Origin of the sequence: Pseudooceanicola batsensis HTCC2597 (assembly GCF_000152725.1) — a bacterium.
Lineage (GTDB): Bacteria > Pseudomonadota > Alphaproteobacteria > Rhodobacterales > Rhodobacteraceae > Pseudooceanicola > Pseudooceanicola batsensis.
This window is the reverse complement of the sequence record NZ_CH724131.1, coordinates 2,919,406-2,969,167: the sequence shown is the minus strand read 5'-3', so window position 1 is coordinate 2,969,167 and position 49,762 is coordinate 2,919,406. Positions and strand designations below refer to the sequence as shown.

Below are 49,762 nucleotides of genomic sequence, written 5' to 3'. Positions count from 1 at the left end.
TCAGCAGCCGTTGGCGCGCATCTTCTCGTCGATGAACTTCTTGGCGCGCGGCACGTCGGCCTCGTCCAGGTGTTCGATGATCATCGCGATGTTGGGATGTTTCTTGGCGAGGCGCTGGAAATACAGATCGTAGTTCAGCTCGCCCAGGCCGGGGGCGGGCAGCTCGATCTCGCCGACGCCGCGGAAGGTATGGCTTTCCGCCGCCGAGTCGTCGCCGATGTCGGCGTGCTTCTCGGCCTTGTCGTCGCCCGAGCGCTTCACGTCCTTGGCATGGGCGATGCAGATCTTGTCCGACAGCGCGTCGAAGACGTGGTTCAGGATCCGGTCCATGTCGTCGATGTTGTGGGCCTCGAAGTAGTTGGTCGGGTCCATCAGCAGACCGAGGCCGGGGTGATCCACCTCGGCGAACATGCGCAGCGTCTCCTCGACCGAGCCGACGACGTTGTTGACGTAGGTCTCCAGCAGGAAGACGGCGCCGTGGTCATAGGCGAACTGCGAGAGGTCGGCGATGACCTCGCGGCAATCCTCCCAGCCTTCCTCGGTCTTGTTCTTGTCGTGGTGGACCCAGTCGGATTCGGTGTCGAAGGTGCCGGTCTCGGAGATCACGTAGGGCGTGCCGAGGTATTGCGCGTGCTTGATCAGCTCCTTGAGCCGGGCGAGACGCTGCTTGCGGGTCTCCGGATCGGGATGGATGATGTTGGTATAGCCCGAGATCGCGCAGATCGGCAGGTTGTGGTCGCGGAAGGTGTCGCGGATCGTGCGGCACTTGTCCGGGGTCATCTGGCCGTCGCTGACGTCGATGTCCTTGAAGTGCAGGTCCAGTTGCACGGTGGTGAATCCGTGGCCCTTGATGACCTCGCAGGTCTTCTTCAGATCGTACGGGAAATATCCCGAGAAAATGCCCGTGTGCATCATGATAATGTCCTCCCTCAGTCTTTGGACAGGTCAAGCCGGAGCGTCCGGCCTTCTGCGATGGATTGGTAAGCGGTCTCGACAAGCGCCATGGTACGGACGTTGTCGGCGACGTTCAGGACCGGCGCGGTGCCGGTGTCGACGGCGTGCTGGAGCTGTTCCATCACGCCGATGAAGGCATGGGGAAACCACATCGTTTCCCAGTCGGGGGTGACCCACTTGCCGTTGGTTTCCTCGGTCGAGTTGTAGCTGAGCGTCGAGGCGGCGCCCGTCGGCCAGCCGATCGTGCCCTTGGCGACGCCCTTGGTGCCCGCGACCCGCCAGGTGATGTGCTGGTCGTCCTCGTAACCCTCTTCGCGCGGGCCGGACCAGACATCCTCGGTCGACAGCGCCATGAGCCCGGAGGGAAAGCGCAGCGTGGTGACGACGATCCCGTCGGAATGCTCGAAGGTCGTGCGGGGATCGGTCCGCGTCAGGCTGGTGACTTCGTCCGGGTCGCCAAAGAGGAAGCGCAGCGCGTCGAGATGGTGGACGCTCATGTTCGACAGGGTCAGACGGTCGTAGCCTTCAAGAAAGCCCTGCCAGTGCGGGATCGCGTGCATGTCGATTTGGGCGAAGACCGGTTCTCCTAGCGCGCCGCGGTCTAGGATCTGCTTGAGCACCTGCATCGACTGGTCGTAGCGCATGTTCTGATTGACGCTGAGCGGCTTGCCCGCCGCACGGGCCTCGTCGCGCAGCTTGCGCGCCTCGTCGAGCGACAGGGCCAGCGGCTTCTGCGCCAGGACCGCCTTGACGTGCGGCGCGGCCAGAGCCTTGCGGATCAGGTCGGGCTGGCGGTCGGGCGGATAGGCGATGTCGACGATCTCGACCTCGGGGTCGTCGATCAGCGCCTCCGGCGTGTCGTGCACGGTGCCGATGTTCCAGCGGTCGGCCACGGACTGCGCGTTGGCCCTGGTGCGCGAGGCGATGGCATGGACCGGAAAGCCGGCCTCGGCATAGGCGGCCAGGTGGCATTCGGCCATGATCATGCCGGCCCCTATGGCACCGATCCGGTACTTGCGCACGCGGACCTCCGGATCCGGACTATAGGCGAAATCCTTCATTCTCTCCTCCCTCTCCCTTCGTTCAATGTGCCGCGATCGCGGCGCCGCCGGCATCGAAAAAGTGCGCGCGGCCGGGATCGACGGTCAGGCCAACCTTCTGACCCGCCGTAAATTTCGGCTGACCGCGCAGCGTCGCCCGCAGGTCCGTTCCTTCCAGCGACAGGCCGAGCGTCGTGAAACCGCCCAGGGGTTCGACCTCTGTGATCTCGGCCAGTTCGCCCAGGCCCACCCGCAGGTTTTCGGGACGGACGCCGAGGTTCGCGGCGCGGTCGGGGGCATCGGCCACCTGCATCCGCACGGCAAGCTCCATGGGCAGCACGTTCATCGCCGGCGCCCCCAGCATTCCGGCGACGTAGGTCGAGTTGGGGCGGCGGTAGAGGTCCTCGGGCGTGCCGGTCTGGCGGACCCTGCCGTTCTCGAAGACCGCCATCCCGTCGGCAACCGACATCGCCTCTTCCTGGTCGTGCGTCACGTAGACGAGCGTCTTGCCCATCTCGCGCTGGATGCGCCGCAGCTCGACCCGTGTCTCCTCGCGGAGGCGGGCGTCCAGCGCGCTGATCGGGTCGTCCATCAGATAGGCCACCGGATCGCGCACCAGGGCCCGCGCGATGGCGACGCGCTGACGTTCGCCGCCCGACAGCTGGGCGGGCGGCTTGTGCAGGATGTGCCCGATGTGAAGCTTCTCGGTCACATCGGCGACGCGCGCCCGGATATGCTCGGGCTCCATGCGGCGCTCGACCAGCGGAAAGCGCACGTTCTCGAGCGCGGTCATGTGCGGGAACAGCGCCAGGTTCTGGAACACCATCGCCACGTTGCGCTGTGCCGGGCTGACATGCGTGACCGGGCGGCCGTCGATCAGGATCTCGCCCGCATCCGGCTGTTCGAGGCCCAGGATCAGCTTGAGGATCGTCGACTTGCCGGACAGCGGCGGGCCGAAGAGGCAGAAGAACGCGTTGTCCCGGATATCGAGCGTGACATCGTCGACCGCGACGACATCGCCGTAGCGTTTGGTGACGTTGCGAAAGGAGATGGAGGCCATCAGATCGCCCTTTCCGTTTCGGGGTCGAAGAGACGCACGTCGTCGGGGGTGACGGCAAAGCGGAACGGTTCGCCCTGGTCCGGCACCGGCGTTTCGCTGTCGAGCACGGCCTTGGCCCGATGCTCTCCGGCGGCGAGGTGGAGGATCGTGCGCGCGCCGATCCGCTCGACCGTGGCGACGGTCATCTGCAGGGGCCCGGCGGCGTCGGGATGGACCTGTTCGGGGCGGAACCCGAACAGCACCTCGCCACCCTGCCGGGTCGGAACGGGGCAGTGACCCGCCGCGCCCAGATCGACGGTGTGGCCGGTATCCCCGCCGCGGAGGGTGCCGCGCAGGAGGTTCATGCCGGGCGCGCCGATGAAGCGCGCGACGAAGGTGTCGGCGGGATGGTTGTAGACCTCGAGCGGCGTACCGACCTGAAGCAGCTTGCCATGATCCATCACCGCGATCCGGTCGGCCATGGTCATCGCCTCGAGCTGGTCGTGGGTGACATAGACCATGGTCTGGCGGAACTGGCGCTGAAGCGACTTGAGCTCGGCCCGCATGACGGCACGGAAGGCCGCATCGACATTCGACAGGGGCTCGTCCAGCAGGAAGATCGCCGGTTCCACCACGGCCGATCGGCCGATGGCGAGGCGTTGCAGGATGTTCACCGACAGCCCCGCCGCCTTGCGCTCCAGCATCGGTGTCAGTTGCAGCAGCTCGGCGATGTCGCCGACCCGGCGGTCGGTCTCGGCCCGGCCGACGCCCTGCGCCCTGAGCCCGTAGGCCAGGTTGTCGCGCACCGTCATGTGCGTGAAGATCGCGTAGTTCTGAAAGACGAAGCCCACGCCGCGTTTCGCCATCGGCACGCCGTTCATGTTGCGCCCGTCGAACCTGATCTCGCCGTGGCTGGGATCGAGCATCCCGGCGATCATGTTCATCGTCGTCGACTTGCCGCAGCCCGAGGGACCGAGGAGGGCGACGAACTCACCTGACCCGATGGTCAGGTCCATGTCTGCGAGCGCAGTGAAGTCGCCGAAGTCGCGGCCCAGGTTCTGCATCACGATCTCGGTCATCACGCGCTCCTCAGTTTCTTGATGGCCAGGGCCGAGACGACCGAGAGGACGATCAGGATGGCGAGCGCGATGGCCGCGACATAGCCCCAGATCAGTTCCTGCTGCGTGACCTTGTAGATGTAGATCGAGATGGTTTCGGTCGCGACGCCGGGACCGCCGCCGGTCATGATGTAGAAGTTGTCGAAGACCTTGAAGTTCTCGATCACCCGGATCGCCACGGCGATGATGATGATCGTCTTCATCCGCGGCAGAACGATGGTGCGGAAGCGGCGCCACCACGAGGCCCCCAGCAACACGGCCGCCATCTGCTGGTCCTGCGGGACCGAGACCATGCCCGCCAGCAGGATCAGGAACATCAGCGGCGTCCATTGCCAGATGTCGGATACGATGGTCGCGAAAAGCGCGAGGTCGGGGTCCGACAGCCAGGCGATGGTCACCGGGCGGCCCGCGAAGAAGGACAGGATGTCGTTCACCGGCCCGCCCGACTGGAAGAGCATGAAGAACATGTAGCCGGCCACCGCGGGCACCACCATCATCGGCACCAGGATCGTGGAATAGAGGACGCGCCGGCCCGGAAAGTCGTCGACGAAGAGGATCGCGAGCCCCAGCCCCAGCAGAAACTGCACCGGCACGCAGATCGCCATGACGATGCAGGTGCGCCACATGGCGGACCAGAACCGGGGGTCGTTGGCCAGGTCCGCGTAGTTCAGCAGGCCGATCCACAGCTCGTATGCGCGGTACCAGGGGATGCCGTCCAGCGGCGACCAGTCCGTCAGCGAGATGTAGACCTGCATCAGGATCGGGAAGAGCGCGATGAATATCACCAGAAGCTGCGCGGGAAGGGTCAGCCAGAGGCCCAGCCTCTTCTCTTCCGACCCGCCCGGCACGGCGGCGTCCTGGGGCGACGCGGTGGCGCCCATGTCATTGGTGGTCATGTCGGTCATTCCTTGAGCGCTCCGAAGGTGAGGCCGCGGACAAGCTGCTTTTGAATGGCGATGCCCATGATCACGGGCGGCACGGCGGCGATGAGCCCGAGCGCGGCCTTGGCGCCGTAGAGCTGGCCGGTCATCGACGAGCTGAGCGAGGCCATGTAGACGGGGATCGTCACCCAGTCGCGCGTCGTCAGCAGCAGCGCGATCAGGTAATCGGACCAGTTGAGGATGAAGACGAAGAGCGCGGAGGACGCGAGCGCGGGGCGCATCATCGGCAGGGTGATCTTGAGGAACACCCGCCAGCGCGAACAGCCCTCGACCAGTGCCGCATCCTCGATCTCGCGCGGCATGTCGTCGAAGAAGGTCTTCATCAGCCAGAAGCTGAAGGGCATGGTGACGATGCCGTAGATCAGTGCCAGACCGTACCAGGTGTCGATCAGGCCGAGAAAGGCCCACATGATCATCACGGGGATCATCACCGCCATCGGCGGGAAGATCCGCAGCTGGATCAGCGCGAGCGGCAGGTTGCCGCCCGCCCCGAAACGCGACAGCCCGTAGGCGGCGGAGGTCCCGGCCACCATGGCGATCAGCGTGCCGAAGGTCGCTGCGAGCAGCGAGGCCAGGATCGGACGGCCGGCGGTGCGTTCGAGCGCGACGATCAGGTCCGAGCCGCTTTCCCCGAAGATGAAGCGGAAGTTGTCGAGCGTCGGATTTTCCGGCCACCAGGTCAGGTCGGCGCCCGAGGCCTGCCATTCGGCGATCGGCTTGAACGCCATCGAGATCATCCAGATCGTCGGGATGAGCGACAGCGCGAGAAAGGTGAAGATCGCGGCGTAGCGGAAGATCTCGAATGAGAGTGAGCGTTGCATCGTCAGTGTCTTTTCGTTCAGGACGCGGGGCCGCCGGGAGGGACGGCCCCGCGGAGGGAGGAGCCGGTCAGCTTGACGCGGGGTCCATGACGGTCGGCCAGGCGGCCTTGTTCGCCTGAATGGCCTCGATCAGCTTGTCCTCGCCGACGCGACGGGCGATCCGCTTCCACTGGCGTTCGGTGTTGGCCATGGCCTGTTCGGCATCCATGCCGCCGGTCAGCGCCGCCATGAGGTTTTCGTCCAGTGCGTTGTGGAAGGCCGTGGCGCCGGGATAGTTGATCGTCGGCACCGTGCGTTCGACGCTCTCGCGAACCACGTCCATGTGGTAGTCGTGATAGGTCTCCCGCACGAGCGGATCGGCGAAGTTCGCCAGCTGGAACGGGTCGAAATAGCCGCTCGGATTGGCTGTCATCCACGAATAGATCCGGCTGGACCCGAGCCATTGCAGCAGAAGATAGGCGGCCTCGGGGTGGTCGGACTGCGACGAGACGCAGGCCGTGAGGTTCAGCCACAGAACCGTGCGGGCCGAGATGCCGTCGTCGTGTTCACGGCCCGGCGGCAGGTGGCTGCCGACCTTGCCGGTCACCTTCGACCCTTCGTTGGCGGGGTTGTCGAGGAACTTGGGCAGGTTCGAGAAGGCGCAGGTCATCGCCGCCCCGCCGTTGCCGAAGTTGCCGTACTGCTCGGGCCAGCCCCACGAGATGGCATCGGGGGAATGGTGGCTCAGGCTGTCGACATATTCCTGCGTCGCCTGCCAGCCGGCCTCGGAGTTGATCAGCGCGGTGCCGTCATCGGCGAACAGGAACTGGTTGGGCGCGTCCATCGAGACGTAGCGCTGATACCAGTTGGTATAGCCCCAGCCCTGGTTGCGCAGGTCGGTCGAGCCGAAGAGCCCCTGATCCGGGCGATGGAAGAAGGCCGCGATCTCGTCGTGCTGTTTCCAGGTCTTCGGCGGGGCCAGTTCATAGCCGTGTTTGTCGGCAAAGGCCTTCTGTTCGTTCGGATCGTTGAACAGGTCGGTACGGTGGTTCCAGGTCTGGAAGTCGCCGTCGAGCGAGACGCCGTAGACGGTACCGCGGTATTCGTTCAGCAGGGACACGCCCTGTTTGCCGTTCACGTAGCCGCGTTCGGGATCGTCCCATTCTGGTCTGTGCGCGGCGACGAAGTCATCGAGCGCGATAATGCCGCCGGTCTCGGCCAGGTCGCCGAGGCGGTTCCACTCGACCGCGTAGATGTCGAAGCCGCCACCGTTGGTCGAGACGTCCTGCATCACCTTGGTGAATTCCTGGCCGTTCGGCACACCGACGATGTCGAGCGTGATGCCGGTCTCCTGCTCCCAGAGGTCCTTGACCGAGGGCGCGCCTTCGGGGAAGGGCTGGGTGATCTGGCCGATGGACCCGTCGCTGAGCCCCAATACGATGCGCTCCGGCGCCTTGCCGGCAGCCTTCAGCGCCTTGACCGCCTCGATGGCGCGGCCTTCCGGGGTGTCGGGTCCGTACTGATAGCGTTCGGCCCCCGGAAAGCCGGTGGGGCCGCCGATCATGCCCTGTGCAAGGTCGCTGGCCGCACGGGCGCGACCGGGCCGCAGCACGAGTGGCGAAGACACCGCGACGAGCGCGGTGGTCTGGGCGGCGGCCGACAGGAAACGGCGCCGCGAGAAACGCGGATGATGGGTCATTTTTCCCTCCCTGGTCGCGCCCCTCCCGGACGCGTTCTCCAATGAGGGGCAGCATCAACCGCCATCACCGCGCCAACAATCATCAAAAGACATCATTTCCGATCATTTTGCCTAAGTTGGACCGAAATGAGCCGCTTCTAGGTGTGTTGACGCGGATGAGATGCAGAAAATGATTGCATTAAATCATCCACAAGATGTGAAATGATGACATTACAGAATCAAGAGGGCTCAGCATGCGCACGACCGTTTCCCAGATCGCCCGCGAGGCCGGGGTCTCCCCCGCCACCGTGGACCGGGTCCTGAACGACCGTGACGGCGTGCGCCCCCGGACCCGCGACATCGTCCTGCAGGTGGCCCGGAAGCTGGGATACTTCGGCCCCTTGGAAGCCGCCGCCCCCGATGTGACGGTCCGGCTGGATTTCGTGCTTCCGGCGGGCAGCAACTCGTTCATGCGGACGCTCAAGAAGAACCTGCTCGAAGAGAGCGCGGCACGGGGGGACGTCACCGCGACGCTGCACGAAATCGAAGGGTTCGACCCCGAGCGGCTGTCGGCCAAGCTCATCGACCTGCGGCACCGGACCGACGGCGTAGGTCTCGTGGCCCTGGACCATCCCCAGGTACGCGAGGCGATCAACGCCCTGGCGGCCTCGGGCGTGCGGATCGGGACCCTGGTGTCCGACATCCCGACCGTGGACAAGGTGGGGTATGTCGGCGTCGACAACCGGGCGGCCGGGCGCCTTGCGGGGCTGCTGCTGGGGCGCTTTTTGCCCCCTGGACAGCATCGCATCGCGGTCTTCGTCGGATCCCTGGCCTATCGCGGCCACGAGGAGCGCGAGATGGGCGTGCGCTCGATCCTGTCCGAGGAGTTCCCCGAGATCCGCATCGCAGGCACGGCCGAGGTCAGCGACGACCGCGACCGCGCCTATGACGAAACGATGCGGCTGCTCGAACATGGCGACATCAGCGGCATCTACAACATCGGATCGGGCAACCAGGGGATCGCGCGGGCGCTTCGCGAGGCCCGGAGGGATCGCAAGACCGTTTTCATCGGCCACGATCTGACCGACGCGACGCGGCTGATGCTGCTGGACCGGACGATGGATGCCGTGATCGACCAGAACCCCCGCGTCGAGGCGCGCGAGATCGTCCGCCTGCTCGCCTCGTCGGTGAAGGGCACGGTCGAGCCGGAGTACATGCCCCGGCTGCAGGTCGTCTTCAAGGAGAACATCCCGTCGAACTGATCCCCCCGGGGCGCGGCTTTCCGCCCGCGCCGCCGGTGGAGCGGCGGCCGGAGCGTGCACCGGGGCCCGCATGCGCTATCTGAAAGGAAAGCCTGCCCGAGAGGCGACGACCGGGTGGGGCGCGACCAGTCGAACGAGGAGCTTCATGGCGGAGAAAACCGGGAAGACCGACATGCAGGAGAATGCGACCGCGGACCGGCTGCGGGACGAGATCGACCGGGGCGGGACCGGCGACAAGGTGGCCTTTTCCGATCCGGCCGCCGCGCCGCTGGGAACCGACGACGAGGCGGCGGGGCATCCGCCCTCGCCCGAGCAGGTGCGCCGGGCCATGCGCCACGAGGCGCCCCGCGACGAGGCGAGCGACGACAAGCAGACCCCGCACGAGCTTTTGACCGTGGGGCAGAGGATGCTGAAGAGCGTGACCGTCATCGCAGCGCTGGCGGTCGGCGTTGTGCTGGTCATTCTGGCGCTCTGAGCGAGGCGAAATAGGCGGCGAGCGCGCTGATGTCGGCATCCTCGAGATCGCGGGTGGCGGCGACCATCAGGCGGTTGTGGTGATAGGTGCCGTCCCGCCAGAGCCTGATCTGGGTCGCCAGGAAGTCCTCGGGCTGGCCGTGCAGCAGCGGGCCCTTGCGGTCTTCGCCGCCATGGCAGGCGAGGCAGGCCGGCACGTCCCGCGTTCCCCGGCCGGCCAGGTCGCGGCCCGCCGCGGCATCGCCGGTCACCGCGACCTCCCGGTCGGGCAGCGATGCGCCCGCGAGCTCGCGGGCGAGGTCCGCAAAGCTCTCGGGCGGGGCGAGGCTGACGGCATGGGACATAATGCCGCTCGGCCGGACGCCCGTCCGGTAGTTCTCGAGCTGCGCCTCGATGTAGTCCGGGCTCAGCCTGTCCAGCCGGGGCACCGGCCCGGCAATCCTTTCGTGGCAGCTCCGGCAATAGGCCGCGCCCGCGTCGGCCCCGGGCAGGGGCGGGGCGGCATCGGCCTTGACCGTCTCGAGATAGGCGACCACGGCCCAGGCCTCGTCCTCGCGCCCCTTGACCGGCCAGCCGGGCATGCCGGTCATCTTCACGCCGTTCTCGACGATCCAGAAGAGCTCGTTGGGCTTCCAGTGCGCCACCGCCTCGTCGATGGGGGGCGGCGGAGGCTCCATCGCGCGGGCGGTGGCGCTGCGCGCGCCGTCGGGCGTGGCGTGGCAGAAGGCGCAGGCCGAGGCGTAATGCCCCGCGCCGAGGGCGATCAGATCGGGATCGTCGAGCGGCGGCACCTTGTCCATCGCGGGGGCGCGCAGTTCGACCGCGTTCCGGAAGGTCGTGTGCAGCAGCCAGGCGACGCCCGGCAGGTGCCCGGCCTGCGCCGAGACGTTGTAGAGGCCGAAGGTCACCACGGCGCCGGCCCCCGCCAGTCCGAGGGCGGCCACGGCAGCCAGTGTAAGCAGCACCGTTCTCATGCCGGGCTCCTGTCCTGCAAGGCGTGGGCGGTGAGGCGAAGCCCGGCGACCAGGTAGACCGGGGTTCCGATCGCCAGCATCAGCATGCCGCCGATCTGCTGGCCGGTCAGGTCGGGCGCGGTGCCGCAGATCTCGGCATAGATGTCCCGGGGCGCGAGCACGAGAAGCGCGCCGAGCAGGGTCATGTGCATCGACGTCAGCAGCAGGCCGCCGGCGCCCGCCAGCGGCTGATCCTCGCGCAGGCATCCGGCCCAGACCAGAAGCCCGACCGCCAGAAAGCTTGCCTGTTCGGCGGCGAAGCCCCAGGACTGCAACCGGCCGAGTGCGTGGGCGGCGGGGAGATGCCAGGCCCAGACGACCACGAATTCCGCCAAGGCCGCGCCGAGGGGCGGGATCGCCAGGCGCCGGGCGATGGCGGGCAGCCCTAGGACGATGAGCGGCGCGGCGACCGCCACCAGCGTCATGTGGCGCAGCATGTGCAGGGCAAAACCGGGAAGCGCGACGTCGAGCGGCGCCAGCCAGATCAGGGCGAGACAGCCCAGCCCCGGTATGAGGAAGAGCGGTCTCACTGGCACCCCCCGATCAGCACCAGCGGCAGCGAGACGAAGACCACCCCGATCAGCGAGATGATCGACAGCAGAAAGGCGGCGTGACCGAGGAAGTGGTGCCGGTCCTCGGCGCTGCCCAGCCTGTTCACCCTGTCGCCCGTCGTGGTCACGCCCCACTGGCGCCACGCGGCCCAGCCGACCCAGAGCACGCCCGCGAGCGCCAGCGCGCTCAGCCCGCCCAGGCCGATGCGGACCGCGCCGATGTCCCAGCCCTTGGCGCAGGTCACCGCAACAAGCCCGTAGCAGACGACGAAATGCGCCGCCCAGATCAGCGGCCCCAACGTGATCTTCAGAAGGCTCGCCTCCTCCTCGGCGAATTCCTTCTGGTCCTCCCGGCGGTCCGGTGTGCGCTCTTCGGTCATAGCGCCTCCGGGGCGAGGCCCATGACGGCGCAGGTGACGAGCGCCGAGATCGTGACGAAGTGCCAGAAGAGCGAGACGTTCCAGATATCCGCGTCGTAACGCGGCGTCATCTTGCCGAAGAGCGAACCGGCCAGGCAGTAGAGCTGCATGATCACCCCCGCTCCGGTATGCGCCGCGATCCAGACGGTCAGCGCCCAGAGGATGGCGGGGTAGACGTGGCTCTCGGGTGCGAGCCCCCAGACCGAGACGATCAGCGACGCCGCGCCCAGGGCGGCGGTCGCCGGGGCCAGCACGAGGCAGAGCCGCGCCGCGCCGACCGAACCGGCCCTGTTCAGCTGACGCGCGCCCACGGTCATCATCCAGTTGAGGGCGAAGGCCACCGCCGCCAGTCCGACCCAGCCGGCGGCGGCATGGGCCGCCCCGTCCGGCGGGAAGTCCGGCGAGGCGGTCCAGTAGAAGAAGAACCCGAAGACCACGGAGGAAAAGGCCGTCGCGTCGCCGAGCATGGTGATCCACATGGCCCACCACCCGACCGAGGAGGGACCCGCCGCATAGGTCGGCAGGCGGAGCCCCAGGCCCACGTCCTTGCTGTCGGCCTCGGGCGGGCGGGCGGTCGAGGTCCAGAGCCACCAGATGATGCAGCAGATCGCCAGCGCTCCGCTGACGATGGCGGGCGGGTAGAGGTGGAAGGTGGGGAAGATGAAGGCCCCCCCGGTGAAGAGCGCGGCCAGGTGCGTGATCCATGTCGGCCCGGTCACCCGCTGGACCTGGATCGGCTCGGCGTCGATGACCGAGGTGACGAGCGTCTCGCGCTTGCCCTCTTCCGCGTCGGGAAGATAGTAGCGCCCTGCATCCATCCGGGCCTGCATCTGCGGCTGGTCCCAGAGCGGATAGCGGGTGGTCACATGCGGGATCGAGCGCACCCCCCAGGTTTCTTCCGGAACGTCATGCGTCCATTCCAGCGTGCCCGCGTCCCAAGGGTTGCGCGGGATCTGCGGCTGGTGGCCCTTGGGCCGGATCAGATCCCAGACGAAGATCGCGAAACCGGCGGCGATGATGAAGGCGCCGATGGTCGAGATCATGTTGAGGCCGTCCCAGCCCAGGTCGGTCGGGTAGGTGTAGACGCGGCGCGGCATCCCCCAGAGCCCGGTCAGGTGCATCGGCAGGAAGGTCAGGTTGAAGCCCGAGAAGATCAGCCAGAAAGCCCATTTGCCCAGTCTCTCGGACAGCAGCTTTTTCTGGATGAAGGGGAAGAAGTAATAGACCCCCGCGATCACCGGAAAGACCATGCCGCCGAAAAGGGTGTAGTGCAGGTGCGCGACGATGAAATAGGTGTCGTGCACCTGGAAGTCGAAGGGCGCGAGCGCCAGCATCACGCCGGTCAGGCCACCCATCGTGAAGATCGCCAGCGCGCCCGAGATCCAGAGCATCGGCAGCGTCATCTTCACCCGCCCTGCCATCAGCGTCGCGAGGAAGGCGAAGATCTGGATGCCGGTCGGGATCACCACCGCCTCGGACGCGGCCGAGAAGAAGCCCAGCGAGATCGACGGCAGGCCCGTGGTGAACATGTGGTGCACCCAGAGGCCGAAGGACAGGAATCCGGTGCCCACGGCCGACAGCACGATCCAGGAATAGCCGAAGATCGGGCGCCGGGCGACGGTAGGGATGACCATGGCGGCGATGGCGATGGAGGGCAGGAAGATGATGTAGACTTCGGGGTGGCCGAAGATCCAGAACAGGTGCTGCCAGAGCATCGGGTCGCCGCCCCGCGTCGGATCGAAGAAGGGCCAGTCGAAGGACCGCTCCAGTTCGAACAGGAAATCGCCGGCGATCAGCGGCGGGAAGGCGAAGAGGATCATGCCGCCCACCACCATCACGTACCAGGCATAGAGCGGCATGATGTTGACCCGCATCCCCGGCGGGCGGCATTTCAGCGCCCCCACGATCAGTTCGACCGCCGCCGCGATCGAGGCGATCTCGATGAAGGAGAGGCCCAGCAGCCAGATGTCCGACCCCGGCCCCTCGTCCTCGGTCGCGAGGGGAGGATACATGAACCATCCCGCCCGGGGGGCCGCGTCGAAGAATGTCGAGCCGATGACGAAGATGCCGCCGATCAGGAACGACCAGTAGCCATAGGCCGAAAGGCGCGGAAAAGGCATGTCGCGCGCGCCCAGCATGCCGGGCAGCAGCAGAATGGAAATCGCCTCGAACAGGGGCACGGCAAAGAGGAACATCATCGCCGAGCCGTGCATCGTGAACAGCTGGTTGAACCGGTCGGCCGAGACCAGGTCGTTCTCGGGCACCGCCAGCTGAAGCCGCATGATCAGCGCCATGACACCGGCCATCAGCATGAACGACAGCGCGGTCATGCAGTACCACTTGCCCACCTCGGTGTTGTTCACGGCGCTCGGATAGCGCCATCCGGGGGGCGCGGCCCAGGCCTTCCGCAGGCGCGCGGTCTGCGCTTTCGCCAGGTCCTCCGGCACCGGCTCGGCCAGCATGGCCTCGGTCGGGGGATAGGTGCCTTCGGGCTTGGGAATGCCGGAGGGAGGGGTCTTCATCTCAGTCCCTTCAGGTAGTGGGCCAGGTCGCGCAGCTCGTCCTCTCCGAGATCGTAGCTCGGCATCCGGACCTCGGGCTTCAGCGCGTCGGTATGGGCGACCCAGGTGGCGAGATCGTCCAGGGTCACCCGCGCTCGCCCCGCCCCGAGGCTGAGACGGCTGCCGATGTGGGTGAGGTCGGGACCGACCTGCCCCACGGCGTCGGTCCCCCGGACCGTATGGCAGGCGCCGCATCCCTCATCCCGGAAGACGGCCTGCCCCCGCCGTGCGGCATCGTCGGCCGGCGGCGCCGCATCTTCGGCCTGGGCCTGCAGCCAGGCGTCGAACTCCTCCGGCTCCATCGCCACGGCGACGAAGGCCATCCAGGCGTGGCTCGCCCCGCAGAACTCGGCGCATTGGCCGCGGTAGGTTCCGGGCTTGTCGGGCAGGAGAGTGAAGGTGGTTTCCCGGCCGGGGAACATGTCCATCTTGCCGCCGAGCGCCGGGATCCAGAAGGAATGGATGACCTTGTCGGCCAACAGGCGGAACTCGGTCCTTTCTCCGACCGGCAGACGGATCTCGTTGGCGGAGACCACCGGCTCGGTCGCGCCCTCGGGCCAGTATTCGACGCGCCACCACCATTGTTCGCCCGTCACGCGGACGACCAGCCCGTCGCCCGGGGTCCGCGAATCCGGGAGGAGGCTCAGCCCCCAGACAAGCAGCGCGGTGAGGACCACGGTCGGCAGAACGATGCCGCCGCCGATCAGGAGGCGGCGGCCGTGGCGCTCGTCGAACCGGCCCGGCGCGAACCGGGACACGTAGAGAAACGCGCCGTTCACCATGAGCCACAGCAAGACGGCCCCGACAAGCATGACCCAGAAGAGAAGCGATATGGCCGCGGCGTCGCGCCCGGCGACGTTCAGGGCAGACTGCTCACGCCCGCATCCGGCCAGAACGAGGAGCGAGAGCAAGGTGAGCGCCGGCACACGGCTAAAGCACGACCGCCGGATGTCGTTCCGGTCACGCATCATCACGTTCATGATACGGCAACTTGATCGGCTGGGAAAAGTTCCCGCGCGCGCGAAGAATTCGGTTTGCCCCCTCCGCGGGAGGCGCGGGCATACAAGGTTGATGGGCGAAGCCATTGCCGGGCTGCCGAGCGGGACCGCGTCGCAAGGCGGCGCATCTGGCACGGGCCACCATGCCGCCCCGGCTTTCCCTGCCGATGAGGAAACAGAGCCCGTCGTTTCGGTCTTTTTCTGCTCGTCCGGCCCCGGCCCCTGCGGTTGATGCCACGTTCCGGAAATGAAAAAGGCCCGGGCGATGCCGCCCAAGCCCTTGATCAAGTGGTGAGCCGTGCAGGATTCGAACCTGCGACCCACTGATTAAAAGTCAGTTGCTCTACCAACTGAGCTAACGGCCCACTAGAGCCGCCCTATTACGGAGAGCACGGCAGGCGGTCAACCCCGTAGTGGGGGATTTTTCCCACGATTTTCCGGGTCGGAGGCGAGGCCGGGACGGGAGCATCTTTCATATGCTGCGCGAGGGGCTTATATGCGCGGCCATGCAGACGCGCGCGTTCCCCCCCGACGGCCTGCCATTCCGCAAGATGCATGGCGCCGGCAATGATTTCGTCATCCTCGACAGCCGGGGGATGGCGCCTGTCTGCACGCCCGGCCTCGCCCGGGCGGTCGGGGACAGGCATCGCGGCGTGGGGTTCGACCAGCTGGCCGAGATCCGGGACGGCGAGAACTGCGACATCGCGCTCGACTTCTGGAATTCGGACGGCAGCCGGGCCGGCGCCTGCGGAAACGCCACCCGCTGCGTGGCCGCGGAGTGGATGACCGAGACCGGGCAGGACCGCGTGACCATCCGCACGACGCGCGGCGTGCTGCGTGGCGAGATGCGCGGCGAGGCGGTCTGGGTGAACATGGGACCGCCGGTTCTCGACTGGGCCCAGGTTCCGTTGGCGCGCGAGGTCGATCTGCTGCATCTGCCGATCGCCGGGGATCCGTGCGGCGTGGGCATGGGCAATCCCCATGCGGTCTTCTTCGTCGAGGATATCGATGCGGTCGACGTGGCGGCGCGGGGGGCCGAGGTGGAACACGATCCGCTCTATCCGGAGGCGACGAACGTGGAATTCGTCCAGGTGCGGTCACACGACGAAGTCCGGATGCGGGTCTGGGAGCGCGGCACGGGGATCACCCTGGCCTGCGGATCCGGCGCCTGCGCCGTGGCCGTGGCCGCCCATCGGCGTGGCCTCACCGGGCGGCATGTCCGGATCGAGGTCGACGGCGGCTGGCTGGAGCTCGACTGGCGGGACGACGGCGTCTGGATGACCGGTCCGGTCGCGCGGGTCTTCGAGGGGCGGCTGGCGCCGGACTTTCCGGCGGCGGGTTCGTGATGCAGAGCCCGCCCGTCTTCGCCACGCTCGGCTGCCGGCTGAACGCCTACGAGACCGAAGCGATGAAGGAACTGGCCGCCGCGGCCGGGGTCGAGAATGCCGTCGTGGTCAACACCTGCGCCGTGACCGCCGAGGCGGTGCGCAAGGCGCGGCAGGACATCCGCCGGCTGCGGCGCGAGAACCCGCAGGCCAGGATCATCGTGACCGGCTGCGCCGCCCAGACCGAACCCGAGACCTTCGCCGCGATGGACGAGGTCGATCACGTCGTCGGCAATTCCGAGAAGATGCAGGCCGAGACCTGGAAGGGCTTCGCGCCAGACCTGATCGGCGAGACCGAGCGCGTCATCGTCGACGACATCATGTCGGTGACCGAGACGGCGGGGCACCTGATCGACGGGTTCGGGCGGCACCGGGCCTATGTGCAGGTCCAGAACGGCTGCGATCACCGCTGCACCTTCTGCATCATCCCCTACGGCCGGGGCAATTCGCGTTCGGTGCCGACCGGCGTGGTCGTGGACCAGATCAAGCGGCTGGTGGACCGCGGCTTCAACGAGGTGGTGCTGACGGGCGTCGACCTGACCTCGTGGGGCGCGGACCTTCCCGCGACGCCGCGGCTGGGCGACCTTGTGCGCCGCATCCTGAGGCTGGTGCCGGATCTGCCGCGCCTGCGGATCTCGTCGATCGATTCGATTGAGGCGGATCCGGCGCTGATGGAGGCCATCGCGACCGAACCGCGGCTGATGCCGCATCTGCATCTCAGCCTGCAGGCGGGCGACGACATGATCCTCAAGCGGATGAAGCGCCGTCACCTGCGGGACGATGCGATCCGGTTCTGCGAAGAGGCCCGCCGGTTGCGGCCCGAGATGACCTATGGCGCCGACATCATCGCGGGGTTTCCCACCGAGACCGACGAGATGTTCGAGAACTCTCTGCGGCTGATCGAGGAGTGCGGACTGACCTGGCTGCATGTCTTTCCCTATTCGCCGCGCCCCGGCACCCCGGCGGCGCGGATGCCGCAGGTGCGGGGCCCCGCGATCAAGGAGCGGGCGGCGCGGCTGCGGGCGGCCGGCGAGCGGCAGGTGGCGGCGCATCTGGCGGGACAGGTGGGCACGGAGCGGACCGTTCTGACCGAGGGGCCGCGCATGGGACGGACCGAACAGTTCGCCGAGGTGCGGTTCGACCGGGACATGCCAGAGGGCCGGCTCATCACGGCGCGAATTGCCGCACATGACGGGTTGTCATTGATCGCCTGACATCGGGCCGGGACAGCACCGCCCCGGAAGGCTATGCTCGGTCCGCAAGGCGGGCATGGTCCCGCGGGAACGGGAGGTCCGGGTCGTGCATCCAAATCCGATCTATCACACGGGCACGCGCGAGGACTGCCTGACGTTCGCGGGCGAGACGGGGTTCGGCATCCTGGCGGTCTCGGAGCCCGGGGGCGCGCCGCATATGGCGCATGTCCCCTTCGCGCTGTCGGGGGATGTGGCCGAGATGCACCTGATGCGGTCGAACCCGGTGGCGCGGGCGGCGCGCGCGGGGGCGGCGGCGCGGCTCGCCGTGCAGGGGCCGCATGGCTACATCTCGCCCGACTGGTACGGGATCCCGGATCAGGTGCCGACCTGGAACTATGTCTCCGTCCATCTGACCGGCCGGCTGGAGCCGCGCCCGCAGACCGAGCTTCGCGGGATGCTCGACCGGCTTTCCGACCGGTTCGAGGCGCGGCTGGCCCCGAAACCGGTGTGGAAGATGGACAAGGTCGCACCGGACATCCTGGAACGGCTGATGCGAATCGTCCTGCCCTTCCGCTTCCATGTCGAGGCGGCCGAGGGGACGTGGAAGCTGGCGCAGCACAAGCCCGTCGGGGCGCGGCTTCGGGCGGCGGATGATCTCGAGGCGGCGGGAATGGGCAGCGAGACGGCGGTGCTGGCGGCGCTGATGCGGGCGGCGCAGCCGGTCTGAGCACGGCCTCCGACCGGATGGACAGGCCCCGCGCCCGGCCCTAGGGTGCCCGCAGAGAGGGAGCGTGCACATGAAACTCTACTATTCGCCGGCATCGCCGTTCGTCCGCAAGGTCATGGTCGTCATCGAGGAATGCGGCCTGTCGGATCAGGTCGAGCTGATCACCACCGCCACGACGCCGGTGGCCACGGATGCCGCGCTGAAGGCCGCCAACCCGCTGGGCAAGCTTCCGGCGCTGCTGCGCGAGGACGGGCCGGCGGTCTATGACAGCCGGGTCATCACCCGGTATCTCAACGACGAGCATGGCGGCGCGCTCTACCCGGCGGCGCGGATCTGGGACGTGCTGACGCTGGAGGCGACGGCCGACGGGCTGATGGAAGCCGCGGTGCTGATGGTCTACGAACACCGGGTCCGTCCCGCCGACAAGGTGTTCGACGACTGGATCGAGGCTCAGTGGAGCAAGGCGTTTCGCGCCGTCCAGACCATCAACGACCGGTGGATGGGTCACCTCGCCGGGCCGGTCGATGCGGGGCAGATCGCCGTGGGCTGCGCACTCGGCTATCTGGACTACCGCCATGGCGACCGGGACTGGCGGACACAGGCGCCGGACCTCGCCGCGTGGTACGCGAAGTTCGCGCAGCGCGCCTCCATGGCCGGGACGGCTCCGCCGGAGGCGTGAGCGGTGGCGGGGCCGCCCGCCACTGCAGAGCTCAGAAGCTGAAGCCGACGCCCACGTTCAGCGCGTTGGTGATGATGCGGGTGTTGAGGCTCCCGCCGCCGGCCAGGTCGGCGTCGTTCTCGGACCAGGTGAACTGGTATTCGCCGAAGACCGACCAGTTCTCGTTGATCTGGTACTTGGCCCCGGCGGTGAGCCGTGCGGCCGGTCCCGTCACCTGATAACCGTAGGTGACATTGCCGCCCTCGGTGACATCCACATGCGGCATGGCGAAGCCGACCCCGCCCGAGACGTAGGGCGTCACCAACTTACCCCAGGCGCCGGGCCAGCGGCGCGACACGTTGGCGGTGACGATGTTGTGGCCGTCGGTGAATTCGAGCCGAGAGAAGCCGGCCGGCATCTCGGCGGCGGGCGCGTAGACCTTGGTGTGGGTCATCTCGACGCCGAAGCCGATGTTGCTCGGACGCCACCATGTCGCGCGCAGCCCGTAGTAGGGCGGCAGAGACAGGCTCTTGCCCTCCCATCCGATCAGGTTGCTGTAGGCCCCGCCCGAGGCGGTGCCGGTGACGCGGCTGTGCGGCGAGGTCTGGTACCCCGAGTAGACATTGAGTTCGAACTCGGCCAGGGCGGGACCGGCACCGAGTGCGCAAAGTGACAGCGCCGCAACTGCGAGGCGATTTCCGATGGCTTTCAACATGATCGTCCGAGCGATTCCCGATCGTGGGTTTTGTCCCTGCCTACACTCTGCCGGCGCAGTGCTCAAGCGCGACAGATGCGCGCCCCCCGCCAAAGTCGTCTATTGTATGCTGGACGGCGCGGAAAACCGCCGTTAAACACCGGCTCGGAGAGGCAGAACCCCCCGGGTTCGGCCCCGGAATTCGTATCTGGCCGGCAGGCCGAATGATGGAGCAAACCTCGTGTCCCACGCAGAAGACCACGAAGGCACCCGGAGGGACTTCCTCTACTATGCCACCGCAGGTGCAGGTGCCGTCGCAACGGGCGCGGCCGTCTGGCCGCTTGTGAACCAGATGAACCCCACGGCCGATGTTCAGGCGCTGGCGCAGATCCGCGTCGACGTCTCGGGCCTCGAGCCGGGCACCCAGCTGACGGTCAAGTTCCTCGGCAAGCCGGTCTTCATCCGCCGCCGGACGGAGGCCGAGATCGAAGAGGCCAGGCAGGTCGACGTCTCCACCCTGCCCGACCCCGAAGCCCGGAACGCGAACCTGCCCGAGGGCACGCCCGCCACGGACCCCAACCGCGCCCTGCCCCTGAACGAGGGCGACGGCGCGTCGGAAGAATGGCTCGTCATGATGGGGGTCTGCACCCACCTCGGCTGCGTGCCGCTGGGCGACGGCGCCGGCGACTTCGGCGGCTGGTTCTGCCCCTGCCACGGCTCGCACTACGACACGGCCGGGCGGATCCGCCGCGGTCCCGCACCTGAAAACCTGCCCATCCCGGTCGCCCGGTTCGAGGGCAGCGAGATCGTCCTGGGCTGAGGGAGATAACAGATGTCCGGTATTCCCCACGATCATTACGAGCCGAAGACCAAGGGCGAGAAGTGGCTGAACTCCCGCCTGCCGGTGCTCGGCCTGCTGTATGACACGCTCTTCATCCCGACGCCCAAGAACCTGAACTGGTGGTGGATCTGGGGCATCGTCCTGGCCTTCTGCCTGGCGCTGCAGATCATCACCGGCATCGTTCTGGTGATGCATTACACGCCGCATGTGGACATGGCCTTTGCCAGCGTCGAACACATCATGCGCGACGTGAACGGCGGCTACATGCTGCGCTACCTGCACATGAACGGCGCCTCGCTGTTCTTCTTCGCCGTCTACATCCACATCTTCCGCGGCCTGTTCTACGGGTCCTACAAGGCCCCGCGCGAAGTCACCTGGATCATCGGTATGATCATCTACCTGCTGCTGATGGCCACCGGCTTCATGGGCTATGTTCTGCCCTGGGGGCAGATGTCCTTCTGGGGCGCGACGGTGATCACCGGGCTCTTCGGCGCGATCCCCTTCGTGGGTGAGCCGCTGCAGACCTGGCTGCTGGGCGGACCGGCGGTGGACAACTACACGCTGAACCGCTTCTTCTCGCTGCACTACCTGCTGCCCTTCGTCATCGCGGGGCTGGTGATCGTGCATATCTGGGCGTTCCACAGCACGGGGAACAACAACCCGACCGGTGTCGAGGTGCGGCGCGGCTCGAAGGAAGAGGCCGAAAAGGACACCCTGCCCTTCTGGCCCTACTTCGTGATCAAGGACTTCGTCGGTCTCGCCGTGGTGCTGGTGATCTTCTTCGCCATCGTCGGGTTCATGCCGAACTACCTCGGCCACCCGGACAACTATATCGAGGCCGATCCGCTCGTGACGCCGTCGCACATCGTTCCGGAATGGTACTTCCTGCCGTTCTACGCGATCCTGCGCGCCTTCACCTCGGATGTCTGGATCGTCATGTTCTCGAGCTGGATCACCGGCGGGATCATCGACGCCAAGTTCTTCGGCGTGCTGGCCATGTTCGGCGCGATCGCCGTGATGGCGCTGACCCCGTGGCTCGACACCTCGTCGGTGCGCTCGGGCCGGTTCCGGCCGATGTTCAAGTGGTGGTTCTACCTGCTGATCATCGACTTCATCGTGCTGATGTGGTGCGGGGCGATGCCCGCGGAGCCGCCCTATTCGACCATCTCGCTGATCGGTGCGACCTACTGGTTCGCCTATTTCCTGGTCATCCTGCCGATCCTCGGCGTGATCGAGAAACCGCTGCCGCAGCCGAAGACCATCGAAGAGGACTTCGAGGCGCACTACTCCCCGAAGACAGGCGGCACCACGACGGCCGGCCTGCCCGGCGAATGAAGGAAAGGACAGAGATCATGTTCCGCAAGTTCACATTCTCTGCCCTCGCAGCGCTGGCCCTGACGGCCGGCGCCGCCCAGGCGGCAGGCGAGGAAGGTCATGTCGAGGACATCGACTTTTCCTTCGAGGGCCCGTTCGGCGCCTTCGACCAGATGCAGCTCCAGCGGGGTCTGCAGGTCTACACCGAGGTCTGCTCGGCCTGTCACGGCCTGCAGTACGTCGCCCTGCGGTCGCTGCACGACGAAGGCGGACCGGGTCTGCCCGAGGACCAGGTGCGCGCCTACGCCGCGCAGAATTACGAGGTCTTCGACGAGGAGCTCGACGACTTCCGGGCGGCCAAGCCGGCGGATCACTTCCCCGGCTCCAATCTCGCGAACGCGCCCGACCTGAGCCTGATGGCCAAGGCCCGCGCCGGTTTCCACGGCCCCTACGGCCTGGGCATCAACCAGTTCCTGCAGGGCATGGGCGGGGCCGAGTACATCTATTCGATCCTGACCGGCTATACCGGCGAGACGAAGGAAGAGGCCGGCACCACCTTCTACGGCAACACGGCCTTTCCCGGCGGCTGGATCGCCATGGCCCCCCCGCTCAGCGGCGATGACGTCGAATACGCGGACGGCCATTCGACAAGCCTGCACCACGAGGCCGAGGACGTCTCGGCCTTCCTGATGTGGGCGGCCGAGCCGAAGATGATGGCGCGCAAGCAGACCGGCTTTGTCGCGGTGCTGTTCCTGGTTGTGCTCGGCGCGCTGCTGTACCTGACGAACAAGCGTCTCTGGGCCCCCCACAAGGTCAAGAAGAACGCCTGACCCGGCCATCCGCACCCTGATCGAAACCCCGCCCCTCCGGCGGGGTTTCTTCGTTCAGAGCCCCAGATAGCGCCGCAGATCGGGCGTCGGGTTCTCGAACAGTTCCGCGACGGGGGCCGGCGTGTCGGCCCGGCCGCCGGCCACGACCGAGATGCGGTCGGCGATCCGTTCGGCATCGACGGGGTCGTGCGTGACCATCAGAAGCGTCGCGCCCGTCTCGCCGGTGACTTCGCGGACAAGGGCCAGCATCTCGCGGCGCAGGGCGGGGCCGAGCGCCGAGAAGGGTTCGTCGAGCAGCAGAAGCGGGCGTCGCAGCACCAGCACCCGCGCCAGCGCGGCCCGGCTTTGCTGTCCTCCGGACAGCGCGGCGGGCCGCCGCTTTGCCAGCCCGGCAAGGCCCACGCGCTCGAGCGCGCGGTCGACCGTCTCGCGGTCGGCGCGGGTGAGCCGCAGGTTGGGGTGAAGACCCAGCCCGACATTCTGCGCGACGCTGAGATGCGGAAAGAGGTTGCCGTCCTGGAACAGCATGGCCACGGGCCGACGGCCCGGCGGCTGGTCGCCGAGGTCCCTCTCCTGCCACAGGATGCGCCCCCTTTCGGGTTCCAGAAAACCCGCAATCGCGTTCAGGAGGGTGGACTTGCCCGCCCCCGACGGCCCGACGATGGCCAGCCTGCGACCGCGCTCGAGGGTCCAGTCGGCGCGCAGCGTGAACTCCCCCTGCCGCAGGGTCAGCGCATCAAGCGTCAGCATGGCGTCCCACCCTGTCGAATAGCGCGAAGATGCCAAAGCTGAGACCGGTGAGAAGAAGGCTTGCGCCCGCCGCCGCCTCCATCCGGTAGGCGCCCAGAAGGCGATAGATCTCCAGCGGCAGGGTCGCGGTGTCGGGCGAAGGGAACAGAGCTATGACGCCCAGATCGCCCATGCTGAGCGCCGCCGCCAGGCCCGCCGCGAACCCCAGAGGGCGCCGGAGCCGGGGAAGGACCAGCCACCGGAAGCGGGACCAGCCGGCCATCGAGAGGCTGTCGGCCAGCCGCCCATGGGCGGCCTCGGCCCCGCGTATATCGGGCGACAGGCTGCGCAGGACGAACGGCAGCGCCATCACCGCGTTGACCACGGCCGTCATCGCCAGAACGTGGTCGCCGGGGAAGGCGAAGGGCCGGATCAGCAGGAAGAGGCCCGTGCCCAGCACCAGCGGCGATGCGGCGAGGGTCATGAGCCCGATGGTTTCAAAGAGTGCCCGGCGCGGCAGCGCCAGCAGCAGGCCCAGCCCGACCGAGAGCGCCGCCGAAGCCAGCGCGACAAGGACCGAGACCCCGGCGGCAGACCAGACGGTTGAGGGCAGGTCTCGCAGGCTGTCGGCGCCGGTCAAGGCGACCAGCAGGATTGGCGTCGCCACGAATAGCGCCGCCACGGCCATCACGGCGGCGTCCCAGAGGCGCAGGCCGGCGCCGCCGTCCCACCTCTGGACCGGCCGGTCCAGCCCCGCCGCGGCCATGCCCGTCCCGGCGAGCCGGAGCGCCAGGATCGCCGCCACCGTGACGATCGCGATCTGCAGGGCCGAGAGCACCGCCGCTTTGCCGAGGTCGAAGTCGAAGTTGAAGGCCTGGTAGATCGCCAGTTCGATCGTCGTTGCCGCCGGCCCCCCGCCGAGGATCAGCACGACCGCGAAGCTGGACAGGCAGATGGCGAAGATCACCGTGAGGATGCCGGGCAGTCTTTCGCGCAGCATGGGCCCTTCGACGAGACGGAAGACGGCGCCCGGCGGCATGTCGAGTTGCGCGGCGGTGCGGAACCGCTCGGCCGGGATGGCCCGCCAACCCTCGAGCAGGAGGCGGACGGCCAGCGGCAGGTTGAAGAAGACATGCGCCAGCAGAACCCCGTGCAGGCCGAAGACATCGATCGGGGGCAGACCCCACCAGCCGAGGGCCGTGTTCACCAGACCGTTGCGGCCGAAGATGGTCAGCAGGCCGGCGATGGCGACGATGACCGGCAGGATGAATGGGGCGCCCATGAGCAGGATCATCGCGCTCCGGCCCGGAAACCGGCGCCGGGCGAGCGCACGGGCGACAGGCAGCGCGAAGAGCGCCGAGAGCAGCGCCGACAGCGCGGCCTGGAGCAGCGTGAACCGCACCGCCGCCCAGTCCGCCGGAGACGGCCAGCCCGCCCCGCCCGCGCGGAACAGCACGGCGGCGAGCGGACCGAGGATCAGCGCGGCGACCACAATGGCCGCCACGCTGCCCGGGATCACTGCGACAGGGCGGCGCGCCATTCTTCCAGCGCGACGTCACGCGTCTCCGGCACGTCGCCGGGCGCGATCAGGCGGGGCTGCGAAGGTTCGACCAGGTCGCCGAAACCCTCGGGCAGACCGCCCGAGGGCTCGACCGCCGGGTACATCCAGTTGGTGGTCGGGATGATCGACTGCGCCTCGTCCGAAACGAGATAGGCGAGGAAATCGCGCGCCAGCTGCTGCCGGTCCGAGCCCCCGACCGCGGCCGCGACCTCGATCTGCATGTAATGCCCCTCGTCGAAGGGCAGCGCCACCCGCGAGGTGTCGTCCTCGGCGATCACGTGGTAGGCGGGCGAGGTCGTGTAGGACAGCACCAGGTCGCCCTCGCCCTCGAGGAACATGCCGTAGGCCTCGGACCAGCCGGGGGTGACGGTGACGATGTTGTCGGCCAGCCCCTCCCAGATGGCGGCGGCCTCGTCCCCATAGGCGTCCTTGACCCAGAGCAGCAGCCCGAGACCCGGGGTCGAAGAACGCGGGTCCTGGATCAGGATGCGCCGGTCGCTTTCGGCGAGGTCACGGAAATCGGTCGGCATCGGCTCGCCCCTGTTGCCGATGAAGGCGAAATAGCCCCAGTCGAAGGGCAGGAAGTCGGGATCCTCCCAGGCGACCGGCAGGGCGAAATCCGCCTCGACCCCGTGCGCGGCGAAAAGGCCGGTGTCGCGGGCGGCCGCCATCAGATTGGTGTCGAGCCCGAGAACGACGTCGGCCCGGGTCGCGTCGCCTTCGAGACGCAGCCGCGACAGAAGGGCGGCACCGTCTCCGGCCGCGACGAATTCGAGATCGCAGCCGCACTGCGCCTCGAACCCCTCTTCGATGGCCGGGCCGGGGCCCCATTCGGTGGCGAAACTGTCGTAGGTGTAGACCGTCAGGTCGGGCGCCTGCGCCACGGCTTGCGTGGCGAAGAGCAGACCCGTGGCGTAGATGAGATGCTTCACGGCATCCTCCTTGTTGCTACGGGCGAAAGAAAGATTGCGGCTGTCGCGACAGGCCGCGCGACCTTCCCTCCGCCGGTGTTAACCGGTTCAGGTTCAACGGGTTCGCAGGATCGCATCTCAGCCCTTGCGGGCACCCCGAGGTGGCGCAGACGGTAGTCCGGAGCCTTCGCGATGACAAGGCCCCGCGACCCCGCCGGGCCGAAGCGCCGGAATTGCGCCTTGCGAGCGGATGGGCTAGGGCGTTCTGGACGTCAGAAAGGGCCTGCCCATGTCTCTCAACAGCTTCGGTCATCTGTTCCGGGTCACGACCTGGGGGGAAAGCCACGGGCCCGCGCTCGGCGCGACGGTGGATGGTTGTCCGCCGGGGATCAAGGTCGATGCGGCGGCACTGCAGCACTGGCTCGACCGTCGCAAACCGGGGCAGAACCGCTATACGACGCAGCGGCAGGAGCCGGACCAGGTCGAGATCCTGTCGGGTGTCTTCGAAGGGTGCACCACCGGGACGCCGGTGCAGCTGGCCATCCGGAACACAGACCAGCGGTCCAAGGACTATTCCGAGATCGCCGAGAAGTTCCGGCCCGGGCACGCCGATATCACCTACTGGCAGAAGTACGGCATCCGGGACTATCGCGGCGGCGGCCGGTCCTCGGCGCGCGAGACCGCGGCGCGGGTGGCCGCCGGAGGGCTGGCGCGCGCGGCCCTTGCCAATCTGGCGCCCGAGGTCGAGATCAGGGGCTACATGGTCCAGATGGGGCCGCACCGGATCGACCGGGAGCGGATGGACTGGGATCAGATCGAGGAAAACCCGTTCTGGGTTCCGGACGCGCGGACCGCCGAGGACTGGGCCGGCTATCTCGACGGGCTCAGAAAGTCCGGCAATTCGGTCGGCGCGGTGATCGAGGTCGTGGCGCGGGGCGTGCCGGCGGGGCTGGGCGCGCCGGTCTTCGGCAAGCTCGACACCGACCTCGCGGCGGCGATGATGTCGATCAACGCGGTCAAGGGGGTCGAGATCGGCGAGGGCATGGCCGCGGCCGAACTGACCGGCGAGGCGAATGCCGACGAGATCTTCATGGGGAACGACGGGCGCCCCGTCTATTCCTCGAACCACGCCGGCGGCATCCTGGGCGGCATCTCGACCGGGCAGGACGTCGTGGTGCGCTTCGCGGTCAAGCCGACCTCGTCGATCCTGAAGCCGCGCCAGACGATCACCAAGTCCGGCGAGTCGACCGAGATCGTCACCAAGGGGCGCCACGACCCATGTGTCGGCATCCGCGCCGTACCGGTCGGCGAGGCGATGATGGCCTGCGTGATCCTCGATCATCTGCTGCTGCATCGCGGCCAGATCGGCGATGCCGGCGGCCGGATCGGCTGAGCCTTGTTCGAGGTCCTGGCCGTCACCCTGCCCGTCTTCGCCGTGATCGCGGTCGGCTATGGCGTGGTGCGTTTCGGCCCGTTCTCGCGCGACACGATGCGCGCGCTCGGCGATTTCACCATGACGGTCACCCTGCCCTGCGCGCTCTTCACCGCCGTGGCGGGGCGCGATTTCGGCGAGGTGGTGAACCTGTCGTATCTGGTGACGCTGGCGCTGGCCGGCGTCGCGACACAGCTGGTCATGTTCGCGGCGGCCAGGCTGCAGGGCGCGGGCCCGAAACGGCGCGCGCTGTCGGTCCTGGCGGCGGCCACGCCGAATACCGCCTTTCTCGGCTATCCGATCTTCCTGATCGTGATCCCCGAACATGCGGCGCCCGTGGTGGCGATGAACCTGCTGATCGAGAATATCGTGCTGACCCCCATCGGCCTCACCCTGCTGGGCGGTGCGCGCGAGGACGGGGCCGAGCGTGTTCCGCCCCTGCGGCTTGCGGGCCAGATCGTCCTGTCGGTGCTCAAACGGCCGCTGATCATCGGGCTGCTTCTGGGGTTCGGCGTTGTTCTGACAGGGGTCGAGAGCCCGGCTGTGCTCGAACGGTTCACCGGGCTGCTGGGTCAGGCCGCGGCACCGGTCGCCCTGGCGGTCATCGGCGGGTCGCTCTTCGGGCTGAACCTGCAGGGGGACCTGACGCTCGCGGGGCTGATCGCCTTCGTCAAGATGATCGTCCACCCGGCGGCGGTGGTGGTGATGTACGGAGTGCTGGCCTCGGCCGGATGGGTCGCGCTGCCCGATCCGTTGCGGATCGGCCTGATCCTGACCGCCTGCATGCCGATGTTCGCGATCTTCGTGCTCTTCGGGCAGGAGGCGGGGCACGAGGGGCTCGCCTCGCTGGCACTGCTGATCGGGACCTGCCTGTCCTTCGTCACGGTCAATGTCGCGCTGCTGCTGCTGATCTGAGATTGACCGGATCTTTACCCTTGCGGGGCATCCTTGACCGAAACGGAGAAGGATGCGCCATGCGTGGAACCGGAAATCATCGTGCGGCCGGCGCCGGCCTGCTGTTCCTGGCGGCCATGTCCGGCGCCGCGGGCTGGAGCCTTGGGGCGTTCGGCCCCGACCCGCGTGGCCCGCCCGGCCCGGCGGGGGCGACGACCGGCGGCGGCGCGCCCTTGCCGGCACCGTAACCGGTGCATGTCGCGCGCCTGCCCTCGCCCGGGCGATACTGATCAGGCGCTGGCGGCCGCCAGCGCCGCGTCGAGCAGGTCGCGGATCCTGTCCTCGCGGGTTTCGGCGACAAGGCGACCGATCTCGTCGTCGCCCTTGAGCACGACCAGGGTCGATCGACGCGGGATGCGCAGCCGCGCGGTGAACTGCGCCTTGCGATAGGTGTCCCAGTCCACGTCGACGAAGGTGATGACGCGCTCGTAGGCCGGGTTCGCGGCCTTGAGCTTCTGCAGGACCCGATCCTGCGCGGCACAGGTGGAGCACCAGCTGGCCTTGAAGTCGAGGAACACGGTCTCGCCCGCATCCAGATGCTCCTGGACCAGACCGGGCTTGTAGGCAAGCGGCATGGCGGCCGAGAGGGAGGGCACGGCGATGCCGGCGGCGGTCAGGGCCAGGAAGTCGCGTCGTTTCATGAGGGGAACTCCTTTCGTCAGAGAGATACGGACAGGTCGATGAGCCAGGCCGGCAGCACCCGGATCGCCCAGGCTTCCACGACGTGGTGCCACCGGAAGAACAGGAAGAGGCCGGTCACGAGGAACACGGCGCCCAGCAGCGGACGCGCGGCCGCGGCGATGCGGCGCACGGTCCCCTGATTGCGGAGCAACAGCGACCGGGCGCCGTAGCCGATGCCGATGATCAAGGTGGAGACGCCGGCGGCAAAGGCGGCCATGATGGCGGCGGCCCAGGCCAGCGACTGGCCCTGACTGGCGAGCGAGATCGCCCCGCCGAGTGTCGGACCGACGCAGGGCGCCCAGACGGCGCCGAGCAGCATGCCGCCCAGGAACTGCCCCCTCTCCCCGGTGCTTTCGAGGCGGGCGATCCGCGCGTCGGCGCCGACCGCGACCCCGGCGGTGGCGGTCGAGAAGGCGGTGCCGAAGCGCGGCACCAGCAACACGAGGCCGAAACCGATCATCAGCGCCGCGCCCGCCCGCGCGATGCCCTCGGCGTCGAGACCGATGAGATACCCGAAGCCCGAGACCAGCACACCGAGCGCGACAAAGCTCAGCGACATGCCGGCGGCGAGGGCGAGGGGCCCGCGCGGGCTGGCCTGCAGGGCCGAGCCGAGGACGATCGGCAGAACCGGCAGGACGCAGGGGTTGATCAGTGTCAGCAGCCCGGCGAGATATCCGAAGAGTAATTCCATGTTAACTGGATGCCCCCAGGAACCTCCCAAGTCACCTGACGAAAGCGTGAGGCCGCCCACGGGCCTGCAAGCGTGTGGTTCAGGCCCGCGCCGTCTGTTTGGAAAGCTGAACCGCCAGAATGCCGGCAGCGATGATACCCGCCCCTACGATGTCGAGCGGGCCGATCGCCTCTCCCAGGACGATGGCGGCGATGATGACGCCGAAGAAGGGATTGAGGAAATGGAAGGTGGCCGCGCGCACCGCGCCGATCCGGTTGACCAGCACGAACCAGGTCAGCGTGGCTGCGAGGCCCGGGATCAGCGTGGTGTAGATGAAGGCCAGCACCATGCGCGCCGACCACGTGACCTCCCAGGTTTCGAAGGTCACGGCGGCCAGGCTCAGCGCCGCGCTGCCGACCAGCATCTGCAGGCCGACGATCATCAGGACGTTCCCGCCGGAGCTGGCCCCCCGCACCGACAGCGTGGCCACCGTCAGGGCCAGGGTCCCGATGATGCAGAGGACCAGCCCGCCGGCATCGGCGCCGCCGGTCAGACGGCTGCCCATGATCAGCGCCACACCCCCCATCCCCAGCACGAGACCGGCAATGGCAAGGGGCCGCAGCCTGTCGCCAAGCGCCACCCATCCCGCCAGACCGACGAAGAGCGGCATGGAGGAGGCGATGATCGCGGCCAGCGAGGCCTCGATCCGCTGCATCGCGATGAAGAAGAGGCCGAGGTAGAGGGCGTTCTGACAGAGGCCGAAGACGATGGTGGAGCGCCATTGCACGCGGGTCAGCGACCACGACTGGCCGAGGGCGCGGGCCACCGCGATGCCCAGCAGGCCCGAGATCAGGAAGCGCAGCGCAAGCGCCGTCAGGGGCGGGGCGTCCGCGACGATCATCCGGGCCGAGGTGAAGGCCGAAGACCACATCAGGGCGAAGGCCAGTCCCAATCCGATTGCGCGCAAGTCCATAGAGTACCGTCCGAAAATGAAAAGGGCCGCCGTTCCGGGCGACCCTTTCGAATTCCTGTGCCGGGCACAAGCCCCGCGGAATGCAACGTCAGGCGTTCACGCTGTCCTTGAGCGCTTTCGCGATGGTGACCTTGACGACCCGGTCGGCTTCCTTCTTGATCTGCTCGTTGGTGGCCGGGTTGCGCACCATGCGCTCGGGCCGCTCGCGGCAGTAGAATTTGCCCACGCCGGGGATCGCGACGGCACCGCCGCCGGAGACTTCCTTGGTGATCACGTTGGCCAGAGCGTCGAGAGCGGCGCCCGCGGTTTTCTTGTCAGAGCCCAGTTCGTCGGCCAGAGCGGCCACCAGTTGGGTCTTCGTCAGAGGTTTTGCCATTTCTGGTCTCCTTGCTTATGCCCGATTGGTTGGGCTTGGTCTCAAACATTTAACCGGATGTAGTGTCGCGACACAAGAAATTGTGACGCGGATTCACGCCGGATAGGCAGGAAAACCGCATTTTTTCCCTCAAAGAAAGGCGGTTTCGTCGAAAGAACGCAGTTTTCGGCTGTGAATTCGCTCCAACGGCATATCGCGGAGCTTTTCCATCGCCCGAATCCCTATCATCAGGTGCCGCGCGACCTGTGTCTTGTAGAAGTCGCTGGCCATGCCGGGCAGCTTCAGCTCGCCATGCAGCGGCTTGTCCGAGACGCAGAGCAGGGTTCCGTAGGGCACCCGGAAGCGGAACCCGTTGGCGGCGATGGTGGCGCTTTCCATGTCCAGCGCGACGGCCCGCGACTGCGACAGCCGCTGCACGGGCCCCGAGGTTTCGCGCAGTTCCCAGTTGCGGTTGTCGAGCGAGGCGACGGTGCCGGTCCGCATGATCCGCTTGAGGTCGTAGCCCAGAAGCTGTGTCTCGTCCTCGACCGCATCCTCGAGCGCCACCTGGATTTCCGCCAGCGCGGGGATCGGCACCCAGACCGGCAGGTCGTCGTCCAGAACCTTGTCCTCGCGCAGGTAGGCATGGGCGAGGACGAAGTCGCCGAGCGACTGCGAATTTCGCAGCCCGGCGCAGTGACCGACCATAACCCAGGCATGCGGGCGCAGGACCGCGATATGGTCGGTGGCCGTCTTGGCATTCGACGGGCCGACACCGATGTTGACCAGCGTGATGCCCGAGCTGTTCTCGCGCTTGAGGTGATAGGTCGGCATCTGCGGCATCCGGGGCGCGGGCGGCAGATCGCCCAGCGGATCGGTGATCTCGGCATTGCCGGTCGAGACGAACGAGGTATAGCCGCTGTCCGGGTCGGCCAGCATGCGGCGGGCGAAGGCCTCGAATTCGCTGACGTAGAACTGGTAGTTGGTGAACAGGACGTGGTTCTGGAAATGGCCCGGGTCGGTCGCCGTGTAATGCGCCAGCCGGGCGAGGGAATAGTCGATGCGCTGCGCGGTGAAGGGCGCCAACGGGTGCGGATCGCCCGGCAGGGTGACATGGGTGCCGTTGACGATGTCGTCGTTGGTGGTGTCCAGCTGCGGCACGTCGAAGACGTCGCGCAGGGGAAAGTCGGCGGCGCCTTCCTGCGGGACCGATATGTCCTGTTTGCGCGCCACGGCGAAATGGACCGGCATGGGCGTGTCCGAGACGCCGACCTCGACCGGCACGCCGTGGTTTTCGAGAAGCAGGCCTATCTGCTGTTCGAGATAGTTCCGGAACAGATCGGGCCGCGTAACGGTCGCGGCATAGGTTCCCGGCGCCGGGACGTGACCGAAGGCCAGGCGGCTGTCGACCTTCGTGAAGGTCGTCGTGGTGATGCGCACCTCGGGATAGAAGGCCCTCACCCGGCCCTCGGGACGGCCGTGCCGCATGGCATCGGAAAAGGCCGTCTGCAAGAAGTCGGCCGCCTGATCGTAAAGCTCGTTCAGCCTGTCCACGGCGGCGCGCGCGGTGTCGAAGGCCTCACGCGCGGGGGAATCGGGCGTCACGATCTTCATGTCTCTCTCCGCTCTTTTGCCCAGTTGTGCGCCTGATGCGCCGGAACGCAAGGGCGTCGCCGCGTCGCCTCAGATCAGCCCCTCCTTGCGGAACAGGTCCTTGAGGTCGGCTTCGGGGCGGGCGCCGTAGTGCGAGATGACCTCGGCCGCGGCAACACAGCCCATGCGGCCGGCGGTGGCAAGGTCCGCGCCCCGGGCAAGGCCGAAGAGGAAGCCGGCGGCGAACTGGTCGCCCGCGCCGGTGGCGTCCACGGGGGTGATCTCGCGGACCGGGGCGATGGCCTGTTCGCTGCCGCGCACGAGAACGACATCCTCGCCCGAGCGCGTGCAGACGATCAGGCCGCTGTCGCCGGAGGCCTGCTCGAGGGCGGCGGACAGGTCCTCGGTCTGGTAGAGCGACATCCATTCGTGTTCGTTGCCGATCACGTAGTCCAGTTCCTTCACCAGCTTGCGAAAGTCGCCGCGGTGCCGGTCGACGCAGAACGGATCGGAGAGCGCGATGCCGGCCTGCCCCCCGGCCGACCGCGTCAGCCGCGCGGCGGTCTCGAAGGCCTGCTTGCCCTTGTCCTTGTCGTAGAGATAGCCCTCGAGGAACAGGACGCGGGCCTGGTTGCAGACCTCCTCGGGGACGTCGTCCGGCCCGACCTCGGAGGAAATGCCCAGGTAGGTGTTCATCGACCGTTCGCCGTCCTTCGAGACCAGGATCATCGAGCGCGAGGAGGGCAGGTCGCCGTCAGCGACCGGCTTGTTCGGGCAGTCGGTGCCTGCGGCGCGGGTTTCCTCGACATAGGCACGGCCGACCTCGTCGTCGCGGACCTTGCCGATGAAGGCCGTCGACAGGCCGAGATTGCCGAGGCCCGCCATCGTGTTGGCCACAGATCCGCCCGGGATGCGGCGGTAATCCGGAAGCGCGGCATGAAGCATTTCGGACCGCTCCAGCTCGATCAGCTGCATGATGCCCTTCTGGATGCCCATTTCGGTCAGGAAGCTGTCCTCGACCGGGGCGATCAGATCCATCACCGCGTTGCCGATGCCGATCACGTCGTATTTCACAGGGTCTTCTCCTCGTATTCGCAGAGGTCGCGGATGATACAGGCCGCGCATCTGGGTTTCCGGGCCACGCAGGTGTAACGGCCGTGCAGGATCAGCCAGTGATGAACGTGGCGCTGATATTCGGCGGGAACGTGATCCTCGATGGCGCGCTCGACGACGTTGACGTCCTTGCCCGGCGCGATGCCGGTGCGGTTGCCGACGCGGAAGATGTGGGTATCGACCGCCTGGGCGGGGTGCCCCCACCACATGTTGAGCACCACATTCGCGGTCTTGCGCCCCACACCGGGCAGCGCCTGAAGCGCCGCGCGGGAGGACGGCACCTCGCCGCCGTAGTCGTCCACCAGGATGCGGGACAGCTTGATGACGTTCTTCGCCTTGTTGCGGTAGAGACCGATCGTCTTGATATGCTCGATCACCCCCTCTTCGCCGAGGGCGAGCATCTTCTGCGGCGTGTCGGCGACCTGGAAGAGCCCGCGCGTGGCCTTGTTCACGCCCGCATCCGTCGCCTGGGCCGAGAGGGCCACGGCCACGACGAGCGTGTAGGCGTTCACATGCTCGAGTTCACCCTTCGGTTCGGGGTCGGCCGCCTGGAAGCGGTCGAAGATCTCTTTCAGAACCGGATAAGGCAGTTGCTTGGCCATGGGGCGGTTATGGCCACGAGATCCGCAGGGCGCAACGGGTTTCCGCCGCCGGCCGGCCATCGGCGCCCGGTTCGGCGCGCTTGGCGCAGGTTCCGGGTCGCCTGACGGCGCCGGCGGTCGTAGATTGGGCAGTGAAAGGACCGATGCCATGCCGCAATCAGACGTGACCCGAGGCTACCATTACAACGTGATCCGCCGCGCGATCGAAGAGATCGACGCGGCAGAGGGCGCCCTGTCGCTCGAGGCGCTCGCGGGGCGCATGGGCATGAGCCCGGCGCATTTTCAGCGCGTCTTCTCGACCTGGGCGGGGGTCAGCCCGAAGCGGTTCCAGCAGTACCTGGCGCTCGGACATGCCAAGGCGCTGCTGGAGAACCGGGTGCCGGTCATGGACACGGCCGCCGCCGCGGGTCTCTCGGGCGGCGGGCGGCTGCACGACCTCTTTGTCAGATGGGAGGCGATGACCCCCGGCGATTACGCGGGCGGCGGCGCGGGGCTGGTCATGCGCTACGGCTGGCTCGACAGCCCCTTCGGCGAGGCTCTGGTCGCAGGTACGGAACGCGGTCTGAGCGGGATCGGATTTTCCGAGGAGATCGGGCGCGACGCGGTCTGGGCTGATCTCACGGGGCGCTGGCCCGGGGCGCGGTTCGTCGAGGATGCGGGCGCCGTCGCGCCATGGGCCGAGGCCGCGTTCGGGCAGACCGGCGCGGCGCCGCTGCACGTGATCGGCGCACCGTTCCAGATCAAGGTCTGGGAGGCGCTGCTGCGCATCCCCTCGGGCGAGGTTGCGACCTATGGCGAGATCGCCCGCCGCGTCGGCGCGCCCAAAGCCGCCCGCGCCGTCGGCACGGCGGTCGGCCGCAACCCGGTGGCCTGGCTGATCCCGTGCCACCGCGCCATCCGGGCGACCGGCGGGCTGGGCGGGTATCACTGGGGACTGCCGGTCAAGCGGGCCATGCTGGCCTGGGAATCCGCACGGGCCGAACGGGTCGCCGCGGAATAGGCGGATCGGCGCCGGAACCTTTCCGCCGTTCGAATGGTTTTGACTAGACCGCAGGAATGTACATTGCTGCGACTCCGTAAGAATGACCAACCGAGGTTCTTGATGATCCGCACTGTTCCCGCCGCCACGCGCCGTGGCCCGTTCACCCGCCCGCTGCTCGCCCTGAGCGCCGCGACCCTGATTTTCAGCGCAGCGTGCACCGAGATCGACCCGAACGACGGGCGTCAGAACACCCGCACCGGAGCGGCGGGCGGCGCCGCGCTCGGCGCGATCGCCGGGGCCGCGCTGTCCCGGGACAGCAAGAAGGGCGCGCTGATCGGCGGCGTCGCGGGCGCCCTCGCCGGGGCGGCCTATGGCGACTACCTCGACCGGCAGGAGGCCGCGCTGCGCAGCGAACTGGGCAGCAATGTCCAGATCGTGAACACCGGGGACCGGCTGGTGGTGACCATGCCGCAGGACATCCTCTTCGCGACGGACAGCGCCTCGCTGCGGCCCGACCTGACCACCGACCTCGTCACCGTGGCGCGCAGCCTGAACGAATACCCGCGCACGACGGTGCAGGTCGTCGGCCATACCGACAACACGGGCGACGCGGCCTACAACCAGCAGCTTTCGGCCCGTCGGGCGAGCGCGGTGGCGAACGTGCTGATCAACAGCGGTGTCTCGGCCGGGCGCATCCAGTCGTTCGGGCGGGGCGAGGACCAGCCGCGCGCGACGAACCTCACCCCCGAGGGCCGGCAGCTGAACCGCCGGGTCGACATCGTCATCCTGCCGACGACCTGATCCGCCGCGGATCGAAGGACCAGGGCCCGCCGAACCGGCGGGCTTTTTTCGTGGGCGCGGCGGTCAGCTTCCGCGATAGGTCGACATGCCGTGCGGCGAGAGCAGCAGCGGCACATGGTAGTGGGCCCCGGCGTCGGAGATGCCGAACCGGATCGGCACCTCGTCCAGAAACAGCGGCTCGTCCGCGGCCTGACCGGTGGCGCGCAGATAATCCCCGGCCGCGAAAACCAGCTCGTAGGTGCCCGTTTCGAAGGCATCCGCCGGCAGGATCGGGCTGTCGGTGCGCCCGTCCGAATTGGTCCGCATTTCCGCCAGCCTGTCGCGGGCCTGTCCCGAAAGCCGGTACAGCACGATACCGATGCCGGCGGCCGGAACGCCCCGGGCGGTGTCCAGGACATGGGTGGTCAGATAGCCTTTGGCCATGCGGTCTCCGTTTCGGGCTTGAAATCACCGGGTTTGCCCCGTGAGATTGCCGCGCGCCGTCGAAGGAGGCAAGACCATGACCCGCTATCCCCGCGACCTGATCGGCTATGGCCCGACACCCCCCGATGCCGACTGGCCCGGCGGCGCGAAGATCGCGGTGTCCTTCGTGCTGAACTACGAGGAGGGCGGCGAGAACAACATCCTGCACGGCGACCCGGCGTCCGAGGCCTTCCTGTCCGAGATCATCGGCGCGGCCCCGTGGCCCGGGCAGCGCCACTGGAACATGGAGTCGGTCTATGAATACGGCGCGCGGGCCGGGTTCTGGCGGCTGCACCGGCTGTTCACCCGGGCCGGGATCCCGCTGACCGTCTACGGCGTCGCGACGGCACTGGCCCGCAGCCCCGAGCAGGTCTGGGCGATGCAGGAGGCGGGGTGGGAGATCGCCTCGCACGGGCTGAAATGGATCGAGCACAGGGACATGGACGAGGCCGAGGAGCGCGCGCAGATGCAGGAAGCCGTCCGCCTTCATGCCGAGGTGACGGGTCTCCGGCCGACGGGCTGGTACACGGGGCGCTGTTCGATGAACACCGTGCGCCTGGCGTCCGAGACGGGGTTCGACTGGATCAGCGACACGATCGACGACGACCTGCCCTACTGGCGGGCGGTCGAGGGGACGGACCGGCACCAGCTGGTCATTCCCTACACGATGGACGCCAACGACATGCGTTTCGCCGTGCCTGCGGGCTTTTCGACCGGAGAGGAGTTCTTCACCTACCTCAAGGAAAGTTTCGACGCCCTCTACCGCGAAGGCCAGGAGGGTGCGGCCAAAATGATGTCGGTGGGGATGCATTGCCGCCTGCTGGGACGGCCCGGCAGGATCGAAGGGCTGCGGCGGTTCCTCGATTACGCCGCATCGCATGACGGGGTCTGGTTTCCGCGCCGTCTCGATATCGCCCGCCACTGGGCCCGCACGCATCCCCCGCGACGGACCACGCTGGTCCCGTCGCGCATGGAGCGGGCGGAGTTCGTCGAGGCCTTCGGCGGGATCTACGAACACTCCGCCTGGATCGCCGAACGCGCCTTCGGCCTGGAACTGGGGCCCGCGCACGACCGGGCGCGGGGCCTTGCCAACGCGCTGGCCCGCGTCTTCCGCTCGGCCAGCGACGCGGAGCGGCTGGGCGTGCTCAGGGCCCATCCCGACCTCGCCGGCAAGCTGGCGGCGGCCCGCCGGCTGACGGAGGAAAGCACCGCCGAGCAGGCCTCGGCCGGGCTGGACGCGCTGACCGACGCGGAGCGCCGCACCTTCGAGGCGCTCAACAGGGACTACACCGGAAAGCACGGATTCCCGTTCATCATCGCGGTGAAGGACCATACCAAGGCCTCGATCCTCAGCGCCTTCCGCGCGCGCGTCTCGCAGGACACCGCCGCCGAGTTCCGGGAGGCCTGCCACCAGGTCGAGCGCATCGCCTACCACCGGCTGGCGGCGCTGCTGCCCGACGGCTAGGACAGGCGCGCCCGGGCCGGACGGGCGCGATCTTTCCAACAGCGGAAATCTGGAGTACCAGTACGACCGTGCGCGCATCCGACGGGCGATGCGATGCGTTCCAGATCTCTTTCCCCAGCCGCCGGCAGGTCGACCGCTTCGCGTGGCACCGCCCGGCGGACATATTGCCGGACACCAGATGACGACAATCGACACATTCGACCCCGACGTTCCCCTCTTCGTGCGCAGCGGCATCAACCTCGCCTCGGCGGGGCTGGGGGCAAAGGCGATTTCCGCGACCGACGAATTCTTCGCGCCGCTCGAGCGGATGCTGGACGACGGTCCGGCGATCTTCTACCCCGACCGGTTCGACGACCACGGCAAGTGGATGGACGGCTGGGAAACCCGCCGCCGCCGCGGGAGCGGGCATGACCACGCGGTGATCCGGCTTGCGGCGGCGGGGCGGCTGCTGGGGTTCGACGTCGACACGTCGCATTTCACCGGCAACTTCGCCCCGGCCGTGCGGATCGAGGCCTGCACCTGCCCGCAGGGCGAACCGGGCGCAGATCAGAATTGGGTCGAAATCCTTCCCAACGCGCCGCTCGGCCCCAGCAGTCATCACTATTTTCCCTGCAAGAGCTACGAGCTCTGGACCCATCTGCGGATCCATATCTATCCCGACGGCGGAATTGCCCGGCTGCGGGCCTACGGCGTTCCCGAACTTGACCCGTCGAACCACGGGCAGGACGAGATCGACCTTGCCGCCGCGCTGAACGGCGGCCGCGTCCTGGCCTTTTCCGATGCGCATTACGGCGATTTCCGCCGGCTTCTGTCGCCCGGGCGCGGCGTGACCATGGCCGATGGCTGGGAAACCCGGCGCCGGCGCGAGCCGGGATACGACTGGATGGTCGTGGCCCTGGGCGCGCGGGGGAGGATCGACCGCGTCGTCGTGGACACCCACCTGTTCAAGGGCAACTTTCCCGACAGCTGTTCCTTTCGTGCGGCGGATCTCTCGGAGTTCGGCGACGGGCTGACGGATGCTCTCGTGACATCGTCGATGTTCTGGGAGGAACTGCTGCCGCGCCAGAAGCTGCAAGGCGACACGATCCACGAATTCACCGACGAGGTGATCGACATCGGACCGGTCACGCATGTTCGGTTCAACATCCATCCCGACGGCGGCGTCTCGCGGCTGCGGCTCTTCGGGCGGCCGGCGTGGCGCGGGTGATCCGGGCGCGGCCGCTGACGGCAGACGCCTTTCGCGCCTATGGCGACGTCCTCGAAACCGAGGGCGCGTTCCGGCTGATCAACGAGGGCCGATGCGAACGGTATCACGACCGGGCGCGCCTGGAGTTCGGCGGCGACGGACGGGCCGGGATCAGCCTCTTCCATGCCGAGCCGCGGGCCCTGCCCTGCACGGTCGCCATGCTTGAGCGGCATCCCGAGGGCTCGCAGGCCTTCATCCCGATGAGCGAATCGCCCTGGCTGGTTGTCGTGGCGCCGGACGAGGCCGGCCGCCCCGGCACACCGGAGGCCTTTCTTCCGCAACCGGGCCAGGCGATCAACCTGCTTCGCAAGGTCTGGCACGGCGTGCTCACACCGCTGGCCGCACCCGGTCTCTTCGCGGTTGTCGACCGCATCGGCGCCAGTGCCAACCTCGAGGAACACCACCTGGAGGCGCCCGTCGTCGTCGATGTCTGACCCGGCCCCCTCACCTTGGCCGGGCCGGGAACGAGGAACCAGATCTGGACAAGGGTGGCGAAGGGCGTAGCCTCGCACGCGGGACACGGAGGTGATGCCATGAAAGACGACAATTTCCTGAAAGAACACAACGCCCGGGCGCTCTGGCATCCGATGGGGGCGCCCGGCGACAGCATGGCCAACCCGCCGGTCATCATCTCGTCGGCCTCGGGGTCGCGGATCCGGGATATCGACGGGCACGAGACCGTCGACGGGGTCGGCGGGCTGTGGTGCGCGAACCTCGGCTATTCGAACGACGCGGTGAAAGAGGCGATCGCGAAGCAGCTTCACGAGCTGCCGTATTATTCCGCCTTCGCCGGGTGCACCAATCCGTCGGCCATCGAGGCCTCGGTGGCGGTGCAGGAATTCTTTGCCGAAGACGGGATCGGTCGGGTCTTCTTCACCTCCGGCGGGTCGGATTCGGTCGACACCTGCCTGCGGCTCGCGCGGCAGTACCACCAGGTGAAGGGCGCACCAACGCGGACCAAGTTCCTGTCGCTGAAGAAAGGCTATCACGGTACGCATTTCGGCGGCGCCAGCGTCAACGGCAACAACCGCTTCCGCATCGGGTACGAGCCGCTGCTGCCGGGCTGCTTCCACCTGACCGCGCCCCATGCCTACCGCAACCCCTATGACGAGGCCGATCCGGCGGCGCTGGCGCGGAAGATCGCCGCCGAGATGGTGGACGAGATCGAGTTCCAGGGGCCCGAAACGATCGCCGCCTTCATTATGGAGCCGATCCTCGGCGCCGGCGGCGTGATCGTGCCGGACCCGACCTTCATGGGCCTGATGCGCGAGATCTGCACGCGCTACGGCATCCTGATGATCGCGGACGAGGTGATCTGCGGCTTCGGCCGTACCGGCGACTGGACCGGGTCGCGCCACTGGGGCGTCAGGCCGGACATGATGTCGGTGGCCAAGGGCATCACCTCGGCCTATTTCCCGGTCGGCGCGGCGCTGATTTCGGAAGAGGTGGCCGAGGTCTTCGAGAAGGACACCAGCGGCGCGGCGGCGATCTGGCACGGCTATACCTACTCGGCACACCCGGTCGGCGCTGCGGCGGTGACCGCCTGCCTGTCCGAGACCCTGCGGCTGGACACCCGGACCAATGCCGCCGCACGCGGGACCCAGCTCTACCAGGGGCTGCTTGGCCTCAAGGAGAAATACGACATCATCGGCGATGTGCGCGGCGGCCACGGCCTGATGACGGCGATCGAGTTCGTGACCGACCGGGCGAAGAAGACGCCGATGGACGCGGCCACGGTCAAGACCATCCACTCCAGGGTCTACGAGGCGGGTGCGATGGTGCGTCCGGCGCCGCCGAACCTTCTCATGTCGCCGCCCCTGATCATCACCGAGGCCGAGGTCCGGACCATCATCGAGGCGCTAGACACGGCCATCGGGTCGGTGTGAGGGCGTCCGACCGGCCGGGGGGCGGCAGCATGAGCGCCGCCCCGTCGCCGCAGACCCTCGAGCGGCTGCTGGCGCTGTGCCGCCGGGGCCGGTTCGCCGAGGCCGCGCGCGAGGCCGAAGCGCTCGTGGCCGAGTTTCCCGGCTCGCTCGCGCTCTGGAACCTGCTGGGCGGGGCCTGTACCGAAAGCGGCGATCTGGACCGGGCTGAGGCCGCGTTCCGTCAGGCGGCGAGTGTCGATCCCGCTCATGCCGGGGCGCAGTACAACCTGGGGCTCGTGTTGCAGCGGGCCGGCCGTCTTGGGGAGGCGCGAACGGCCTATGCGCGGGCGCTGCGGCGGGATCCGGCCCATGTGAAGGCGCAGAACAACATCGGAAACGTCCTGGCCGGGCTCGGTCGGTTCGACCAGGCCGAAGCGGCCCATCGAAAGACGCTGGCGCTGCGGCCCGGAGATGCGGACAGCTGGAGCAACCTCGGCCATGCGCTGCGGGAACAGGGGCGCCACGACGAGGCGCTGGCGGCCTGGCGCCACGCGCTCGGACACGCTCCGGGTCATGCCGCGGCGGCCAGTCAGATGCTGCGACTGCAATGGGACCACTGCGATTTCAACGCTTTCGCAACCTTCGCCCCCCGCGCGGCGCAGCTGGGGACCGAGGGGCAACCGGTGCCGCCCCTGCCCTTCCTCTCGGCCGAGGATCATCCCGCCCGCCAGAGGCAGAGGTCGGAAGGCTGGGCGCGCGGGATCGTGACGCGGCCGCCGCCCGTCTGGCAGCCCGCCGCCGTGCGCCCGGCGAGGCTGCGGATCGGATATTTCTCGGGCAGCATGCACGATCACCCCACGCTGCGCCTGTTGTCGGGGCTGCTGCGGGCGCACGACCGCTCCCGTTTCGAGGTGTTCGTCTACAGTCACGGCCGGCACAGGACCGGCGATCTGCGCGCCGGGGCCAGCCGCACCGTGGACGGGTTCCACGACGTCGAGCAGCTGTCGCCCGGTGGGATCGCCCATCTTGCACGGCACCACGGGCTGGACATCGCGATCGACCTGGACGGTCATACCCGCGACGCGCGCCCGGCGATCTTTGCCTGCCGGCCCGCGCCGGTGACGGCCGCATTTCTCGGATACCCCGGCACAACGGGCGCGGAGTTCATCGACTATCTCGTCGCGGACCCGGTGGTCGTTCCCGATGCCGAGCGCGCGCATTACAGCGAGTCGGTGATCTTCCTCCCCGACACCTACCAGCCGAACGATAGCGCGCGACCCGAGCCACGGATCACCGGCACCCGCGCCGACCACGGGCTGCCGGAGGAGGGACCCGTCCTCTGCTGTTTCAACGCGGGCCGGAAGATCGGGCCGCAGGAGTTCGACCTGTGGATGCGGCTGTTGCGGGCGGTGCCGGCAAGCGTGCTCTGGCTGCTGCGATCGAACCCGCGGATGGTCGGGAACCTGCGCGGCGAAGCCGCCCGGCGCGGGGTCGATCCGGACCGCCTGGTCTTTGCCGATCCCTGCCCGCACGAGAGCCATATCGCCCGCTACGTCCATGCGGACATCGTCCTCGACACGTTCCGCTATAACGGCCACACGACGACGAGCGATGCGCTCTGGGCCGGGGTGCCGGTCGTCACCATGGCGGGGCGGCAGTTCGCGGCGCGGGTCGCGGCAAGCCTGTTGTCGGCGTCAGGCCTGCCGGACCTGGTGACGGAAACCGTGCAGGAGTACGAGGCGCTGTCGCTTGCGCTGGCGACCGACCGGGCCAGGCTGGCGGAACTGGGGGAACGGGTCCGCACAGCGCGCCGGACCGGCGCCCTGTTCGACGCGCCCCGGTTCGCCCGCGCCTTCGAGGCCGGACTGGACGCGGCTCATGCGCTCTACCGGAAGGGACAGCCGCCCGAGGACATCCGCCTGCCTCAGTGCTCTCCGCGCTGAGAGCGGCCGGGAATGTTTTCGCGCTTTTCGCCGGCGCCCTCCCAGCCGTCGATCGCCTCGATCGCCTCTTCAGCGGTTTCGACGATTCGGAAAAGCTCCAGATCCTGGGGGGCGATGGTGCCGGCCTCGGCCAGGGCCTCCCAGTCGATGATCCGCTGCCAGAAATCGCGTCCGAACAGCAGGAACGGCACACGCTCCATCCGCCCGGTCTGGATCAGCGTGAGCGATTCGAACATCTCGTCCAGCGTGCCGAAGCCGCCGGGAAAGACGCATATGGCACGCGCCCGCATCAGGAAATGCATCTTGCGGATGGCGAAGTAGTGAAAGTTGAAGCAGAGGTCCGGCGTCACCCATTCGTTCGGCGCCTGTTCGTGGGGCAGCACGATGCTGAGGCCGATGGAATGCCCGCCGGCATCGTCGGCGCCGCGATTGCCCGCCTCCATCACGCCGGGGCCGCCGCCGGTGCAGATCACCCAGTCGCGCCCGTAACTCTCGAGCGACCGCTGCGTGATCAGTCGGGCGAAGGTCCTGGCCTCGTCGTAGAAGGCCGTCAGCTGGGCCAGCGTCTCGGTCCGGGCGGTGTCCTTCTTCGACGGTTCGGGAATCCGCGCGCCGCCGAAAAGCACGACGGTCGATTCGATGCCGCGCTCGTCCAGGACCATCTGGGGCTTGAGCAGTTCCAGTTGCAGACGGACCGGGCGCAGCTCTTCCCGGCAGAGGAAATCGTCGTCGGCAAAGGCGAGCCGGTACGCCGGAGCCCGCGTCTGGGGTGTCTGCGGAAGGTGATGGGTGGACTCGATGTCCGAATGCGCATCGCGAAAGGGAGAATGCCGGTCGTCGTCCATCTGATATCCTGTGCTTTTTCAGTGCGTCTTGCTCCTTGATCTAGCCCGAGAGCCCCCCGGCTACCATGGGCGGGCCCGATATTCCTGAAACCGTCTCCGGCGGCGGGCGACCCGCGCATCCCCTCGCGCGCACGGCGGGGCCCGCCCGGCCTTAGGATTGCGCCCCCGTTCACAATGGTATCTAAGCCCCGCCGAGACCCCGCCGGGCCTGCGCGCCGGTTCTGTCAGTCGGAGGAAAGCTACCACCATGTCGAACGCCCAACTCGAAACCGCCATCGAAGCCGCCTGGGAGGCGCGCGACCAGATCAGCCCCGCCACGACAGGCGAGACCCGCGAGGCGATCGAGGATACGCTGAACGCGCTCGACAGCGGCGCGCTGCGCGTCGCGGAAAAGCAGTCGGACGGCAGCTGGCACGTGAACCAGTGGGCGAAAAAGGCGGTGCTCCTGGGCTTCCGCCTGCGCGACATGGAACAGCAGTCCGGCGGTCCGCAGGGCGGCGGCTGGTGGGACAAGGTCGACAGCAAGTTCGCCGGATGGGGCGAGAACCAGTGGAAGGCGGCCGGATTCCGCGCCGTGCCCAACTGCGTGGTCCGCAAGTCCGCCTTCATCGCGCCGGGCGTGGTGCTGATGCCGTCCTTCGTCAACCTCGGCGCCTATGTCGACGAGGGCACCATGGTCGACACCTGGGCCACCGTCGGCTCCTGCGCGCAGATCGGCAAGGGCGTGCACCTGTCGGGCGGCGTCGGGATCGGCGGCGTCCTGGAACCGATGCAGGCCGGGCCGACGATCATCGAGGACAACTGCTTTATCGGCGCCCGCTCGGAAGTGGTCGAGGGCGTCATCGTCCGCGAGGGGTCGGTCCTCGGGATGGGCGTCTTCATCGGCCAGTCGACCAAGATCGTGGACCGCGAGACCGGAGAGGTCATGTACGGCGAAGTGCCGCCCTATTCGGTCGTGGTCTCGGGGTCCATGCCGTCGAAGAACGGGGTCAATCTCTACTGCGCCGTGATCGTGAAGCGGGTCGATGCGCAGACCCGGTCCAAGACGGGCATCAACGAGTTGCTGCGCGACTGACGCAGCCGTTGGTCCCGCCGAGGGAACCTGCGGCCCGGTCTTGCTGTTGTGTCTCCAAACACGAAAGGACGACACACCATGGAAGGAATTGGATGGATTGCGGCGATCATCGTCGGCGCACTCGCCGGCTGGATTGCCGAAAAGATCATGAAGGCCGATCACGGCCTTCTCACCAACATCGTGCTCGGGATCCTCGGCGCACTGGTTCTGAACTTCATCCTGATGGCGATCGTGGGATCGACCCTGGGCGGCTGGATCGGCCAGCTCATCATCGGGGTGATCGGCGCATGCCTGCTGATCGGCGGCTACCGCGCCATCCGGCGCGCCTGAGACATCCGGAAAACTTGCGACCGGGGCCGGCAGGTCCCGGCCGCGTCACGTCTTGGCGGGCATCTCCTCGATGGGACCGTCGGCGGCCTTCCACCCGGAAAAGCCGTCCGAGATGTGGCTGACGTTTTCCAGCCCCATCTCCTGTGCCGTCAGTGCCGAGAGGGCCGACCGCCAGCCGGAGGCGCAGTAGAAGACGAACCGGTCGCCGGACTGGAACTGCGGCTTGGCGTAGGGGCTTTCGGGGTCGATCCAGAACTCCAGCATGCCGCGCGGACAATGAAATGCGCCCGGTATCTTTCCCTCGCGCAGCAATTCCCTGGGATCCCGCAGGTCGACGAAGGTCACCCCCTCCCGGCCCTGCAAATCGAGCAGCTCCGCGGCCGGTGCGTGACTGACCCTGGCATTGGCCTCGGCCACCATGTCCTTTACGCGTTTCATCCTGGTCCCTCCTGTCCTGTCATCCGCATGAGACGCGGTCGCGCCACCAAGTTCAAGGGCCGCGCTCCAGTTCCGCCTTTACTCGGCGCGGCGATTCTGAGACGAGACCCCGAAAGTCAGAGCGGGACCGCCCATCGTGCCGAAAGAACACAAGACCCCCCGTCAGCAACAGGTCTTCACCCTGCTAGTCGAGGTCGGCCGGTCGCAGGGTGACGGCCTTCCCGCGGATAGCACCGGAGCAGCCCTGATGTGCTATGCCAGCGGAGTGGACGAGGCCGAGGCCGTCCGCGAGACGGTGGCGATCCTGAAGCATGCCGAGATGGCGCCGCTGGACGTGTCGGGCTATGGCACGCTGGACGAACGCCTGTCCGAAGGGCACGACATTCCGCAGGAGGAACGGGACCTGATGGCGCGGGCCGCGGCAGAGAACGCGGTGATCGTGGCGCAGGTCACGCCGTTCTACGAAGACGGCAAGCGCGACGGCTGATCGGAGGCCGCCGGCATTTGCGCTTTGGCGCCGGTTCTTCTAGCAATTCGCCGAAAGCCCCAGGAGGACCCGTGCCGACCGATCCCGTTGCCCTGACCGCCGATCTCATCCGCTGCCCCTCGGTCACGCCCGAGGAAGGCGGCGCGCTCGTCCTGCTGGAAAAGGTTCTGGGGCGGGCCGGGTTCACCTGCATCCGGGTCGACCGGAACGGCACGTCGAACCTCTTCGCGAGATGGGGACATCGCGGCGCCAATCGGTCGTTCGGGTTCAACGGCCATACGGACGTGGTGCCGGTCGGGGACGCGGCGGCCTGGAGCGTGCCGCCCTTCGGCGCGGTGGAAAAGGACGGGATGCTCTGGGGGCGCGGGGCGACCGACATGAAATCCGGTGTCGCGGCCTTTGCCGCCGCCGCAATCGACTTCGTGACAGAGACGCCGCCCGACGGCGCCGTGATCCTGGCGATCACCGGCGACGAAGAGGGCGACGCGACGGACGGAACCGTGGCGCTGCTGGACTGGATGCGCGAGACCGGCGAGGCGATGACCGACTGCCTTGTGGGGGAACCCACCTGCCCCGACCGCATGGGCGAGATGATGAAGATCGGGCGGCGCGGGTCGCTGAACGCCTGGTTCGAGGTCACCGGCGTCCAGGGCCATTCCGCCTATCCGCATCGCGCGAAGAACCCGGTGCCCGCCCTTGCGCGGCTGATGGACCGGCTGGCGAGCCATGATCTCGATCACGGCACCGACCATTTCCAGGCCTCGACGGTCGTTCCGGTCACGATGGACACCGGCAACCCCGCCACCAACGTCATCCCCGCGCAGTGCCGGGGCGCGGTCAACATCCGGTTCTCGGACGCGCATAGCGGCGACAGCCTGTCTGCCTGGCTGCGGCAGGAGGCGGCCGGCATCGCCGAGACCTTCGGCGTGTCGGTCGACGTGCGGATCAAGGTTTCGGGCGAAAGCTTTCTGACACCGCCCGGCCCGCTCTCGAACCTGGTTGCCACAGCGGTGCGGGCCGAGACCGGGATCGCGCCCGAGCTGTCGACCTCGGGCGGGACGTCGGACGCGCGCTTCGTCAAGGATCACTGCCCGGTGGTCGAATTCGGCCTGGTCGGCAAGACCATGCACGCGGTGGACGAACGGGTCGAGATCGCCCAGATCCGGCAGCTCAAGGAAATCTACGGGCGGATCCTCAGGGACTACTTCGCCTGATGCGCCGCCACCTGGTGGTGATGGTCAAGGAGCCACGGCCCGGCCGCGTGAAAACCCGGCTCGGGCAGGAGATCGGGCCGGTGCCCGCCGCCTGGTGGATGCGCCACCAGACCGCACGGCTCTTGCGGCGGCTCCGTGATCCCCGGTGGACCCTGTGGCTGGCGGTCGCGCCGGACACCGCCGTCGCAAGCCGGATCTGGCCCGCCGACCTGCCACGCATCGCGCAGGGCCGGGGCGATCTGGGCGACAGGATGGGGCGTATCCTGCGCGGCGCACCCGACTGCGCGCCCCTGCCGTCGCGCGGACCGCTGTGCATCGTGGGCTCGGACATTCCGGGGCTGGGACGGTCGCAGGTGGCGCGGGCCTTTGCGCTGCTCGGCGGGCATGACGCCGTGTTCGGCCCGGCCACGGACGGAGGTTACTGGCTGGTCGGGCTGAAACGGCTGGGCCCGCCGCCGCCCGTGCTTTTCCGGGGGGTCCGCTGGTCCTCGCCATGGACGCTGGCAGACAGTGTGGCGACGCTGCCGGGGCTGCGTGTCGCCCATGCCGACACCCTGTCGGACGTGGATACGGCCGCGGACCTGGCGCACCCAGGCCGGCCCGTATCGTGACGGCCGGGGGATGACGGCCCGCATAGCCCGCGCCCCGCCGGCTTTTCGGTGTGACGCGACCGGTGGCCCGTGGTAGTCCGGAGGCATGAGTCACATCCCCTCGAAAGACGAGATCCTCCAGTGGATCGCCGACAACCCCGGCCTGAGCGCAAAGCGCGACATCGCCAAGGCCTTCGGCATCAAGGGCGCGGCGCGGATCGACCTGAAACGGGTGCTGCGCGAGCTCGAGGAGGAGGGGCATCTCGAGAAACGCAAGAAGACCTATCGCGACCCCGACCGGCTGCCGCCGGTGTCGGTCCTGCAGGTCAACGGACCGGGGCCGGACGGCGATCTGACGGCCCGGCCGCTCGAATGGCAGGGCGAGGGCGACGAGCCGGTGATCCACCTGGTCCCGCGCGCCTCGGATCCCGCGCTCGGCGCCGGGGACCGCATTCTCGCGCGGCTCAGCCTGATGGGGCACGGCCCGGATTACCAGGGCCGGCTGATCCGTCGCATCGGGCACAATCCCCGGCGCATCCTGGGCATCTTCCGCGCCGGGTCCGAAGGCGGCCGGGTGGTGCCGATCGACAAGGGATCGGACCTGGAGTGGATGGTGCCGCCGGGCGCGACGCACGGCGCCAAGGACGGCGAACTGATCGAAGCCGAACAGGCCGGTCCCAAGGCGCGGATGGGCCTGCCCAAAGCGCGCGTGGTGACCCGGCTGGGGGACCCCTCGGCGCCCAGGGCCGTCTCTCTCATCGCCATCCACCAGCATGGCATCCCCGACGACTTTCCGGACGAGGTCATGGCCGAGGCGGACCGCGCCAAGCCGGTCGGCCTGAGCGGCCGCGAGGACCTACGCGAACTGCCCTTCGTCACCATCGACCCCTCGGATGCGCGCGACCACGACGACGCCTGCTATGCCCATGCCGACGATGATCCGAAGAACGAGGGCGGGCATGTCCTATGGGTCGCGATCGCCGACGTGGCCCATTACGTACGGCCGGGATCCGAGCTGGACCGCGAGGCGCGGAAGCGCGGGAACTCGACCTATTTTCCGGATCGCGTCGTGCCGATGCTGCCCGACCGGCTTTCGGGGGACCTGTGTTCGCTGCACGAGGGCGTCCCGCGGCCCTGCATCGCGGTGCGGATGCGGCTGGACCGGCATGGCGAGAAGCTGGGGCATACCTTCCACCGCGGGCTGATGCGCTCGACCGCATCGCTGCACTACGAAGAGGTGCAGGAGGCGGTGGACGGCAGCCCGAACGACAGGACCGGCCCGCTGCTGGACGAGGTCATCCGGCCGCTCTATGCCGCCTACGCCGCGCTGCAGGAGGCGCGGGGCCGGCGGCAGCCGCTGGACCTCGACCTGCCCGAGCGCAAGATCGTGCTGTCCGACGAGGGCGAGGTGCTGTCGGTGAGGTTCCGCGACCGTCTGGACGCGCACAAGCTGATCGAGGAGTTCATGGTGCTCGCCAATGTCGCGGCGGCCGAGACGCTGATCGCGCGCAAGTCGCCGCTGCTCTTCCGGGTGCACGAGGAACCGCCGGTCGAGAAACTCGAGAGCCTGCGGGACACGGCCCAGTCGGCGGGGTTCACCCTGGCCAAGGGGCAGGTGCTGAAGACCGCGCATCTGAACCAGCTGCTCAATTCGGCCGCCGGGACGGACCACGCCGAGCTGATCAACATGTCGACCCTGCGGTCGATGACGCAGGCCTATTACGCGCCGCAGAACTTCGGTCATTTCGGGCTGGCCCTGGCGAATTACGCGCATTTCACCTCGCCCATCCGGCGGTATTCGGACCTGATCGTGCACCGGTCACTCATCGCGGCGCATGACTGGGGCAAGGACGGGCTGGACGGCGCGCAGATCGCCGAGCTGGACAGCGTCGCGGCGCATATCTCGGAGACGGAGCGCCGCTCGATGACCGCCGAGCGCGATACGACCGACCGCT

At 68.0% G+C, this 49,762-nt stretch carries 50 protein-coding genes, 1 tRNA gene and 1 riboswitch; of the genes, 24 read left to right on the top strand and 27 right to left on the bottom strand.

Annotated features, from left to right (window positions below):
• From OB2597_RS18185 to OB2597_RS18155, 7 genes are all read right to left on the bottom strand, one after another.
• Complete coding sequence (locus OB2597_RS18185; protein ID WP_009807082.1) at window positions 1–915, bottom strand: sugar phosphate isomerase/epimerase family protein; 915 nt, start codon at window positions 913–915, stop codon at window positions 1–3.
• A 14-nt stretch (window positions 916–929) separates the two neighbouring features.
• Entirely contained in the window at window positions 930–2,015 is a 1,086-nt protein-coding gene (locus OB2597_RS18180) for a Gfo/Idh/MocA family protein (RefSeq protein WP_009807081.1), read from the bottom strand.
• A 22-nt stretch (window positions 2,016–2,037) separates the two neighbouring features.
• Window positions 2,038–3,054 carry an ABC transporter ATP-binding protein gene (locus tag OB2597_RS18175; protein ID WP_009807080.1) on the bottom strand — a complete coding sequence of 339 codons (1,017 nt, stop codon included), beginning with the start codon at window positions 3,052–3,054 and terminating at the stop codon, window positions 2,038–2,040.
• Window positions 3,054–4,112, bottom strand: a complete 1,059-nt coding sequence (locus OB2597_RS18170) for an ABC transporter ATP-binding protein (RefSeq protein WP_009807079.1) — start codon at window positions 4,110–4,112, stop codon at window positions 3,054–3,056. Before OB2597_RS18170 ends, OB2597_RS18175 begins: the two co-directional genes overlap by 1 nt.
• Complete coding sequence (locus OB2597_RS18165; RefSeq protein WP_148234827.1) at window positions 4,112–5,047, bottom strand: carbohydrate ABC transporter permease; 936 nt, start codon at window positions 5,045–5,047, stop codon at window positions 4,112–4,114. Before OB2597_RS18165 ends, OB2597_RS18170 begins: the two co-directional genes overlap by 1 nt.
• Before the next feature lie 5 nt (window positions 5,048–5,052).
• Window positions 5,053–5,913: a carbohydrate ABC transporter permease gene (locus OB2597_RS18160; protein WP_009807077.1), complete on the bottom strand. Its 861-nt coding sequence runs from the start codon at window positions 5,911–5,913 to the stop codon at window positions 5,053–5,055.
• Window positions 5,914–5,980: 67 nt separating this feature from the next.
• A complete protein-coding gene (locus tag OB2597_RS18155) occupies window positions 5,981–7,591 on the bottom strand; it encodes an extracellular solute-binding protein (protein WP_009807076.1) in 1,611 nt (536 codons plus the stop codon).
• Between the two features lie 233 nt (window positions 7,592–7,824).
• Between OB2597_RS18155 and OB2597_RS18150 the strand changes: the two genes are divergently transcribed.
• On the top strand, window positions 7,825–8,832 hold the full coding sequence (locus tag OB2597_RS18150) for a LacI family DNA-binding transcriptional regulator (RefSeq protein ID WP_009807075.1): 1,008 nt from the start codon (window positions 7,825–7,827) through the stop codon (window positions 8,830–8,832).
• Window positions 8,833–8,977: 145 nt separating this feature from the next.
• Complete coding sequence (locus OB2597_RS18145) at window positions 8,978–9,307, top strand: hypothetical protein (RefSeq protein WP_009807074.1); 330 nt, start codon at window positions 8,978–8,980, stop codon at window positions 9,305–9,307.
• Here OB2597_RS18145 and OB2597_RS18140 read toward each other — a convergent pair.
• The 6 genes from OB2597_RS18140 to OB2597_RS18115 form a co-directional block, all read right to left on the bottom strand.
• Window positions 9,291–10,280, bottom strand: coding sequence for a c-type cytochrome (locus OB2597_RS18140; protein ID WP_009807073.1), 990 nt, complete (start codon window positions 10,278–10,280; stop codon window positions 9,291–9,293). The two genes, OB2597_RS18145 and OB2597_RS18140, sit on opposite strands and share 17 nt — an antisense overlap.
• Window positions 10,277–10,849: a cytochrome c oxidase assembly protein gene (locus OB2597_RS18135; protein WP_009807072.1), complete on the bottom strand. Its 573-nt coding sequence runs from the start codon at window positions 10,847–10,849 to the stop codon at window positions 10,277–10,279. The genes OB2597_RS18140 and OB2597_RS18135 overlap by 4 nt, the downstream gene beginning before the upstream one ends.
• A complete protein-coding gene (locus OB2597_RS18130; protein WP_009807071.1) occupies window positions 10,846–11,250 on the bottom strand; it encodes a hypothetical protein in 405 nt (134 codons plus the stop codon). The genes OB2597_RS18135 and OB2597_RS18130 overlap by 4 nt, the downstream gene beginning before the upstream one ends.
• A complete protein-coding gene (gene ctaD / locus OB2597_RS18125) occupies window positions 11,247–13,811 on the bottom strand; it encodes a cytochrome c oxidase subunit I (protein WP_009807070.1) in 2,565 nt (854 codons plus the stop codon). Before ctaD ends, OB2597_RS18130 begins: the two co-directional genes overlap by 4 nt.
• Complete coding sequence (gene coxB, locus OB2597_RS18120) at window positions 13,808–14,821, bottom strand: cytochrome c oxidase subunit II (protein WP_407636179.1); 1,014 nt, start codon at window positions 14,819–14,821, stop codon at window positions 13,808–13,810. Before coxB ends, ctaD begins: the two co-directional genes overlap by 4 nt.
• Window positions 14,822–15,137: 316 nt before the next feature.
• Window positions 15,138–15,213 (bottom strand) — tRNA-Lys (locus tag OB2597_RS18115).
• Between the two features lie 141 nt (window positions 15,214–15,354).
• Here OB2597_RS18115 and dapF point away from each other — a divergent pair.
• From dapF to OB2597_RS18095, 4 genes are all read left to right on the top strand, one after another.
• A complete protein-coding gene (dapF, locus tag OB2597_RS18110; RefSeq protein ID WP_040609955.1) occupies window positions 15,355–16,194 on the top strand; it encodes a diaminopimelate epimerase in 840 nt (279 codons plus the stop codon).
• Window positions 16,194–17,447: a tRNA (N(6)-L-threonylcarbamoyladenosine(37)-C(2))-methylthiotransferase MtaB gene (gene mtaB, locus OB2597_RS18105; protein ID WP_009807067.1), complete on the top strand. Its 1,254-nt coding sequence runs from the start codon at window positions 16,194–16,196 to the stop codon at window positions 17,445–17,447. The genes dapF and mtaB overlap by 1 nt, the downstream gene beginning before the upstream one ends.
• 55 nt (window positions 17,448–17,502) lie before the next feature.
• Window positions 17,503–18,153 carry an FMN-binding negative transcriptional regulator gene (locus OB2597_RS18100; RefSeq protein ID WP_009807066.1) on the top strand — a complete coding sequence of 217 codons (651 nt, stop codon included), beginning with the start codon at window positions 17,503–17,505 and terminating at the stop codon, window positions 18,151–18,153.
• Between the two features lie 70 nt (window positions 18,154–18,223).
• Window positions 18,224–18,832 (top strand): glutathione S-transferase, encoded by a 609-nt coding sequence (locus OB2597_RS18095; RefSeq protein WP_009807065.1) that lies wholly within the window; start codon window positions 18,224–18,226, stop codon window positions 18,830–18,832.
• Window positions 18,833–18,863: 31 nt separating this feature from the next.
• Here OB2597_RS18095 and OB2597_RS18090 read toward each other — a convergent pair whose 3' ends face one another.
• A complete protein-coding gene (locus tag OB2597_RS18090; RefSeq protein WP_009807064.1) occupies window positions 18,864–19,526 on the bottom strand; it encodes an outer membrane protein in 663 nt (220 codons plus the stop codon).
• A gap of 220 nt (window positions 19,527–19,746) precedes the next feature.
• Between OB2597_RS18090 and petA the strand changes: the two genes are divergently transcribed.
• From petA to OB2597_RS18075, 3 genes are read left to right on the top strand one after another with little or no spacing between them, the layout of a single operon-like run.
• Complete coding sequence (petA, locus tag OB2597_RS18085; protein WP_009807063.1) at window positions 19,747–20,325, top strand: ubiquinol-cytochrome c reductase iron-sulfur subunit; 579 nt, start codon at window positions 19,747–19,749, stop codon at window positions 20,323–20,325.
• Window positions 20,326–20,337: 12 nt separating this feature from the next.
• The gene (locus tag OB2597_RS18080) at window positions 20,338–21,681 is read left to right on the top strand and encodes a cytochrome b (RefSeq protein WP_009807062.1); all 1,344 of its coding nucleotides are present in this window, start codon (window positions 20,338–20,340) and stop codon (window positions 21,679–21,681) included.
• Between the two features lie 17 nt (window positions 21,682–21,698).
• Window positions 21,699–22,490, top strand: coding sequence for a cytochrome c1 (locus OB2597_RS18075; protein WP_009807061.1), 792 nt, complete (start codon window positions 21,699–21,701; stop codon window positions 22,488–22,490).
• Window positions 22,491–22,544: 54 nt separating this feature from the next.
• Here the strand turns inward: OB2597_RS18075 and OB2597_RS18070 are convergent, their stop codons facing one another.
• From OB2597_RS18070 to thiB, 3 genes are read right to left on the bottom strand one after another with little or no spacing between them, the layout of a single operon-like run.
• Window positions 22,545–23,240: a thiamine ABC transporter ATP-binding protein gene (locus tag OB2597_RS18070; RefSeq protein WP_040609945.1), complete on the bottom strand. Its 696-nt coding sequence runs from the start codon at window positions 23,238–23,240 to the stop codon at window positions 22,545–22,547.
• Window positions 23,227–24,759 carry a thiamine/thiamine pyrophosphate ABC transporter permease ThiP gene (locus tag OB2597_RS18065; protein WP_040609430.1) on the bottom strand — a complete coding sequence of 511 codons (1,533 nt, stop codon included), beginning with the start codon at window positions 24,757–24,759 and terminating at the stop codon, window positions 23,227–23,229. Before OB2597_RS18065 ends, OB2597_RS18070 begins: the two co-directional genes overlap by 14 nt.
• On the bottom strand, window positions 24,735–25,712 hold the full coding sequence (gene thiB, locus OB2597_RS18060; protein WP_009807058.1) for a thiamine ABC transporter substrate binding subunit: 978 nt from the start codon (window positions 25,710–25,712) through the stop codon (window positions 24,735–24,737). Before thiB ends, OB2597_RS18065 begins: the two co-directional genes overlap by 25 nt.
• Window positions 25,713–25,759: 47 nt before the next feature.
• A riboswitch (TPP riboswitch) is annotated at window positions 25,760–25,860 on the bottom strand.
• 120 nt (window positions 25,861–25,980) lie between these two features.
• Between thiB and aroC the strand changes: the two genes are divergently transcribed.
• Together aroC and OB2597_RS18050 are read left to right on the top strand one after the other, a co-directional pair.
• Window positions 25,981–27,084 (top strand): chorismate synthase, encoded by a 1,104-nt coding sequence (gene aroC / locus OB2597_RS18055; protein ID WP_009807057.1) that lies wholly within the window; start codon window positions 25,981–25,983, stop codon window positions 27,082–27,084.
• Window positions 27,085–27,087: 3 nt separating this feature from the next.
• A complete protein-coding gene (locus OB2597_RS18050; RefSeq protein ID WP_009807056.1) occupies window positions 27,088–28,038 on the top strand; it encodes an AEC family transporter in 951 nt (316 codons plus the stop codon).
• Between the two features lie 269 nt (window positions 28,039–28,307).
• Here OB2597_RS18050 and OB2597_RS18045 read toward each other — a convergent pair whose 3' ends face one another.
• From OB2597_RS18045 to nth, 7 genes are all read right to left on the bottom strand, one after another.
• Complete coding sequence (locus OB2597_RS18045) at window positions 28,308–28,718, bottom strand: thioredoxin family protein (protein ID WP_009807054.1); 411 nt, start codon at window positions 28,716–28,718, stop codon at window positions 28,308–28,310.
• A gap of 17 nt (window positions 28,719–28,735) precedes the next feature.
• Entirely contained in the window at window positions 28,736–29,449 is a 714-nt protein-coding gene (locus OB2597_RS18040) for a cytochrome c biogenesis CcdA family protein (RefSeq protein ID WP_009807053.1), read from the bottom strand.
• A gap of 79 nt (window positions 29,450–29,528) precedes the next feature.
• Window positions 29,529–30,401, bottom strand: coding sequence for a DMT family transporter (locus OB2597_RS18035; protein ID WP_009807052.1), 873 nt, complete (start codon window positions 30,399–30,401; stop codon window positions 29,529–29,531).
• An 88-nt stretch (window positions 30,402–30,489) separates the two neighbouring features.
• Window positions 30,490–30,777 (bottom strand): HU family DNA-binding protein, encoded by a 288-nt coding sequence (locus OB2597_RS18030; RefSeq protein ID WP_009807051.1) that lies wholly within the window; start codon window positions 30,775–30,777, stop codon window positions 30,490–30,492.
• A 129-nt stretch (window positions 30,778–30,906) separates the two neighbouring features.
• Window positions 30,907–32,370 (bottom strand): AMP nucleosidase, encoded by a 1,464-nt coding sequence (locus OB2597_RS18025; RefSeq protein WP_009807050.1) that lies wholly within the window; start codon window positions 32,368–32,370, stop codon window positions 30,907–30,909.
• 69 nt (window positions 32,371–32,439) lie between these two features.
• The gene (locus OB2597_RS18020) at window positions 32,440–33,474 is read right to left on the bottom strand and encodes an adenosine kinase (protein WP_050759254.1); all 1,035 of its coding nucleotides are present in this window, start codon (window positions 33,472–33,474) and stop codon (window positions 32,440–32,442) included.
• On the bottom strand, window positions 33,420–34,064 hold the full coding sequence (nth, locus tag OB2597_RS18015; protein ID WP_009807048.1) for an endonuclease III: 645 nt from the start codon (window positions 34,062–34,064) through the stop codon (window positions 33,420–33,422). The genes OB2597_RS18020 and nth overlap by 55 nt, the downstream gene beginning before the upstream one ends.
• 148 nt (window positions 34,065–34,212) lie before the next feature.
• On the opposite strand from nth, the gene OB2597_RS18010 reads away from it, so the two are divergent.
• Window positions 34,213–35,064 (top strand): bifunctional helix-turn-helix domain-containing protein/methylated-DNA--[protein]-cysteine S-methyltransferase, encoded by an 852-nt coding sequence (locus tag OB2597_RS18010; protein WP_009807047.1) that lies wholly within the window; start codon window positions 34,213–34,215, stop codon window positions 35,062–35,064.
• Between the two features lie 102 nt (window positions 35,065–35,166).
• Window positions 35,167–35,847 (top strand): OmpA family protein, encoded by a 681-nt coding sequence (locus OB2597_RS18005; RefSeq protein WP_009807046.1) that lies wholly within the window; start codon window positions 35,167–35,169, stop codon window positions 35,845–35,847.
• Between the two features lie 63 nt (window positions 35,848–35,910).
• On the opposite strand, the gene uraH is transcribed toward OB2597_RS18005, so the two are convergent.
• A complete protein-coding gene (uraH, locus tag OB2597_RS18000) occupies window positions 35,911–36,270 on the bottom strand; it encodes a hydroxyisourate hydrolase (RefSeq protein ID WP_009807045.1) in 360 nt (119 codons plus the stop codon).
• 76 nt (window positions 36,271–36,346) lie between these two features.
• Between uraH and puuE the strand changes: the two genes are divergently transcribed.
• From puuE to OB2597_RS17975, 5 genes are all read left to right on the top strand, one after another.
• On the top strand, window positions 36,347–37,774 hold the full coding sequence (gene puuE / locus OB2597_RS17995; RefSeq protein ID WP_009807044.1) for an allantoinase PuuE: 1,428 nt from the start codon (window positions 36,347–36,349) through the stop codon (window positions 37,772–37,774).
• A 178-nt stretch (window positions 37,775–37,952) separates the two neighbouring features.
• Window positions 37,953–38,981 carry an allantoicase gene (alc, locus tag OB2597_RS17990; protein WP_009807043.1) on the top strand — a complete coding sequence of 343 codons (1,029 nt, stop codon included), beginning with the start codon at window positions 37,953–37,955 and terminating at the stop codon, window positions 38,979–38,981.
• A complete protein-coding gene (locus OB2597_RS17985; RefSeq protein WP_009807042.1) occupies window positions 38,969–39,454 on the top strand; it encodes an ureidoglycolate lyase in 486 nt (161 codons plus the stop codon). The genes alc and OB2597_RS17985 overlap by 13 nt, the downstream gene beginning before the upstream one ends.
• Before the next feature lie 99 nt (window positions 39,455–39,553).
• The gene (locus OB2597_RS17980; protein ID WP_009807041.1) at window positions 39,554–40,906 is read left to right on the top strand and encodes an aminotransferase class III-fold pyridoxal phosphate-dependent enzyme; all 1,353 of its coding nucleotides are present in this window, start codon (window positions 39,554–39,556) and stop codon (window positions 40,904–40,906) included.
• A gap of 29 nt (window positions 40,907–40,935) precedes the next feature.
• On the top strand, window positions 40,936–42,828 hold the full coding sequence (locus tag OB2597_RS17975; protein WP_009807040.1) for an O-linked N-acetylglucosamine transferase, SPINDLY family protein: 1,893 nt from the start codon (window positions 40,936–40,938) through the stop codon (window positions 42,826–42,828).
• Here OB2597_RS17975 and OB2597_RS17970 read toward each other — a convergent pair.
• The gene (locus OB2597_RS17970) at window positions 42,810–43,673 is read right to left on the bottom strand and encodes an LOG family protein (RefSeq protein ID WP_009807039.1); all 864 of its coding nucleotides are present in this window, start codon (window positions 43,671–43,673) and stop codon (window positions 42,810–42,812) included. The two genes, OB2597_RS17975 and OB2597_RS17970, sit on opposite strands and share 19 nt — an antisense overlap.
• 247 nt (window positions 43,674–43,920) lie before the next feature.
• Here OB2597_RS17970 and dapD point away from each other — a divergent pair, with 247 nt between their 5' ends.
• Together dapD and OB2597_RS17960 are read left to right on the top strand one after the other, a co-directional pair.
• Window positions 43,921–44,748 (top strand): 2,3,4,5-tetrahydropyridine-2,6-dicarboxylate N-succinyltransferase, encoded by an 828-nt coding sequence (gene dapD / locus OB2597_RS17965; protein ID WP_009807038.1) that lies wholly within the window; start codon window positions 43,921–43,923, stop codon window positions 44,746–44,748.
• Between the two features lie 78 nt (window positions 44,749–44,826).
• On the top strand, window positions 44,827–45,078 hold the full coding sequence (locus OB2597_RS17960) for a GlsB/YeaQ/YmgE family stress response membrane protein (RefSeq protein ID WP_009807037.1): 252 nt from the start codon (window positions 44,827–44,829) through the stop codon (window positions 45,076–45,078).
• Window positions 45,079–45,123: 45 nt separating this feature from the next.
• On the opposite strand, the gene OB2597_RS17955 is transcribed toward OB2597_RS17960, so the two are convergent.
• The gene (locus tag OB2597_RS17955) at window positions 45,124–45,516 is read right to left on the bottom strand and encodes a rhodanese-like domain-containing protein (protein ID WP_009807036.1); all 393 of its coding nucleotides are present in this window, start codon (window positions 45,514–45,516) and stop codon (window positions 45,124–45,126) included.
• Window positions 45,517–45,652: 136 nt separating this feature from the next.
• On the opposite strand from OB2597_RS17955, the gene OB2597_RS17950 reads away from it, so the two are divergent.
• From OB2597_RS17950 to OB2597_RS17935, 4 genes are all read left to right on the top strand, one after another.
• Window positions 45,653–46,003 carry a hypothetical protein gene (locus tag OB2597_RS17950; RefSeq protein ID WP_040609429.1) on the top strand — a complete coding sequence of 117 codons (351 nt, stop codon included), beginning with the start codon at window positions 45,653–45,655 and terminating at the stop codon, window positions 46,001–46,003.
• 71 nt (window positions 46,004–46,074) lie between these two features.
• Window positions 46,075–47,217: a succinyl-diaminopimelate desuccinylase gene (gene dapE / locus OB2597_RS17945; RefSeq protein WP_009807034.1), complete on the top strand. Its 1,143-nt coding sequence runs from the start codon at window positions 46,075–46,077 to the stop codon at window positions 47,215–47,217.
• Complete coding sequence (locus tag OB2597_RS17940; RefSeq protein WP_009807033.1) at window positions 47,217–47,828, top strand: TIGR04282 family arsenosugar biosynthesis glycosyltransferase; 612 nt, start codon at window positions 47,217–47,219, stop codon at window positions 47,826–47,828. Before dapE ends, OB2597_RS17940 begins: the two co-directional genes overlap by 1 nt.
• Before the next feature lie 85 nt (window positions 47,829–47,913).
• On the top strand, window positions 47,914–49,762 hold a 1,849-nt coding region (locus OB2597_RS17935), incomplete at its 3' end, for a ribonuclease R family protein (protein WP_009807032.1).

What these genes read in the sequence shown, in the direction of transcription:
- OB2597_RS18150 (WP_009807075.1), top strand. Translation starts at nt 7,825, where the DNA reads ATGCGCACGACCGTTTCCCAGATCGCCCGCGAGGCCGGGGTCTCCCCC.
- OB2597_RS18090 (WP_009807064.1), bottom strand. Translation starts at nt 19,526, where the DNA reads ATGTTGAAAGCCATCGGAAATCGCCTCGCAGTTGCGGCGCTGTCACTT.
- aroC (WP_009807057.1), top strand. Translation starts at nt 25,981, where the DNA reads ATGTCTCTCAACAGCTTCGGTCATCTGTTCCGGGTCACGACCTGGGGG.
- coxB (WP_407636179.1), bottom strand. Translation starts at nt 14,821, where the DNA reads ATGATGCGTGACCGGAACGACATCCGGCGGTCGTGCTTTAGCCGTGTG.
- OB2597_RS17970 (WP_009807039.1), bottom strand. Translation starts at nt 43,673, where the DNA reads ATGGACGACGACCGGCATTCTCCCTTTCGCGATGCGCATTCGGACATC.
- OB2597_RS18005 (WP_009807046.1), top strand. Translation starts at nt 35,167, where the DNA reads ATGATCCGCACTGTTCCCGCCGCCACGCGCCGTGGCCCGTTCACCCGC.
- ctaD (WP_009807070.1), bottom strand. Translation starts at nt 13,811, where the DNA reads ATGAAGACCCCTCCCTCCGGCATTCCCAAGCCCGAAGGCACCTATCCC.
- OB2597_RS18145 (WP_009807074.1), top strand. Translation starts at nt 8,978, where the DNA reads ATGGCGGAGAAAACCGGGAAGACCGACATGCAGGAGAATGCGACCGCG.
- mtaB (WP_009807067.1), top strand. Translation starts at nt 16,194, where the DNA reads ATGCAGAGCCCGCCCGTCTTCGCCACGCTCGGCTGCCGGCTGAACGCC.
- OB2597_RS18175 (WP_009807080.1), bottom strand. Translation starts at nt 3,054, where the DNA reads ATGGCCTCCATCTCCTTTCGCAACGTCACCAAACGCTACGGCGATGTC.
- OB2597_RS18095 (WP_009807065.1), top strand. Translation starts at nt 18,224, where the DNA reads ATGAAACTCTACTATTCGCCGGCATCGCCGTTCGTCCGCAAGGTCATG.
- OB2597_RS18010 (WP_009807047.1), top strand. Translation starts at nt 34,213, where the DNA reads ATGCCGCAATCAGACGTGACCCGAGGCTACCATTACAACGTGATCCGC.
- OB2597_RS18030 (WP_009807051.1), bottom strand. Translation starts at nt 30,777, where the DNA reads ATGGCAAAACCTCTGACGAAGACCCAACTGGTGGCCGCTCTGGCCGAC.
- OB2597_RS17940 (WP_009807033.1), top strand. Translation starts at nt 47,217, where the DNA reads ATGCGCCGCCACCTGGTGGTGATGGTCAAGGAGCCACGGCCCGGCCGC.
- OB2597_RS17960 (WP_009807037.1), top strand. Translation starts at nt 44,827, where the DNA reads ATGGAAGGAATTGGATGGATTGCGGCGATCATCGTCGGCGCACTCGCC.
- OB2597_RS18020 (WP_050759254.1), bottom strand. Translation starts at nt 33,474, where the DNA reads ATGCGCGGCCTGTATCATCCGCGACCTCTGCGAATACGAGGAGAAGAC.
- OB2597_RS18130 (WP_009807071.1), bottom strand. Translation starts at nt 11,250, where the DNA reads ATGACCGAAGAGCGCACACCGGACCGCCGGGAGGACCAGAAGGAATTC.
- OB2597_RS18140 (WP_009807073.1), bottom strand. Translation starts at nt 10,280, where the DNA reads ATGAGAACGGTGCTGCTTACACTGGCTGCCGTGGCCGCCCTCGGACTG.
- OB2597_RS17980 (WP_009807041.1), top strand. Translation starts at nt 39,554, where the DNA reads ATGAAAGACGACAATTTCCTGAAAGAACACAACGCCCGGGCGCTCTGG.
- OB2597_RS18045 (WP_009807054.1), bottom strand. Translation starts at nt 28,718, where the DNA reads ATGAAACGACGCGACTTCCTGGCCCTGACCGCCGCCGGCATCGCCGTG.
- nth (WP_009807048.1), bottom strand. Translation starts at nt 34,064, where the DNA reads ATGGCCAAGCAACTGCCTTATCCGGTTCTGAAAGAGATCTTCGACCGC.
- OB2597_RS18185 (WP_009807082.1), bottom strand. Translation starts at nt 915, where the DNA reads ATGATGCACACGGGCATTTTCTCGGGATATTTCCCGTACGATCTGAAG.
- OB2597_RS18165 (WP_148234827.1), bottom strand. Translation starts at nt 5,047, where the DNA reads ATGACCACCAATGACATGGGCGCCACCGCGTCGCCCCAGGACGCCGCC.
- OB2597_RS18100 (WP_009807066.1), top strand. Translation starts at nt 17,503, where the DNA reads ATGGTCCCGCGGGAACGGGAGGTCCGGGTCGTGCATCCAAATCCGATC.
- alc (WP_009807043.1), top strand. Translation starts at nt 37,953, where the DNA reads ATGACGACAATCGACACATTCGACCCCGACGTTCCCCTCTTCGTGCGC.
- OB2597_RS18160 (WP_009807077.1), bottom strand. Translation starts at nt 5,913, where the DNA reads ATGCAACGCTCACTCTCATTCGAGATCTTCCGCTACGCCGCGATCTTC.
- OB2597_RS18155 (WP_009807076.1), bottom strand. Translation starts at nt 7,591, where the DNA reads ATGACCCATCATCCGCGTTTCTCGCGGCGCCGTTTCCTGTCGGCCGCC.
- OB2597_RS18035 (WP_009807052.1), bottom strand. Translation starts at nt 30,401, where the DNA reads ATGGACTTGCGCGCAATCGGATTGGGACTGGCCTTCGCCCTGATGTGG.
- OB2597_RS18170 (WP_009807079.1), bottom strand. Translation starts at nt 4,112, where the DNA reads ATGACCGAGATCGTGATGCAGAACCTGGGCCGCGACTTCGGCGACTTC.
- OB2597_RS17955 (WP_009807036.1), bottom strand. Translation starts at nt 45,516, where the DNA reads ATGAAACGCGTAAAGGACATGGTGGCCGAGGCCAATGCCAGGGTCAGT.
- puuE (WP_009807044.1), top strand. Translation starts at nt 36,347, where the DNA reads ATGACCCGCTATCCCCGCGACCTGATCGGCTATGGCCCGACACCCCCC.
- OB2597_RS18025 (WP_009807050.1), bottom strand. Translation starts at nt 32,370, where the DNA reads ATGAAGATCGTGACGCCCGATTCCCCCGCGCGTGAGGCCTTCGACACC.
- dapF (WP_040609955.1), top strand. Translation starts at nt 15,355, where the DNA reads ATGCAGACGCGCGCGTTCCCCCCCGACGGCCTGCCATTCCGCAAGATG.
- OB2597_RS18040 (WP_009807053.1), bottom strand. Translation starts at nt 29,449, where the DNA reads ATGGAATTACTCTTCGGATATCTCGCCGGGCTGCTGACACTGATCAAC.
- OB2597_RS17975 (WP_009807040.1), top strand. Translation starts at nt 40,936, where the DNA reads ATGAGCGCCGCCCCGTCGCCGCAGACCCTCGAGCGGCTGCTGGCGCTG.
- OB2597_RS18075 (WP_009807061.1), top strand. Translation starts at nt 21,699, where the DNA reads ATGTTCCGCAAGTTCACATTCTCTGCCCTCGCAGCGCTGGCCCTGACG.
- OB2597_RS18065 (WP_040609430.1), bottom strand. Translation starts at nt 24,759, where the DNA reads ATGGCGCGCCGCCCTGTCGCAGTGATCCCGGGCAGCGTGGCGGCCATT.
- OB2597_RS18070 (WP_040609945.1), bottom strand. Translation starts at nt 23,240, where the DNA reads ATGCTGACGCTTGATGCGCTGACCCTGCGGCAGGGGGAGTTCACGCTG.
- OB2597_RS18180 (WP_009807081.1), bottom strand. Translation starts at nt 2,015, where the DNA reads ATGAAGGATTTCGCCTATAGTCCGGATCCGGAGGTCCGCGTGCGCAAG.
- OB2597_RS18080 (WP_009807062.1), top strand. Translation starts at nt 20,338, where the DNA reads ATGTCCGGTATTCCCCACGATCATTACGAGCCGAAGACCAAGGGCGAG.
- uraH (WP_009807045.1), bottom strand. Translation starts at nt 36,270, where the DNA reads ATGGCCAAAGGCTATCTGACCACCCATGTCCTGGACACCGCCCGGGGC.
- dapD (WP_009807038.1), top strand. Translation starts at nt 43,921, where the DNA reads ATGTCGAACGCCCAACTCGAAACCGCCATCGAAGCCGCCTGGGAGGCG.